Source organism: Halpernia sp. GG3 (assembly GCF_052976925.2).
Genome location: NZ_JBRIIR020000016.1, coordinates 1 through 57,671 on the forward strand (window position 1 = coordinate 1; position 57,671 = coordinate 57,671).

The following is a 57,671-nucleotide window of genomic DNA, read 5'->3' on the forward strand; positions in this document are numbered from 1 at the left end:
GGTTTTCCGAGTGATAATTTAAATGCAGCAACTACTAATTTATTCTATCTAAATAATAAAGTACATGATATTTTTTACAGATTAGGTTTTACAGAATCAGCTAGAAATTTTCAGAGTTTCAATTTTGGTAAAGGTGGTGCACAAAATGATTATGTACTTGCAGAATCACAAGATGGAAGTGGTAAAGACAATGCCAATTTTGCAACTCCTTCTGATGGCTCCAAACCTAGAATGCAGATGTTCCTCTGGAATCCTTTGGTAGTAAATCGATTATTTTATAATGCTCCTGCAGGCGCTGTAACTAGAATGCCCGCAACACAAAATAGCGTTAGTTTTGGAGCGTCATTAAATGCAACAGGTATAACAGCTAATGTTTTAATCTCTCCAGTTTTAGATGCTTGTACGGCACTCCCGACAAATTATTTAATAGGAACAATTGGCTTAGCAGAAAGAGGAACTTGTGCGTTTACTGTCAAAACTAAAAATATGCAAAATGCAGGTGCAGTAGCGGCGATCATTTATAATGCCACAACTTCGGTAGGATTTGGAGGTATGGGTGGTACTGATGCTTCAATTAACATACCTGCAATACTAATTGAAAATACGGAAGGTGAGTATATTAAGTCACAGATCAATGCAGGTATAAATGTTAATACTACTTTGAAATTTGATGATAATTTGGTGAAATACAGAGATGGCAGTTTTGATAGTGGTATTGTAGCACATGAATATGGACATGGAATTTCAAATAGATTAGAGCCAAGTGTAACCTGTCTAAACACTTCTAGTGACAATGAACAAATGGGCGAGGGATGGTCAGATTTTTTCGCTCTGATGCTTACAAATAAACCAAATGATGACGCTACAGTTCCTAGAGGAGTAGGAACTTACGTAATAAGTGCAGCAGCTAATAGTATAGGTATTCGTCCTGCACAATATTCCCCAGACTTTAGTGTCAATAATTATACCTATGGTAAATCAAATGATACTACTTTTTCGACTTATGTTGACTCTGCAAGTGGCACCACTTTAGTTGAACCACACCAAATTGGATTCCTATGGACAACTATGCTTTGGGATCTTCATTGGAAATATGTTGTAAAATATGGATACGCCTCAGATGTGATGGCAAATACAACCAGCGGAAGTGCAAGAGTATTACAATTAATAATAAATGGTTTAAAATTAAACCCTTGTTTACCCACGTTTGTGCAAAGTAGAGATGCCATTATTGCGGCAGATGTTGCTACAACAGGTGGCACAGACAGATGTATGATTTGGGGAGTTTTTGCTAAAAGAGGTTTAGGCTTAAATGCTTCAGCCGGAAGCAAAGTAGGGGCGTCGTCTGGAATTACAGATCAGGTAGAAGACTTTAATGTTCCTGCTGATTGCACTGCACTTTCAAGTACTGAAAATATAAAAGTTAAAGACATCAGTATTTATCCAAATCCTGCTAAAAATGAATTTTTCATAAAAGTTCCTCCGCAGCAATTAGGAAAATTATCCGTGGAAGTTTATGATGCTTCCGGAAGATTAGTATCAAGCGATAAAGTTTTGGGATCAGAAAGTATTTCGACCGCGAAACTTCAAAATGGCGTTTATATTGTTAAAGTCACAGGTTTAGGAGTAGAAAATTCTTCTAAATTAATAATTAAAAAATAAAATAATTAACAATATTTTTAAACCACTTTCAATTGAAAGTGGTTTTTTTTATTTACACTTGAAGGGTAAGCTTTTTTAAATTTTTATGCTAACTGGATTTCAATATCTAAGTTATCAAACAAAAAAACCACCGAAATTCGGTGGTTTTTTCTATCTCTTTGCAGAAAATTATTTTCTTGCAACATCCTTAATTCTCGCTTTCTTACCACGAAGTTTACGGAAGTAATAAATTCTTGCTCTTTTAACTTTACCTCTTCTATCGATCTCGATTTTTTGAAGCGCTGGTAAATTTAAAGGGAAAACTCTTTCTACACCTACATCACCACTCATTTTTCTGATGGTAAAAGTTTTTGTAAGACCAGTTCCTCTTAATTGAATTACCACACCTTTAAAAAACTGAGTTCTAGTTTTAGCACCCTCACGAATTTCGTAATAAACAGTGATAGTATCACCTGCTTTAAATTTTGGGAAGTCTTTCTTCTCAATGTACTTGTCTTGTACGTAATTAATTAAATCCATTGTTTAATATAAAAATTTTTGTCAAGCTAAGCAACGTTCACGGACATCGTCAGAGGTTGGTTAACAGTTTGCAAAAATAAAATAAATTTTCTGATTAACCAACATATTTACATCTTTTTATAGGCTAATTATTTGGGCATGCCCCTTTTCTTTGGAGACGTTTCGCAATGAAGAAAATTTGTCTAAAGAAAAAGGTCGGTCTTCGGTTCCCAATCTTTCTTGCGCGCGGCAAAGCCACGCGCAAGAAAGGATTTCTACCTACGCCCTCATGCGTAAGAATCTCACTATAGAAAATTATATTTTTTAATATATATTTTCTTCATATTCCAAACGACCTCGGAAACGGAGCCGTTAAGAAAATTTAATTTTAAGCCGTCAAAAATTTTTTCTGTTTGAGTGGCGGCAAAAAATAAACAACACATGCAAATCAAAATTTCCGCCCGAGTTCAAAAATTTTAGGTTTAGATTTAAATTTTTAGGTGAGTTTCCAAGCCTGATTTTTTAGTTCTTTTTTATCAAGAAAAAAGAACAGTGAGTAAAAAATTATATTTTATCTTGCTTTATTTCTCTCTTCCCCTAAAAAATCTTAATTTTAAACCAAGAAAAAGAAAATAAGAATGATAGATAAAAGAGTCGCAAACGTAGAAGAAGCTTTAGCAGATGTAAAAGACGGACAAACCATTATGCTAGGCGGTTTCGGACTTTGCGGAATCCCTGAAAATAGCATTTCAGAACTCGTAAAGAAAAATGTAACCAATCTTACCTGTATTTCCAATAACGCCGGCGTTGATGATTTTGGTTTGGGCTTGTTACTTCAAAAAAAGCAGATCAAAAAAATGATCTCTTCTTACGTGGGAGAGAATGCTGAATTTGAGCGCCAAATGCTTTCAGGTGAATTAGATGTAGAACTCACACCACAAGGCACTTTAGCCGAAAAATGTCGCGCCGCACAAGCCGGAATTCCTGCATTTTATACACCCGCAGGTTACGGTACAGAAGTCGCGGAAGGCAAAGAAACCAAAGAATTTCATGGCAAAATGCATATTTTAGAACACGCTTTTGAAGCTGATTTTTCTATCGTAAAAGCCTGGAAAGGTGATCACAACGGTAATTTAATTTTTAAGGGAACTGCCAGAAATTTTAACGCACCAATGTCGGGCGCGGGAAAAATTACCATTGCAGAAGTAGAAGAATTGGTAGAACCGGGCGTTTTAGATCCTAATGAAATCCACATTCCAGGAATTATGGTGCAACGGATTTTTCAGGGTGAGAATTTTGAGAAAAGGATTGAGCAGCGGACGGTGAGAAAGAGAGAATATAGGGGATGAAAATAAAAAATTTACTATTACTTTTCACTTTACTTTATATTGTAAGTTGTAGCGAAATAAAAACCAATGATCCAACTGAAGTTTACAAATATTGAAGTGGTACTAATCCAAATTCTGATTTAAGATTAATTAATGGACAATATTGGCAATCTGCCCATTGGACAAAGGAATATGTTATGTTTTTAGAATTTTCACCAAAGAAAATTTGGTTAAATGAATTTATAAAGCAAAACAACTTAATTCTTGATTCTGTAAGAAATGATGACTTTATAGAGTCAAAGCCAAATTGGTTTAAGCCAACAAAAGATTCAAATAAATATAAAATCAATGGTGATTTTGATCAAGGTTCAAGATATTTTATTGATACAAAAACTGGAATTTGCTTTTTCTACGAAATTCAACTTTAGTTTTTACAACAAACCATTTATAAAGAGCAAAATTATTTAAAAATAATCATAAAAATCCCCGCAAAATCAATTGATTTCACAGGGATAAATTTATTTAAATAAACAGATTTTCTTTAGTAAAAACCTCTACAATCCAGTCATTTTTTCTGCCGCTTCCGGATATCTTGCGCCTTTAATTTCAATTTCTGAGGCTTTTTCATCAATATTTTTCAGATCTTCTTTTGTCAGTTCAATTTCAGCAGATGCAATGTTTTCTTTCAATCTGTGTGATTTCGTCGTGCCCGGAATTGGAACGATCCACGGTTTTTGAGCTAAGAGCCAAGCCAAAGCAATTTGCGCGGAAGAAGCATTTTTCTCTTTACCAATTTTTTCCAAAACTTCGACCAACGCTCTGTTTGCTACCATCGCTTCAGGTGTAAATCTTGGCGTAATTCCTCTGAGATCTCCTTTCTTAAAAGAAGTGTTCTCATCTATTTTTCCGGCTAAAAAGCCTTTTCCCAACGGACTAAAAGGTACAAAACCAATCCCAAGTTCTTCCAGTAAAGGTATAATTTCATTTTCTGGCGTTCTCGTCCACAAAGAATATTCACTTTGCAAAGCAGTAACTGGCTGAACAGAATGTGCTTTTCTAATGGTGTTTGCACCGGCTTCTGACAAACCGAAATGTTTCACTTTTCCTTCTTTTATAAGATCTTTTACCGTTCCAGCAACTTCTTCAATTGGAATATTTGGATCAACTCTATGTTGATAAAACAAATCTATAACGTCGGTTTGTAATCTTTTTAAAGATTCTTCAGCCACTTTTCTAATATTTTCTGGGCGACTGTTTACTCCCGCCATTTTGCCATTTTCAATATTAAAACCAAATTTTGTCGCCAAAACTACTTTTTCTCGAAGTGGTTTTAAAGCTTCACCTAAAAGTTCTTCATTAATATAAGGTCCATAAACTTCTGCCGTATCAAAAAAAGTGACACCTAATTCTACTGCTTTTCTAAGTAATTCGATAGAATCTTTTTTCTCCGGAAATGGGGCATAACCATAACTCATTCCCATACAACCTAAACCTAATGTAGAAACTTCTAATCCGCTGTTTCCTAAAATTCTTGTTTTCATTTTATAAAATTACGATATTAAAAATAATATTAAGAACAATATCAATAAAATTAAATGATTGCTGTCGGCTTTTCTATTACTTTCCGTTCCCCAATTTGCTGTCGCCACATCGCGTAATACAAACCTTTTTCATTAAGAAGATTTTCGTGAGAACCCATTTCTATCACTTTTCCACGCTCTAAAACATAAATTCTGTCCGCGTGCATAATAGTCGATAATCGGTGTGCGATCAGAACCGTAATCTGTTCTTTTTTTCTGGAAATTTCTCTTATTGTCGAAGTAATTTCTTCTTCGGTAATGCTGTCTAGCGCAGAAGTCGCTTCATCAAAAATCAGCAGATGTGGCTTTCTTAGTAAGGCTCTGGCAATGGCAATTCTTTGTTTTTCTCCGCCACTTAATTTTAATCCACCTTCGCCGATAACCGTTTGAATGCCGTTGTCGGCTCTTTCAATTAAACCGGTACAACTGGATTTTTTTAAAGCCAAATTAATATCTTCATCGGTCGCATCAGGATTTACAAAGAGAAGATTTTCTTTAATTGTTCCTGCAAAAAGTTGAGTGTCCTGCGTTACAAGACCAATTTGATACCGCAATTCATCAAAATCAAATTCATTTCCGTTAATACTATTATAGAAAATATTTCCTTCTTTTGGTCGGTATAATCCTACTAATAATTTAACCAAAGTACTTTTCCCTGCGCCACTTGGGCCGACAAACGCGATGGTTTCCCCATTTTTAACTTCAAAAGAAATATCGGTCAAGGCTTTGTAAGTGGAAGATTGATGTTGGAAAGACACATTTTTAAAATCCAATTTTTCAATTCCACCAATTTGTTTTGGTGTCAATGGTTTTTCTTCCACTTTCTTTTTCATTAATTGATCAAAATTAAAAAGCGACGCTTCGGCTTCGCGGTAAGAAATAATAATATTTCCAATTTCCTGCATCGGACCGAAAATAAAGAAACCATAAAATACCAAGGATAAATATTGTCCCGGCGTCACCACATTTTTAAATATTAAAAATAATAAAGTGAAAGTGATAGTTTGTTGTAAAAAATTAACCATTGTTCCCTGAATAAAACTTAGAGAACGGATGCTTTTTACTTTTTTAAGTTCGAGTCCTAAAATTTTGTACGTATTGTTATTCAGTCGTTTAACTTCCTGTTTCGTTAAACCTAAACTTTTAACAATCTCTATATTTCGAAGACTTTCTGTAGTGCTTCCCGCCAAACTATTGGTTTCTGAAACAATTGTTTTCTGAATGGTTTTAATTCTTTTGCTCAATAAATTAGTAATAAATGCAATAAAGAAAATCCCGACAATATAAACCGGCATTATCGACCAATGTAAACGAACAGCGTAAATTGAAACGAAGATGATGCTGACCAAAATTCCAAAAAATACATTGATAAAATTGGTGATAAACTTTACAGAATCTTCTCTTACTTTTGTTAAAATAGACAAGGTTTCACCACTTCTTTGGTCTTCAAATTCCTGATAAGGCAATGCCATAGAGTGTTGTAATCCATCCGTGAAGATATTTGCGCCAAATTTTTGAGTAATTACATTGACCACATAATCCTGAAAGGCTTTTGCAATTCTACTCACCATTGCAGTTCCGATCAATAATCCTAAGAAGTAAAATACGCCATGGTAAATATCTGTACCGTTAAAAAACTGATGTAAAGTTCTTGGAATGTTCTTTTCTTTATCAAAGAAATTTGGATGCGTTACTAATTGATCAAGAATATTCCCCGTAATTGCCGGACCAAATAAAGAAAATACCTGATTTACAGTGGCCAAAACGAGAGATAATATAAGTAACCATTTGTGTGGTTTTAAATAACGTAATAATGTTTTCATTCTAAAAATAATAAGGTGCAAAAATACTCATTAATCTGATTGTTTTGCTCTATTTACGACACTTGTGTTTTTATATTAGATGATTTTTATTTAAATTGCAGCATAAGATTTTACCATGCTTACAAAAGAACAAATTGCCCAAAGAATTTCAAAGGAAGTAAAAGACCGTTATTATGTAAACCTTGGAATCGGCATTCCAACATTAGTCGCTAACTTCGTTTCACATGATCTTTCCGTGGAATTCCAAAGTGAAAATGGGGTTTTAGGAATGGGCCCTTTTCCTTTTGAAGGCGAAGAAGATCCAGACTTAATAAATGCCGGAAAACAAACAATAACAGCACTTCCTGGCGCTTCATTTTTTGATTCTGCTTTTAGTTTTGGTATGATCCGCAGTCAGAAAGTAGATCTAACAATTCTCGGCGCAATGGAAGTTTCTGAAAATGGTGATATTGCCAATTGGAAAATTCCTGGTAAAATGGTGAAAGGAATGGGCGGTGCCATGGATTTGGTGGCTTCCGCAGAAAATATCATCGTGGCTATGATGCACGTCAATAAAAAAGGCGAATCTAAGATTTTAAAAAATTGCACTTTACCTCTAACGGGCGTTAGATGTGTGAAAAAAGTGGTTACGGAATTAGCAGTTTTAGAAATAACGCCAAAAGGTTTTAGACTTTTAGAACGAGCACCAGGCGTTTCTGTAGAAGATATTATAAAAGCAACGGAAGCAGATTTAATTATTGATGGAGAAATCCCTGAAATGCAATTTGATTAATTTTCAAATTTTGATCAGTTCAAATTACTACCAATAAAAAACAGCAACTTCCATAGTTGCTGTTTTAGTGAAAATAAAAAACTTATTTTTTTTCCTCCTTTCGTTCAGGCATTAATTTAGGAATCATTTTACTTAAATCCTGCATATATTCCGTTGGGTTTGTATTTCCGCGATGACACGTAATACAATAGACCATGGTTACTTGTTTTGGTTTGGGATCTGGGGCGTGAGGCAAGAAATATTTTGAATTGATATCGTTCGTCATTTCCAGCATTCCTCTCGCGATTAATTTTGATTTTTTTGTGTCAGATGCAAAATCCAATTTAGTGGCATCATCAGCTTTCGCAGCGTGGCAATAATTACATCTAACTCCCAATGAAGTATTAAATGTCCTCATTACAAAATGCAAACTGTCTTCGGAAATATTCTGAGGTAAAACTTTTAAATTTTTCCACTCGTTCTGTGTTTCTTTTACAGGTTTGTACAGTTTAGTAGAATTGGTCGTGAAAGTGATCACTATTCCAATGATTGCGACAAATCCACAATACGAAAGAATAGATTTAAGTTGGCTGGTTTTCATATAGGTTAATTTTTATGCTATATCTAAGTTATAAATTATTTAGCATTCCTAATATAAATTTGCAAAAAATTTAAGAAATTAAGACAGAATTTTTTGCTCGCCGATTTTATTTAACCACAAATCAAAAGTAGGAGTGTAAAGATTTTTATGATCCAGTATTTGAAGTTTCTCAATCATTTCAAATAATTGATTTTGAATATACTGGTCTTTTTTGCCATAATTCCAGATCGGGACAATGCACTTTTCGAAATTCTCAAAAAAAGTTGAACTTGATCTGTAGATCCTGGCGGTTTTTTATGATCGTAAACTAAATAAGGTAGCAAATGTGTTAGTTTAAATTTTAAAACCGCACCTAAAGCATGAAGACTAAGAACCGCGGTCGCGGGATCGTTAATTCCCGGACTTAAGGCTTTTAACGCAATCTCCGTAAGCTGATGAAAACCATAATCTGCATTTCGCTCAATGGGCTGACCGCTAAAAAAATCTGCAAAATCTGCAATATTTTGCAACATATCTTGGGTAATATTTCCTTTATTATAAACTAAAATACAAAGCGTATCCTGTAAAATAAAACTGCCTTGTTTACAAAGAAAGTAATGAAAAGGTCATTTTTTGTACAAATTTCCTTCAGTGTTTTTAAGTGTAAAACATAAAACAAAGGCTGATATTCTGTCAAAGATCAGTAAATCTTTAAAACGTTACAAGCAGGGAATCATTTTTCTCATTTAAAAATCGTTAAATTTTATTATTTAATAAAAGCGAACATTTATTATTTTTAAAATATAAAGTATGTAAATTTGAAATAATTGTTTTTACGGTTAAAATTGTTCATTTTGCATGCGTGTTAAATTAAATTTTTTAATGGTGAAATTTAATTATCAAAAATGAAAAATGATCAAAAGTATGTCGTCTTTCTTCGCGGCGTGAATGTCAATGGTATATCGATGAAGATGTCGGAAGTGTGTAAAGTTTTTTCTGACAATGACATTGACAAAGTCATCTCAGTTTTAGCCACTGGAAATATTATTTTTAATTCAAGTCTGGGCAAAAATTTTTTAAAGGAAAAATTAGAAAAAGTACTCTCAAGTTATTTCAATTATGACGCTTTTTTATTTCTAAAAACGGCTGAAGAAGTGAAATGTATTTTAGACAAAAATCCTTTCCGAAAAGATTCAGATTTTCATATTTATAGTTTTATAACGAATCCACATTTTGAAGATGAACTCTTAAAAAATTTTATAGAAACTGAAAAATCCGAAGGCGAAGATGCGAAAATGGTAGGCGTAAATTTTTACTGGAAAGTCAAAAAAGGAAATACTTTAGATTCTAGTTTTGGTAAAATTTTAGGTAAGAAAAAATTTAAAGATTCGCTTACTTCCAGAAATATAAACACGATTGAAAAAATTATTGCTAAGTTTTAATTATTTTTGTCTAAATTAAATTCCACATGATACAATACTTAGATAATATTCAACATAAAAATTCTAAAAACTTTTTCTTAATTGCAGGTCCATGTATTATTGAAGGCGAAGATATGGCGCTTAGGATTGCTGAAAAAGTAATAAAGATCACCGATAAATTTGAAATTCCTTATATTTTTAAAGGTAGTTTTAAAAAAGCAAACCGTTCAAGAGTTGATAGTTTTACAAGCATTGGCGAGGAAAAATCTTTAGAAATTTTACGTAAAGTGGGGGAGACGTTTAACATTCCAACTACAACAGACATTCATGAAAATGAACACGCTGCCTTGGCCGCACAATATGTTGATGTGCTGCAGATCCCTGCGTTTTTAGTGCGGCAAACTGATCTGTTGATTGCCGCCGCAAAAACCGGAAAATGCGTTACTTTGAAAAAAGGACAATTTCTTTCCCCAGAATCCATGAAATTTGCGATTGAAAAAATGACGGATTCCGGAAATCTAAAAACAGCGATCATAGAACGGGGAAATTCTTTTGGCTACACCGATTTAGTAGTTGATTTCCGCGGAATTCCAACTATGAAAAATTATGCGCCCGTGATTCTTGATGTGACGCATTCTTTGCAGCAACCTAACCAAAGTTCCGGCATAACTGGCGGAAGACCAGATTTAATTGAAACGATCGCAAAGGCTGGAATTGCTGTTGGTGCAGACGGATTATTTATTGAAACACATCCTGATCCTTCCGTTGCACTATCTGACGGTGCTAATATGTTGCGTTTAGATTTGTTAGAAAATTTATTAGAGAAATTAACAAGGGTAAGAGAAGCAATTTTATAAAGTAAAACAAGTTATTTCAAATGTTCTGAGATATTCTGAAGTGTTAAAATTTTTTAACAGATTTAAAAAATTTCCCTATTTTAGTTGCTTAAAACATTACCTTGAAAAAAATTCAACTTTTCCTTTTTTTTATTCTACCTTTTCTGGTTTTTTCGCAGATTAATCTGAAAATTATAGATGAAAATGGTGCGCCAGTTTCAGAAGCAAAAGTATCTTACAATAATCAAAATTATATTACTGACAATGCTGGTTTTGTAAAAATTCCTTTGGCAAGTTCGGCTAAAACAATTACAGCGGAAAAAGAAAATTTTAAAACCTTTACCAAAATTTTAAAAGCATTTCCAAAAAGCCAAAACGTAAATGTGCTTTTTGCAAGCATTCCAAAAGAAGGTCAGATTCAAGAAGTTGTTTTTCAGAAAAAAGCCAGAACTAAAATTACCGATCTTACATCTGTAGAAATTTCTGCAAAAGAAGCGCAACAAGTCGCGTCACTTTCGGGGGGAATTGAAGGTTTATTAAAAACTTTACCTTCTGTAAATTCTAATTCAGAATTGAGTTCGCAGTACATGGTTCGTGGCGGAAATTTTGATGAAAACTTAATTTACATCAATGATATTGAAATTTATAGACCTTATTTAATTAGAAACTCTTTGCAGGAAGGATTAAGTATCATTAATCCTGATATGGTTTCAAACATCAATTTTTCTGCAGGCGGATTTGAGCCAAAATATGGGGATAAAATGTCTTCTAGTTTAAATATTTATTACAGACAACCAGAGAAATTCGAAATTTCTGGCGAAGCAAGTTTAATTGGTGGTCGGCTTTCCACGGGTTTTGCGTCGAAAGATAAAAAATTATCGGCTTTATTTTCTGCACGTTACAGAAATACGAATTTGGTTCTTAATACTTTAAATGAGCAGACAGATTTCAACCCACAATACCAAGATTTTCAGTCGTATATTAATTATGACATCAATTCTAAATGGGCAATTTCATTTTTAGGTTACTATTCTAAAAATATTTTCCAAGTGATTCCAAAACAAAAAGAGGTCGATTTCGGCACATTTCTTCAGCCGATAAAATTAAATATAGGTTATAGCGGACAGGAAAATGATCAATATAGAAATATGATGGGAACGGCTTCTGTTTCATTTAAACCTTCAAAAAAATTTAAATTCACTCTTGATAATTTTGCGTATCAAAACCGGGAAAAAGAATATTATGACATAGCTTCTGGTTACGAATTACAAACCTTTGATCCTGCAACCGGCGCGCCAATTACTTCTTATGATGTTGGGGGCCAAATCGATCACGCGAGAAATGATTTGTTGGTCAAAACCTACGGCGCACAGTTTAAAACCAGATTTTCGCCAAATGTAAATACAGATTATGAAGTTGGTTTTAAATATGAAAAAGAAAATGTACAAGATTTGACCAATGAATTTCAGTTGGTAGATTCCATTGGTTACGGCTCGCATCATAATTTTGCCAATCCTGGAAATTTAGATGCTTCTCAATTGGCTTTAAAATATAGCATTAATGGCGAAAATCATATCGAACCAACCAGAATGTCGGCTTACGCGCAATATTCTAAAAAATTCTTTTGGGGCGAAAATAAAATGTTTGTAAACGCCGGTGCGCGCTTTGCACATTGGAGTTTCAATAATGAAACGATTTTCTCACCACGGGCACAAATTGCCATAAAACCAAATTGGGCTATCGACATGCTTTTTAAATTATCTGGTGGCGTGTATTACCAAGCGCCGTTTTATAAAGAAATTAAAGATTTAGATGGCAATTTTAATCCGACTATAAAATCACAAAAATCAATACAGATAATTTTATCCAATGATTATGAATTCAAACTTAATAATCGACCTTTTAAATTAACTACAGAAGCCTATTATAAAAAACTAACCGATTTAATTCCTTATTTTCAGGACAATGTAAGAATCCGTTATGCGGGGCAAAATAACGCAAAAGGTTACGCGTACGGTTTAGACGCGAGATTATTTGGGGAATTTGTTCCCGGAGTCGATTCTTGGGTATCTGCAAGCTACGCAAGAGTCTTTGAAAATATTAATGATTTAGGATATGTCCCGAGACCGACGGATCAGCGTTTCAGATTTGCTCTATTTTACCAAGATTACATGCCGCGTTTCCCATCAATGCGTGTAAACCTAACTTTAACTTACGCCAATGGTTTACCAAACGGCGCACCGATTGCCTTAGACGCTAACGGAAAACCAGACTTTACATTTCGCTACAAATACCAAAGCAATTTGCCTTCTTATAAACGAGTAGATATTGGTTTATCTAAAATTTTCATTGATCAAAAAGACAATAAAGTTAACGGCGGTTTCTGGGGAAATTTTAAAGAATTAAGTTTAGGCGTTCAGATCTTTAATGCTTTTAATATCAATAATACGGTTGCAAATACTTCAATTACGGATGTGAATTCTGGATTAATTTATCCAGTTCCAGTAAGATTAACGGGACGTTTTTTTAATGTGAAGTTGGAGTTTAAGTTGTAGGAAAATATTATAGAATATTAATATGAAAGTTAAAAAGTGGATTATATATAATCTAGTTGTTTGTTTCGCAGTTTATTGGCTATCAAATTTAATATTGTGGTTTCCTTGGAGTTTAAATGAAACTTTGGGACAAATTTTAATGCTAACATTAAATCCTATACTTTGGGGTTTTTCGTCGTATTTATGCATAATTAAATACCCGAGTGTTAAAATTTTTAATGGAGTATTATTAAATAGTCTCATATTTACTTTGGAAGCAATATTATCAGATTTAATATTTTTTGTATTAATCAGAAATGCAAAAGATAAATTGATGCATATTACAACAATTTATGCATGGTGTTTCGTTGCGTGTTTACCATTTATCATATACTTTTTATTTAGGAAGTCAATTAATAAAAATATCAAACAACTTGAAAGTTCTGATTTTTTCAGACCAGTCTCCATTGGTTTGTTCTCTCTTATCGCAATTATTGGAATAATATTTTTCAATCTATAACTTTCATAAATGGGTGGAGAGAATTAGTGATCCATTCAAAATAAAGAATTCCCAAAACGGTAGTTTTGGGAATTCTTTTTATTTTTCTGTGTTAAGAGAAATTGTATCATATAAATCTTTACGGCGGTCTGTAATCGTTCTTACAGCGCCGTTGTAATGAAGATCTTTCAAATGGTTAAGATCAACATCTACAATTAACGTCATTTCCGTATTTGGCGTTGCTTCGCCTTTTACACCATTTGTGGGAAAAGAGAAGTCTGAAGGCGTGAGAACTGCAGCTTGTCCAAACTGAATATCCATATTATTTACGCCCGGTAAATTTCCGACGCAACCTGCAATCGCAACATAGCACTCATTTTCTATGGCTCTCGCAGCGGCGCAATTTCGAACTCTTGTGTACGCATTTTGCGTGTCTGTGAGATAAGGAACAAATAAAATTTTCATGCCTTGATCAGCGAGAAGTCGGGAAAGTTCAGGGAATTCTACGTCATAGCAAATAATTAAACCAATCTTTCCACAATCTGTATCAAAGGCTTTTATTTCGTTGCCACCTTTCATGCCGTAATAGCGGCGTTCATTTGGCGTGATGTGAATTTTCTTGTATTCATCAATTTTTCCGTCGCGGTGCATTAAATAAGACATATTGTAAAGTTCACCATTTTCTTCAAAAGGCATACTGCCGGAAATAATATTCACATTGTAACTGATCGCAAAATCAGAAATTCTCACTTTAATTTCTTCCGTTAATTTTGCCAGTTCAAACATACTTTCTCTTTCAGAAAGATGGTTGAATGGTGCGAGAAGTGGCGTATTAAACAATTCTGGAAATAGTACGAAATCGGCTTTGTAATCGCCCATCACATTAACGAAAAATTCAACCTGATTATAAAAATCATCAATCGTCTTAAAATGACGCATTTGCCATTGCACTAAACCAAGCCTGATCACGCTGTCTTGCATTGTGTTCAGATTCTTTTTGCTATAATAGATATTATTCCATTGTAGCAAAACGGCGTTTTCTTTTGACGCTTCATCTTCGGGTAAATATTTTTTTAAAACCCTAATCGGTAAAAAATTATTAGATAATTGAAAACTTAATACCGGATCATAAATCTCTTTATCCCGAACTTTAGAAATATACGCTCGTGGCGAAAGTTCGTGGCTGTGTTTAGAATAATTTGGAATTCTACCACCTAAAATAATAGAACGTAAATTTAATTGCTCGCACAATTCTTTTCGCGCATCATAGAGTCTTCTGCCTAATCGCAAAGTTCTATGTTCTGGAGCAACAAAAACCTCAATTCCATAAAGAACATTTCCAATATCGGTGTGCGTATTAAACGTGTAATCTGCGGTAATATCTGCGTAAGTATGGTCATCGCCAAACAATTCGTATTGCACAATAATCGAAAGACAAGCAGCGGCTAATTTCCCATCAACGGTGATACAAATCTGTCCTTCCGGGAAAACTTTTGTAAGCTTTTGGATGCTTTTTTTCGACCAAACATAGTCTTTCATTTGCGGATAAGCGTCTCGCATGACACTTACCAAAACCTCGTAATCTGAAAGTTCTAGTTTTCTTATATTAATTTCCATTTTTTTTAATTTTTTAATTTATTTTTTTTAGGCAACTATATCCGCTTTTCGTTTCCAAATCGAGGAACGAGTTTCGACGATTCAATCATAAATTATAAATTTGAGTCAATCTTTTTTTTCAAATGCAAAAAAAAGGATTTTCACTCAAGTGGGGCCGCGAAGGATTCGACAATAAAAGGAATATACGATTAATTATTTAAGCAAATTCAAAGCAATTTTTTTATCTGCCAGAGTTAAAAACCTTCGCACCAGTAAAATCGCTGAAATACTAAGCCCTATTCCCAAAGCAATCCAAACGCCAAGCGCACCCAGATCCATACTCACACAGAGGAAATAACCCAGCGGTAAAGTGATGACCCAATAGGCAATAAAGGTAATAATGCTCGGTACTTTCACATCTTGTAAACCGCGCAAACTTCCTAAAGCAGTCACTTGAATTCCATCTGATAATTGAAATAATGCCGCAACAATTAATAATTTTGAAGCTAATAAAATAACTTCTACATCTTCTTTTTTTGTAAAAAATGTAGGCAGAATATGTCGGCCAAGTATGAAAAAAGTGCCACACAATGCCATAAAAATAAACGTGATTTTAATATTATTAATTCCAACTGCTTTTACACCAGCAAAATCACCTTCGCCAATTCGCCGTCCAACCATAATTGTAGAAGCGACACTAAAACCAATACATAAATTAAAGGTAAAAGATGCCATTGACAAAGCAATTTGATGTGAAGCAATATCATTTGCAGAAATTAAACCACAAATAAAAGCCGCCGCAGCAAAAGCCGAAATTTCAAAAAACATTTGTAACGCTGTTGGAAATCCTAAGCGAATCATGGTTTCAAAAATATTTTTTGAGAAACTTTTTATTTTTAAAGAGAAATCTAAAATATATCTTCTTGTAACATCCTTTTTACGAAGAATAAAATAGAGTAGAACCACCATAAAAATTCTAGCAATAAAAGTGGCCCATGCAGAACCATCAACGCCCATTGGTTTAACTCCGAACAAACCTTTTATGAAAATATAATTTAAAATAATATTTACAACGTTTGCGGCGATTGTCGCTTTTGTAACGCCAATTGTGTAAGAAAGTCCTTCAGAAACTTCACGAAGTGTCTGAAATAGCATAAAGGGAATCATCGTTAAGATCATAATACTTAAATAACTTATCGTATTTGGGATAATTTTCGGCGGTTGATCTAAGTGGTAAATTAATGGTAAAGCAGCATACAAAATGGACATTAATAAAATGGCAACTACCATATTAATAACGAAACCATGGCGAAAAACCTGATTTATTTTTTCGTGGTTATTGGTAACATGCGCCTCAGAAACTAATGGCGGAATGGCAAATGAAAAACCTAAGGCAAAAACAAAAATTGAGAAAAATACGCCATTTGCCAAGGCAACTGAAGCCAAAGCATCTGCGCCCAAAAGATTTCCCACAATAATATTATCAAATAAGTTTACGGAAACCTGCCCAACTTGTGTGAGCATGACGGGAAGGGCCAAAATTAGCGAAGCTTTTGTATACTTTTTGTTTAGAAATGACATAAAAAAATTTGCCGCAAAAATACGGCAAATTAAATTGTTAAATTCTTTAAGAATTGTATTAGAAATGTGATTTATTTTCTCACAAAAATATCTACGTCATTCGGTTCTACAGGATTTTTGCCTAAGATCATCAGACGTTCTACGACATTTCGCAGTTCACGAATATTTCCGGTCCAGTTCAGTTTCTGTAAAGAAGTGATAGCGCCATCGCTAAAATCTTTCTTTGGCGTTCCCTGCTCCTCAGAAATAATTCTAGAAAAATGTTTGATTAATAAAGGAATATCATCTAATCTTTCGTTTAAAGAGGGAACTGCAATTTCAATCACAGATAATCTGTGAAAAAGATCTTCTCTAAATTTCCCCTCCTCAATTTCTTTTTTCAAATCTTTATTTGTCGCCGCCAAAACACGCACGTCTACTTTTATTTCTTTATCACTTCCAACAGGTGATACCTTTTTCTCTTGCAAAGCACGAAGAACCTTTGCCTGCGCGCTCAAACTCATATCGCCAACTTCATCCAGAAAAATTGTCCCGCCTGTTGCCAACTCAAATTTTCCCTGTTTGTCTTTAATAGCGCCGGTAAATGAACCTTTCATATGTCCAAAAAGTTCAGATTCAATCAATTCTGATGGAATTGCGGCACAATTTACTTCTACCATCGGACCTTTATTTCTGTCGCTTTGAGCGTGAATGGCATGTGCAACAAGTTCTTTTCCAGCACCATTTGGACCTGTAATTAAAACGCGCGCATCGGAAACAGCTACTTTATCAATGATGTCCTGTATCTCTTTCAACGCAGGGGAATCCCCAATCATCTGATATTTTTTACTTACTTTTTTCTTTAAATTAGAATTTTCACTTTGCAGATTTTTATTTTCTTTTCTTAAAACTTCCCTGTGCAAAGCATTTTTAACACTCGTAATCAAGCGGTTAATATCAATTGGTTTTTCGATGAAATCATACGCGCCTTCGCGGATGCAACCCACAGCGGTATCGATATCGCCAAACGCAGAAATCATAATGAAAGTAGTTTCCGGCTTTAACTTTAAAGTTTGGGTTAAAAGTTCGTTACCGGAAAGTTTAGGCATTTTCATGTCCGAAATAATCAATTCGAAATCTTCTTTTTCTAATAATTTGTAGGCTTCCAGACCATCACCAGCAACTAAAAATTCATATTCTTGCATTTCATCAGATAAAATACTGTGAATTGCGCCAGAAATTGCCGGTTCGTCTTCAACTATTAAAATTTTCTGCTTCATTTCTTAATTTTATTTTATTTTTTTTAAATTCTATTCTGCCGCAACAAAAATCATTCCTTTAGACTTCAATATTTTCTCTCACCAAATATTGCAGAACCTATACGCACAGAATTTGCTCCGCACTCAATTGCCAGCTTAAAATCATCGCTCATTCCCATTGAAAGCATTTCTAATTTTTTAATATTATTGAGTTTGTCAAATAAAGTTTTCAACTTTAAAAATTCACTTTTAACTTGTACTTTATCTTCTGTAAAAGTTGCCATTCCCATCAATCCTGTAATTTTAATATACGGAAAGTCGCCATTTAAATATTCCTGATAAATTTTTTCAGTTTCAGAAATAGTTAATCCAAATTTAGATTCTTCTTCGGCAATTTTTACCTGAAGCAAAACATTGATGATTCGCGAATTTTTTAAGGCTTCTTTATTAATTTCTTTCAATACTTTTTCAGAATCAACACTTTGAATTGTGTGCACAAAAGGTGCAATATACTTTACTTTATTGGTTTGTAAATGACCAATCAAATGCCATTCAATATCTTTTGGTAAGGTTTCATATTTTTCAACTAATTCCTGCACTTTGTTTTCACCAAAGACTCTTTGACCTAAATTATAAACCAATTCGATTTTTTCTACTGGATGAAATTTTGATACAGCGACTAGCTGAACACTTTCCGGAATCTGATTCCGTATTTCTAAATATTGGTTTTCTAAATATTTTTCCATTTTTTTTAATCTCAATTAAAGTAAAACAATTACTTTATTAGGGAATAGTACCAGTTGTAAAGATACCATTTTAAGAAGAGATTTAAAAATAGGCAAATGCTTAAATTTAATATTTTTGAAAATAAATCAGCTATTTTAAAATCGAAAACAAATTTGCTAGTTATCAGTGTTATAAAATTATTTTAACCCATTAAATATCTTCTAGTTTCTTCCTAATTAGCCGCATTCCTTCACTGGCAGACATTTTATAAAAATGGGTATGCCGCACCAATTTTTTTTCAAGATTTGGGTCAATTATAAAAATTTGACAATTTTCTGACGCAAATTCTATCAAACCTGCGGCCGGATAAACCTGTAAACTAGTACCGACAATAATGAAGAAATCTGCCTGCGAAACTTTTTCAGCTGCGTTTTCCAATTCTGGAACCATTTCGCCAAACCAAACAATGTGTGGTCTCAATTGAATTCCGCTTTCATCAAGGTCACCAATTTTCATATCCCCTTTCCAATCGATAATTTTATAAGAATTTAAAATGTTTCGGGCTTTTAACAGTTCACCGTGAAGATGTAAAACATTTGTGGAGCCAGCGCGCTCATGCAAATCATCCACGTTCTGAGTAATAATTTCCACATTAAATTTTTTCTCTAACTCTGCCAAAATTAAATGTGCATCATTCGGGGAAACCTCACTTAATTGTTTACGTCTCGCATTGTAAAAATCTAAAACCAGTTTCGGATTTCTTGCAAAACCTTCCGGACTTGCCACATCTTCTACGTGGTGATTTTCCCATAATCCATTAGAATCACGAAACGTTTTAATGCCACTTTCCGCAGAAATTCCGGCACCGGAAAGTATTACTAAATCCTTTTTTTTCATTACATGATACCTTGTCCGAAAGTTAAAAGGTTATTGTCTGGGTCTAAAATTGAAAATTCTAACTGCTTCCAGATCTTATTTTTAAGTTTTCCATTGGGATGAATTTTAATTCCGTTATCTAAAAAACTTTGATAAATTTCCTCAATATCGCTGGTTCTTATATAAACCATTCCATAATTTTCTTTGGGATTTAAATCTTTATATAGAAATAAATGGATTTCAATTTCATCTTTAGAAATCATCAGATAATCGCCCCAATCGCCAACTTCAGTAAAACCTAATCTATTTATATAAAAGTTTTTAGTTAATTTTTTATCGCGTATCGGTAATTTTGGGATGATTTTTTGCCACATAATTTTAAATTTATATTCTTTTTTTAAGCGTGTTTATCATTTTGCAGGAATCTAATCAGTTATTTTAGAAATGGAAATATTAGAGAAGAAAAAATGGGTTTAAATTCTTCCAAAATGACTTGGTAATCAATAAAATTAATAATTAAAGTTATTTATATTTTAAATTTACTTAATTTTCAGATCAATCGCATTCAATCTCAAAGAGTTTAAAATAACAGAAACGGAACTAAAACTCATTGCAGCCGCAGCAATCATCGGCGACAGTAAAATTCCGAAGAAAGGGTAGAGTAGACCTGCGGCAACCGGGATTCCCAAAACATTATAAGCAAAAGCAAAAAATAAATTTTCTTTAATATTTATCAATAATTTTTCACTTAAAATTTTGGCTTTAACAACCCCTGAGATATCACCTTTTAACAAAGTGATTTGCGCACTTTCAATGGCAACGTCAGTTCCTGTTCCCATCGCAATTCCTATGTTTGCTTGTGCTAAGGCCGGCGAATCATTAATTCCATCACCCGTCATTGCAACAATTTTTCCTGCTTCCTGAAGTTTTTTTACTTCATTTAATTTATCTTCTGGAAGTGCTTTTGCGATATATTTTTTAATTCCTAACTCGTCTGCGACGGCTTTTGCAGTATGTTCGTTATCGCCCGTGATCATAATAACTTCAACATTATTTTTCAATAAATAATCAATGGCGATTTTTGAACTTTCTTTAATTTTATCTGTAAAACTTACAAAACCGATCACTTTTCCACCTTCTGCAACATAAGAAACAGTGTGCGCTTTCTCTTGAATTTTTAGGGCCTTTTCTTTTAATTCTTCTGGTATTTTAATTTGATTAGTTTCCATTAAGCTTTCATTTCCTAATAATACATCTTTTCCACTTAAATTTCCTTTCAAACCTTTACCAGAAATGTTTTCAAATTGAGCTATCTTTTTAATTTCTAAATTTTCAGCTTTTACTTTATTTAAAACTGCGGTAGATAAAGGATGTTCAGAATTTTGATTTAATGCTGCTGCGATTTCTAAAATTGTATTTTTATCACTACTTTCTACCGATTCTATATTTTGTAAACTTGGTTTTCCTTCCGTTAAAGTTCCTGTTTTATCGGTTATTAAAACATTTACTTTATGTAATTCTTCTAAGGCTTCGGCGTTTTTAATTAAAATTCCATTTTTTGCACCTTTGCCAATGCCGACCATTAAGGACATTGGTGTCGCTAAACCTAAAGCGCACGGACAAGCCACAATTAGAACTGCAACGGCATTAACAAATGCAAACAAAGTTTTTTTTCCTTCCGGTCCGAAAATTTGCCAGACAATAAACGTTAAAACTGCGATCCCAATCACCGTTGGAACGAAAATCTTAGCTACTTTATCTGTTAGTTTTTGAATTGGCGCGCGACTTCTGCTCGCTTCATTTACCATTTTTATAATGTGTGAAAGCAGAGTTTCATCGCCCACTTTTTCGGCTTGCATTACAAAACTTTGGTTGCCGTTTATAGTTCCAGAAGTCACTTTTTCATTTTCCTTTTTTTCGACTGCAACTGGTTCGCCAGTGATCATACTTTCGTCAATGGTTGAATTTCCTTCGGTGATTTTGCCGTCTACCGGAATTTTTTCACCTGGTTTTACTTTTAATAAATCACCTTTTTTAATTTGATCTAAACTAACTGCTTTTTCTACTCCATCTGTCATCAAGTGCGCTGTAGACGGCGAAAGATTCATCAATTCTCTAATTGCATTTCCAGTTTTCTGATGTGCTTTCGCTTCCATTAACTGACCTAAAATGACCAAAGTTAAGATAACACTAACTGCTTCAAAATAAAGAGGGGCGTTATTAGAATGACCGCGGATCTCATGAGGTAATAAGTTTGGAAAAATAAGAGAAATTAAACTAAATAAAAATGCTGCTAAACTTCCCAAAGCAATCAAACTGAACATATTTAAATTCCAGGTTTTAAAGGAAATTATACCCCGCTTAATAAGAAACCAACCTGCATAAAATAAAATAGGTAAGGTTAAAATTAATTCCAAATAGCCCGATATTTTTGAGGAAAATGGCAGATTTAGCCACATTCCGCCCATTGACAAAATAAAAACAGGAACAGTAAATACGAGCGCAATTAAAAATTTTCTTTTTAAAATTTTATAAGTTTCATCTTCATCTTCGTTATTGTTCATTGTTAGAATTGGCACCAGATCCATCCCACAAATGGGACAACTTCCGGGTTGATCTCTTATGATCTGCGGATGCATTGGACAAGTATATTGCGTTGTTTTTTTTTCTGGATATTTCACGAGATCCATTCCACAAACGGGGCAACCAACATTGAAATCATAAACTTTGTCACCTTCGCAATGCATTGGACAATAATGTTTTCCAGCATTTTGGTTGTCAGTTGGTGCTTGTCGGTCGGTGGTTTTTTCAGAAGAATTACTGTCAACTGACAACTGAGAATTATCAACTAAATCTTCCGTAATTTCTTCCAAATGCATGTGGCAAACCGGACAGCCGGAATCTGACGAATACGTTTTATCGCCTTCACAAAACATTGGACAAAAATAATCCCCAATTTTATCTTTAAAATTTTCCGGTAAATTAGATTTACTAAAAACTATTTTTTTATTTTTCTGATCATCCCTTTGTTCGATAGGAACTAAAAACATATTACATTTCGGACATCTTCCCGGCGCAAAATAAACTTTTTCACCTTCACATTCCATGGGGCAATAATAAACTGAGGAGGGTGAAGTTTTTTGTTGGTGAGTCTTATTTTCCATTATTCAAGCGGTTTTTCGTGTATTCCATTTGCGTTTTTCCGTGTGCGACGGGATTTCCATTTTCGTCTAAAGCAACCATCACAATTTTTTCAACAGTAATAATTGTTTGATGTGTCATTTTATTCCGAACTTCACATTTTAGGTTTAATGAGGAGTTTCCGAATGATAATATTTCGATCCCTATTTCAATAATGTCACCTTGCTTAGCGGAACTGATGAAATTAATTTCAGAAATATATTTAGTGACAACTTTATTGTTTTCAAGTTGAATAATTGAGTATAGCGCGGCTTCCTCATCAATCCATTGTAATAGTCGACCACCAAAAAGTGAATGATTTGGATTTAGATCTTCCGGTTTTACCCATTTCCTAGTATGATAGTTCATTTGTTTATATTTTTCTATGGCAAAGTTAATAATTAGAAAATGAGAAGATTTCAAAAATCCATATAAAATTCGATTTTCCTATTAATTTTTTATCTTTGAAATCGCCATTGGCAAAATTTGTGAAAAAGCATATCAAGAATGGGCGATAACATAGAACCAAAAAATTTTTACATCTATAATATGAAAAAAAAAATGTTTTCACCATTAATAATAGGAACGATGCGATGGGGAATTTGGGGTGCAAATTTCAGTATTCCACAAACTCAAGAATTTATAAATGCTGCACTGGAAGAAGATTTAACGACTTTCGATTGTGCTGATATTTATGGTAATTATACCACCGAAGAATTATTTGGCAAGGCTTTTAATAAAATGTCACTTGATAGGAGAGAGATTCAAATTATTTCTAAATGCGGTATTGAGATGCCATGTGATAATCGGGATTATAATGTGAAGGCTTATAATTATTCTAAACATCATATTCTAAATTCTGTGGAGAACAGTTTAAAAAATCTGCATACGGATTATTTAGATGTTTTACTGCTGCATCGTCCCTCGCCATTAATGAATCCTGAAGAAATTGTAGAAAGTTTTGAAATTTTAAAATCAGAGGGTAAAGTAAAACACTTTGGTGTGAGTAATTTTTCGGTTTCTCAGTTTGATTTAATTAATCAACATTTTCCTTTAATTACGAATCAAATTGAATGTTCTTTGAATGAAACAAAAGCTTTTAATGATGGTACTTTGGATCAATTAATGATGAAAACATTAAGTCCAATGGCGTGGTCGCCGATGGGAAATTATTTTAGCAAGAAAACTGAACAAAATTCAAGAATAAAAAAAGTGGTTGAAAAACTTTGTGAAAAATATAATTGTTTGGAAGATCAACTTTTACTGGCTTTTATTTTAAAACATCCATCAAGAATTTTACCGGTTTTAGGAACTTCAAAGGTTAAACATTTAAAAAATGCAAAGCAGGCTTTAAAAATAAACTTGGAAAATGACGACTGGTTTTTGCTATTAGAAACTTCGACAGGTAAAGAAGTTGCCTAATTGAAAGTGTATATGTTTTCCTACCGTTGAAAAATAAAAATTAACCTCTATTTAGCCCCGATGGAAGTGGCATCCTTTTTAGCGCGAACAAAGCGCGTGCTTGAAAGACAGAACGTACAGCGGGAAGGGTTTTTGAAAAAAATAAAAGCTTTATTGCTCCTAAGTGCGAAATTTATAATTTTCATAATAAAAATTATTGTTTGTATTATTTTTAATTGTACCTTGCACCTGTTTATATTTGAAATCAATATTTGTTCAGTATTTGTTGTTTTTCCTTATATATACAGCAATTTTTTTTAATTTATAATTTTTTTTACAATGAACATTTTTGTTTCAAACATCAACTATGCAACCAAAGAAGAAGCGTTGCACGATTTATTTTCTGAGTACGGAGAAGTATCTTCTGCTAAAATCATCACTGACAGAGAGACTGGTAGATCCAGAGGATTTGGTTTCGTAGAAATGGGTGACGATGAAGGAAGACAGGCTATCGAGGGTCTTAACGAAAGAGAACTTGACGGAAAACCGTTAAACGTATCTGAGGCAAAACCAAGAGAAGACAAACCAAGAAGATCTTTTGATAACAACCGAGGCGGAGGCAGCGGCGGTTACGGAGGTGGTAACAGCGGCGGCGGTGCAAATCGTGGCGGCGGCGGCGGCGGTCGTTGGTAAGATAAATAAGAGCGGCTTTTAAGCCGCTTTTTTTTTGTTATTTAAACTACAAGTACAACGGCAAGGAACTGCAGGAGACGGGGATGTACGACTACGGCGCAAGGATGTACATGCCAGATATCGGAAGGTGGGGAACGGTGGATCCGCTAGCGGAGAAAGATAGAAAAACTTCACCTTACACTTATGTGTATAATAATCCTGTAGGTCATATAGATCCTGACGGACGTTCTGGAGAACCTATAATCGATAAAAAGCATCATAAAATTACAGTGAATGAACATATGATTTTTTATGGATCTAAAGCAAATAGTAAACTTTCAGGACAAATTGCGAGAGGTGTTGCCTCCCAATGGAATGGAGCCCATGGCAAAGTAAAAATTGATGGTGTTACCTATAAGGTTAATTTTAAGGTTACTTATGAGACAGTATCTGTTGATAAAGCAAAAGAAATGGCTAGTAAAAATACTGATCCCAAAAATAATTTTTATGAAGTCGCAGATATGAATCATAGTAGTACTTTTCAATTAGGGGGAAATGGAGGTTTTCTAAATACTAAAGATGATTTGGCGGATTCTACTACTGGAGCCCATGAGTTCGGACATTCATTAAATTTACCACATACCACCAGTGGAAAATCTAAAGATACGCCGCCGGATATTATGACTGCTCGTTATACACCTGTTAATCAAAGATGGTCTCAAGTTGGTCCAAGTAATGCGATAGATCCAAATTTTAGAAGAGTAACAAATGAAAACGTTAATGACATTTTCAAAAATGTTTACTTCGATGCAAATGGAAAAGGACAAATAGGAACAGTTACAAATACCATATACGATGAAAATGGCAACAAAGACAATTAAAATAATTATAATATTTTTTTCATTACTTTCATGTAATGATAAGACGAAAAAAAGTGTTGTAAAAAATAAAATTACCTCCGATAGTCTAACATATTATTCTAATCATTGGAAAAACGATTCTTTAGGCTGTACTAAATTTAGAAACAAAACTATTTCAAATAAAATTTTATTAAAATATAAACCCAAAAATGAGTCTGATTTTCTCAAAATTTTTGGAAAACCTAATAAAACCGAAAAAAACCTAACCACCACCATCTTTACATATTACTTTGATACTATTTGCTTTAAAAATTCCCTTGTTATTGAAGGAGATAAGTGCTATGTGAAATTTTATTTCAAAAATAATTCATTCAACAGTGCAGATTACATTTGCGAGTAAAAATTTGGTGTCCCCACGATGACGCGGATATCGATCTCGCGGATTTGCAATCTGTGAGCAGTAAATAAGAAAACCAACTTTTAGGAGTTGGTTTTTTTTATGGTCTTTTGTCTGTGTCCTGATTGGCGTTAAAGACTGCCTTTACGAGAATCAAACCGTTGGTTTTATCTATCTGGTAAAAAATAACGAAGGGGTATTTTTTAAGCGGCAGACCCCTAAAATCCCTGTAATAGACTTGGAAGAGGGGGTTTTGCCTTATCTTTTTCAGGGTGTCCCCGTAATCTTTAACAAAATTTTGGGCAACCTTCAGGGAAGCCTCTTTTTTGTAATAAGCCACCGCCTGCCTCACGTCGGCCTTGGCGCTGGGAGAAACCCTTACTTTATAAGCCATATTCCGCTTTAAGTTCCGCCACAAACTCATCGTTGTCTTGGTATTCGGAAAGTTCCAGACCGTCCTGGCTGTCAAGGATTTTTTTCTGCTCATCGGAGAGTTGAAAAACCTCTTTGGGATCCTCGATATGGTATTTTTTCTTCATTTTTTCCCATTCTATGATCGGTATAAAAACACGCTGCGGGAGCATGCGATTGTGCATCCTGTATTACCTGTGTTCTCATTATTTTGCGGTTTGTAGGTTCTGCTCAAAGAAGTTCTGGAATTTTTGTTTGGTAAGCATCGTGTCAAGCATCCTGTAGATAACGTTCTTGTCGTCCTCTTCCAGTTGGTCCATCAGGCGTATTTTTTCGGAGATGGTTTTATCCTCCATAGTTACGGCAGACGGTTTTTTGGAATCTTCCGGGTTTACCAGGTCATCGAGGGAAACATCAAGGATGGCGGATAATTTTTGCAGGACTTCCAGGGACGGTTCACGCCTTCCGTTCTCAATCTTATTGTAGTTGCTTTGGTCAAGACCTACATCTATTGCGACTTGCTTTTGTTGTAAACCCTTGTCTTTACGCAGTTGTTTTATTTTCTCGCTTATTTGCATGTCTTTAATTTTGATGCTAAATTAGTTAATTTGACCATTTAAAACAATAAGTTGTTTTAAATGGAAATTATAACTTGTCAATAATAGAAATTTATTTTTATATTTGCAATGGTCAAAAATGACAAAAAATAAATTTAATCTATAATTTTATGGAAATCCCGCTCATAAAATCCCAGTTATCAATCTCTACAGTCCTGCAGTATTACGGCCTAAAACCCGACAAGAACACAAAAATGTGCTGTCCGTTCCACGAGGACAGGACACCGAGTATGCAGGTCTACTACAAGACGCAGACGGCATACTGTTTTAGCAGTAACTGCAAAACCCACGGCAGGAGTATGGACGTGATAGATTTTATAATGTACAAGGAAAACCTTTCCAAACACGAAGCATTAAAAAAAGCGGAAAGTCTTTTGGGTGGAAGTCCTGCATTGCCCATTAAGGGAAACCCGAAACCAAAGATCCAGAATTTAGAATTATCCCAAACGCAATTTTTAGGCAATATCTTCCAATATTTTAGGAATGCCGTCAACAACTCAAAACCTGCAAAGGATTATTTAACAAAGAGAAATTTAGACCACTCACTTTTAGAGATTGGTTACAACTCTGGACAGTTCCACCACGGGGAACGCAAAACCGAGGAACTCATAAGACAGGCATTGGAAGCAGGATTATTATTAGACAAGGGAATTACGGGAAGAACCGGTGAGAAAGCCTTTAGCGTTTTTGGGAAATGGTGCATCTGTTTTGCGTTAAGAAACCAGGAAGATGAAATTACGGGATTATACTTCCGCTCGACACTCAACAACGACAAAGCGAAACACTTCTATTTAAAGAACCGTAGCGGGATTTACCCAAATTACCCAAAAGCAGAAATCAGGAAACTCATTTTAACGGAAGCGATTATAGACTGCGCAAGTTTACTTCAGATAAAAGAAATCAGAGATAATTACAGTTTAATCAGTTGTTTTGGAACCAACGGGCTTACGGAAGAAATTTTAAAAAGCATTCGTGAATTAGTGGCATTGGAAGAAATAATATTTTGTTTTGACCAGGACGAAGCAGGAAAGAAGGCGGTTGGGAAATACAGCCAGTTGTTACGGGAGCACCTGAGCCGTAATCAGGAGGTTAGGATATCAAGCGTGGAACTGCCTAATAATGACATCAACGAAACCCTGCAACTACATAATGAAGAAATATTTTTGGAATTACTGGAAAAGAGAATTGCTTTGCAATCGCCGAATCCTATTGAAAACAATAAAAACAATGAGGCAAATTTTTTATTTTCAAATGAAAAAGAAGGGGGTTCCAGTCCTACTGACTCTGCAAACAATGCAGGATTTATCAGCAATCAGAAAAACACACCCACGGAATTTGTCCGAAAATTGTCCGCAACAGAATTTTTACAGCAGAAAGACCTACTGAAATCCTTAAACCAATTAATAGAAAAAAGCGGCATCATCGGCGAGGAAAACAGCCGATTATTATTGTTTTTAATTACGATAAGTTACTTAAATAAAAGTCCACTTCACGGAATAGTACAGGGAAGTTCGGGAAGCGGAAAAACGCATATTATCAGCCGGATCGCGGACTTGATGCCACAGGAAGATGTCTTAAGGTTTACGAGAATTACAGAATCAAGTTTATACAACTGGGGCGAGTTCGACCTGTTCCAAAAGATAATCATCATCGAGGATCTGGACGGTTTAAAAGAAGATGCGCTCTATGCCTTGAGGGAATTTATTTCCAATCAGGTATTGAGAAGTTCAGTTACTATTAAAGATAAAAAAGGAAACAATAAATCATCCCATAAAATCGTGAAAGGACAATTTTCCTCACTTTCAGCAACCACCAAGGGCGAATTATACGAGGACAACATGAACCGCAGTTTTATAGTCGCCATCAATGAGGGCGAGGAACAGACCGAGAAGATAATAACCTACCAAAACAAAAGAAATGCGGGGGAAATCGACAAAAACACCCAGGAGAAAGCCATTAATTTTATACAGAGAATCGTCCGGAATCTGAAGCATTATGAAATCATAAATCCATTTGCGACACAGATAAAACTACCGAACAACGTAAAAAACAAAAGGCGTTTGAATGAAATGTTCCAAGCCATCATCAAGCAGGTCACCTTTATCAATCAGTATCAGAGAGAAACGAAAGACGATTATTTAATCACCGAAATAGAGGATATTGAGAATGCCGTGGAGATATTATTCGAGAGCATTATCCTAAAGATCGATGAATTGGACGGCAGTTTAAGACAGTTTTTTGAGCAGTTGAAGAAAGCCTTTAAAGAGGAAAGTTTTACCCGTTTTGATGCGATGGAAGTGACTGGATTTAAGAAAACACAATTACAGTTTTATCTGAATGATTTAGTCCGGTTGGAATATCTGAAACAGATCGGTTTTGCGAACAAGGGATTCAGGTATAAGATCTCTTACAGTGATAATATCCAGAAAGTTAGAAAGGAATTAAAAGAAGCCTTTGCCAAGCAGGTTGAAGAACTAAAGCGTCATAGAATAACTGCCTAACCTGCAAGGTTCGAACACAAGCGAACACCAAACGGAAGCAAAACGAACGCTAAAGCCCCATCTATGACAGCGTAAAGTACTGACAACCAACAAATATCAACCAACAACTGTTTAGCGTTCGGAAAAACTGAATATATTGAGTAAGCAAACCAATCATAAGTATAATAATGAATGAAGAATCAATCTTAAAATTTAGAAAAGAATTACAGAATCTAGGCTATTGTGAATCAGTTGTAAATACCTATCCGAAGGAGATTGAGAGATTTTTAAATTACTGTAAAAAAGAAAAGGAAGACACCACTTCCAAAGATATTTTAGACTACCATAAAAGTTTAGAAACCACCAAAAGCAGGGTTACAAAGAAGGATTTAAGTCAGAGTGCCATTGCAGGAAAAATGCGGTCTATTAGAATGTATTTTGATTATCTGCAAAGAACCGGGGAAGTAAAAACCAATCCTTACCAACTGAAAATAAAATCCCCAAAATATGAGGAAAGGAAAATATTTAGTCCGGAAGAAATCAAAATGTTATACAACAAAAGCAGTCCCTTACAACTCATTATCCTGCATTTATGTTACGGTTGCGGACTGCGCCGGAATGAAGCCGCAGAACTTAAAATCTCAGACATCGACTTAGAAAACAACCTGCTTTACATCAAAAAGGGGAAGGGCAAAAAACGAAGAGTGATCCCGTTTACAAAAAAGATAAAAAAGGACATTATATTTTTTATTTCAAATGAAAATAAAACTGTAAATCTCTTAAATATTACATCCGAAAGAATTTATATGGAGTGCAAATATCTACTTAAAAAAGCCGGATTAAATAATCAAAGATTTACGCTTCACTGCCTGCGCCACACCATTGCGACCCAACTTCTGGACCAGGGAATGGAACTTGAAAAGGTAAGGGATTTTCTTGGCCATGAATGCCTTGGAACAACCCAAATTTACACAAGAATTTATGGAGAATCTACAAACCTATCTACAAAATGAACTGACCGAAAAAACCTGCGGAAGTTATCTCTATGAAATAGAAAAGTTCAGGAAACACTATAAAGATCCTGAAAAACTGAACTATCAGAATTTAATGGAATATGTGGAACTACTGCGCAAGAACTACAATCCGCAAAGCACCAACAGAACCGTTTACGCCCTAAAGAAATACTATGATTATTTAGTGGAAACAGGGCAGATAAAATACAATCCTGCAAAGAACATTAAGATCAGGGACGGAAGGGAAAACCCGATACAGTTACAGGAACTGCTCACGGAAAAAGAACTGCAACAACTCTTAGAACCCCGAAAGGAGCGTTATCCTATGCTAAAAAAAAGAAATCTGATAATCATGAGTTTGCTCGTCAACCAGGCCCTTTTAGTGGGAGATATTGAACGCTTAAAAATCGAGGATTTAGACCTAAAAAATGCTAAAATAAAAATCCAAAAAACCGGAATTACAAACGAAAGAATTTTAAATCTAAAAGCCGATCAGATCTTATTATTTTATCAATATCTAAAGGAAGAAAGAGAACTTTTATCTAAAAACCAAACATTAAAAACTTCTTTTTTTCTATTGAATAAACTCGGTTCAAAAATTACAAATGATGACATTAATTATCTTGTATCAACCTATCAAAAGTCGTTTACAAAGAAGATCACGAGCGTAAAAATCCGCCAGAGCGTAATAAAACTGAAATTAGACCAGGGCGAGAACCTGCGGAAAGTCCAATATTTTGCCGGACACAAGCACGCGGACACGACTGAAAAGTATCGGGAAACCGGAATTGAAGCCCTGCAATCAGCGATCAACCAGTTCCACCCGATAAGATAAACCACAAAAAAAGAAAAGATATTTTTGGAGGACAATCCACCCGCAGCCGCTGAAAAAGACATTTTCCCAACCGCATCCCAACGCCCTGCCGACCCCTGCCAACGAGGCTATTTAACATAAAATAAGGTGTATTATAGTCAGTTTTTCCAGCCCCGGATGCCCACAGCGACAAAACTGCCCATAATCCATTTTATGTTCAAGCCCTAAAGGGAAACAGCCTTCCAGCCGCTTTGTTCACGAGTTATTTATTTTTTTTATTTGAGTTCGCGAATCTCGTTCCTCGATTTGTGCCATCTTCCTTCCCCTTCCTTCCCACCGCCGATAAAAGACTTTTCTGCCGACGCTTCCACCCGGAAAAGGAACAAAAATATTTTTCTTTTTTTGTGGTTACCGAAGGAAATTGCTGAAAGAAAAAAATGTGGATTTGTGGAAAAAGCCACCACTAAAACCCACACCTATTTTTTCCACAACCCCACATTTACAACAGCGACAACACGGTTTTTTATAGAATAAAATTTTTCGGCATTATTCTTTTTTTTTTCAATTGAAAAGGAAAAATTATTATCTTTGAAAGGCAGGAACAGAGCAGACGAAAATTAGAAGTTAGTGCGAGAAGAATGTAAAGTAGCATAATCTCAAAAAGCAGAGCAGGGATATACAACTACAAGTACAACGGCAAGGAACTCCAGGAGACCGGGATGTACGACTACGGCGCAAGGATGTACATGCCGGATATCGGAAGGTGGGGCGTCGTTGATCCACTGGCAGAGAAAATGACACGGCATAGCGTTTACAATTATGCCTTTGACAATCCGATTAGGTTTGTTGATCCTGATGGAAGAAATCCTCAAGAAAATTCAGGAGATCCGATATATCATTTGAATAGTATAACACACAATAAAAAAGAAAATTCCTACACAATAAAAGAATCTGTTAGAACGATTACAACAAATGTTACATATAAGACCAATTCAGACGGTGAAAGAATCAAAGTGACTAACACTTCAGATAAGACAGCTAACTTTTCTACTAAAATTAATTCTGAGGGAAAAGTTGTAAGTAAGTCTAATACAATAAATGATCTTAAAACAACACAAGAAACTAATCTTACAAATGTAGGAAAGAATGATTTTGTCTCTTTCGATGAAAAAAACACTAAAGCGAATGGATTAATTGGTCCTGTTGCTAATTCTTTTGTAGGCAATGTAGATGGAAATAAAGAGATATTATCGCCCATTAAAAATGATCTACAAGTATTTAATGATTTAACAAAAGATTCTAACAATCCTACTGATGGGCCTTCTATAGAGCTTGGCACTCTAAGTTCAATGGTATTAAATAATATAATATATGATAAATCTTTTGAATTTACAGATGCAAAAACTGCCACACAAACCAATGGTAGTTTACCTAATTTTTATTTTAGGTATGAAGATAATTTTACTTATAAAAAAACACTAAAAACATTAAATAATATTTTAAATAAATAATAAAATGGCAAGAGAACCTTTTGTAGCTAAACTTTCAGCTATATGGATTGGAGCAATTTTTTTTTGGATTCTTACAGGCTTTAATAAAAAATATTCTGAATTACTTAATGAAAAATATGAAACAAGAAATCTATTAACAGGCTATATCATTACTTTAGTAGTAACATTTATAATAGTTTATTTTTCCTTTGTAAATTGAAAAATATTTGGAAATTAAGCCCCTACGGCTCCGTCTGATAGCCCTCAATTTAGGTAAACCGAAGGACGCGGATATCGATATCGCGGATTTGCAATCCCCGATGACTCGGATATCGATCTCGCGGATTTGCAATCCGATCTCGCGGATTTGCAATCCGATCTCGCGGATTTGCAATCCGTGAGCAGTAAATAAGAAACCAACCTTCCGATGACTCGGATTTCGATCTCGCGGATTTGCAATCTGTGAGCAGTAAATAAGAAAACCAACTTTTAGGAGTTGGTTTTTTTTATGGTCTTTTGTCTGTGTCCTGATTGGCGTTAAAGACTGCCTTTACGAGAATCAAACCGTTGGTTTTATCTATCTGGTAAAAAATAACGAAGGGGTATTTTTTAAGCGGCAGACCCCTAAAATCCCTGTAATAGACTTGGAAGAGGGGGTTTTGCCTTATCTTTTTCAGGGTGTCCCCGTAATCTTTAACAAAATTTTGGGCAACCTTCAGGGAAGCCTCTTTTTTGTAATAAGCCACCGCCTGCCTCACGTCGGCCTTGGCGCTGGGAGAAACCCTTACTTTATAAGCCATATTCCGCTTTAAGTTCCGCCACAAACTCATCGTTGTCTTGGTATTCGGAAAGTTCCAGACCGTCCTGGCTGTCAAGGATTTTTTTCTGCTCATCGGAGAGTTGAAAAACCTCTTTGGGATCCTCGATATGGTATTTTTTCTTCATTTTTTCCCATTCTATGATCGGTATAAAAACACCTGTGGGAGTTCCGTTGTGATCCTGTATTACCTGTGTTCTCATTATTTTGCGGTTTGTAGGTTCTGCTCAAAGAAGTTCTGGAATTTTTGTTTGGTAAGCATCGTGTCAAGCATCCTGTAGATAACGTTCTTGTCGTCCTCTTCCAGTTGGTCCATCAGGCGTATTTTTTCGGAGATGGTTTTATCCTCCATAGTTACGGCAGACGGTTTTTTGGAATCTTCCGGGTTTACCAGGTCATCGAGGGAAACATCAAGGATGGCGGATAATTTTTGCAGGACTTCCAGGGACGGTTCACGCCTTCCGTTCTCAATCTTATTGTAGTTGCTTTGGTCAAGACCTACATCTATTGCGACTTGCTTTTGTTGTAAACCCTTGTCTTTACGCAGTTGTTTTATTTTCTCGCTTATTTGCATGTCTTTAATTTTGATGCTAAATTAGTTAATTTGACCATTTAAAACAATAAGTTGTTTTAAATGGAAATTATAACTTGTCAATAATAGAAATTTATTTTTATATTTGCAATGGTCAAAAATGACAAAAAATAAATTTAATCTATAATTTTATGGAAATCCCGCTCATAAAATCCCAGTTATCAATCTCTACAGTCCTGCAGTATTACGGCCTAAAACCCGACAAGAACACAAAAATGTGCTGTCCGTTCCACGAGGACAGGACACCGAGTATGCAGGTCTACTACAAGACGCAGACGGCATACTGTTTTAGCAGTAACTGCAAAACCCACGGCAGGAGTATGGACGTGATAGATTTTATAATGTACAAGGAAAACCTTTCCAAACACGAAGCATTAAAAAAAGCGGAAAGTCTTTTGGGTGGAAGTCCTGCATTGCCCATTAAGGGAAACCCGAAACCAAAGATCCAGAATTTAGAATTATCCCAAACGCAATTTTTAGGCAATATCTTCCAATATTTTAGGAATGCCGTCAACAACTCAAAACCTGCAAAGGATTATTTAACAAAGAGAAATTTAGACCACTCACTTTTAGAGATTGGTTACAACTCTGGACAGTTCCACCACGGGGAACGCAAAACCGAGGAACTCATAAGACAGGCATTGGAAGCAGGATTATTATTAGACAAGGGAATTACGGGAAGAACCGGTGAGAAAGCCTTTAGCGTTTTTGGGAAATGGTGCATCTGTTTTGCGTTAAGAAACCAGGAAGATGAAATTACGGGATTATACTTCCGCTCGACACTCAACAACGACAAAGCGAAACACTTCTATTTAAAGAACCGTAGCGGGATTTACCCAAATTACCCAAAAGCAGAAATCAGGAAACTCATTTTAACGGAAGCGATTATAGACTGCGCAAGTTTACTTCAGATAAAAGAAATCAGAGATAATTACAGTTTAATCAGTTGTTTTGGAACCAACGGGCTTACGGAAGAAATTTTAAAAAGCATTCGTGAATTAGTGGCATTGGAAGAAATAATATTTTGTTTTGACCAGGACGAAGCAGGAAAGAAGGCGGTTGGGAAATACAGCCAGTTGTTACGGGAGCACCTGAGCCGTAATCAGGAGGTTAGGATATCAAGCGTGGAACTGCCTAATAATGACATCAACGAAACCCTGCAACTACATAATGAAGAAATATTTTTGGAATTACTGGAAAAGAGAATTGCTTTGCAATCGCCGAATCCTATTGAAAACAATAAAAACAATGAGGCAAATTTTTTATTTTCAAATGAAAAAGAAGGGGGTTCCAGTCCTACTGACTCTGCAAACAATGCAGGATTTATCAGCAATCAGAAAAACACACCCACGGAATTTGTCCGAAAATTGTCCGCAACAGAATTTTTACAGCAGAAAGACCTACTGAAATCCTTAAACCAATTAATAGAAAAAAGCGGCATCATCGGCGAGGAAAACAGCCGATTATTATTGTTTTTAATTACGATAAGTTACTTAAATAAAAGTCCACTTCACGGAATAGTACAGGGAAGTTCGGGAAGCGGAAAAACGCATATTATCAGCCGGATCGCGGACTTGATGCCACAGGAAGATGTCTTAAGGTTTACGAGAATTACAGAATCAAGTTTATACAACTGGGGCGAGTTCGACCTGTTCCAAAAGATAATCATCATCGAGGATCTGGACGGTTTAAAAGAAGATGCGCTCTATGCCTTGAGGGAATTTATTTCCAATCAGGTATTGAGAAGTTCAGTTACTATTAAAGATAAAAAAGGAAACAATAAATCATCCCATAAAATCGTGAAAGGACAATTTTCCTCACTTTCAGCAACCACCAAGGGCGAATTATACGAGGACAACATGAACCGCAGTTTTATAGTCGCCATCAATGAGGGCGAGGAACAGACCGAGAAGATAATAACCTACCAAAACAAAAGAAATGCGGGGGAAATCGACAAAAACACCCAGGAGAAAGCCATTAATTTTATACAGAGAATCGTCCGGAATCTGAAGCATTATGAAATCATAAATCCATTTGCGACACAGATAAAACTACCGAACAACGTAAAAAACAAAAGGCGTTTGAATGAAATGTTCCAAGCCATCATCAAGCAGGTCACCTTTATCAATCAGTATCAGAGAGAAACGAAAGACGATTATTTAATCACCGAAATAGAGGATATTGAGAATGCCGTGGAGATATTATTCGAGAGCATTATCCTAAAGATCGATGAATTGGACGGCAGTTTAAGACAGTTTTTTGAGCAGTTGAAGAAAGCCTTTAAAGAGGAAAGTTTTACCCGTTTTGATGCGATGGAAGTGACTGGATTTAAGAAAACACAATTACAGTTTTATCTGAATGATTTAGTCCGGTTGGAATATCTGAAACAGATCGGTTTTGCGAACAAGGGATTCAGGTATAAGATCTCTTACAGTGATAATATCCAGAAAGTTAGAAAGGAATTAAAAGAAGCCTTTGCCAAGCAGGTTGAAGAACTAAAGCGTCATAGAATAACTGCCTAACCTGCAAGGTTCGAACACAAGCGAACACCAAACGGAAGCAAAACGAACGCTAAAGCCCCATCTATGACAGCGTAAAGTACTGACAACCAACAAATATCAACCAACAACTGTTTAGCGTTCGGAAAAACTGAATATATTGAGTAAGCAAACCAATCATAAGTATAATAATGAATGAAGAATCAATCTTAAAATTTAGAAAAGAATTACAGAATCTAGGCTATTGTGAATCAGTTGTAAATACCTATCCGAAGGAGATTGAGAGATTTTTAAATTACTGTAAAAAAGAAAAGGAAGACACCACTTCCAAAGATATTTTAGACTACCATAAAAGTTTAGAAACCACCAAAAGCAGGGTTACAAAGAAGGATTTAAGTCAGAGTGCCATTGCAGGAAAAATGCGGTCTATTAGAATGTATTTTGATTATCTGCAAAGAACCGGGGAAGTAAAAACCAATCCTTACCAACTGAAAATAAAATCCCCAAAATATGAGGAAAGGAAAATATTTAGTCCGGAAGAAATCAAAATGTTATACAACAAAAGCAGTCCCTTACAACTCATTATCCTGCATTTATGTTACGGTTGCGGACTGCGCCGGAATGAAGCCGCAGAACTTAAAATCTCAGACATCGACTTAGAAAACAACCTGCTTTACATCAAAAAGGGGAAGGGCAAAAAACGAAGAGTGATCCCGTTTACAAAAAAGATAAAAAAGGACATTATATTTTTTATTTCAAATGAAAATAAAACTGTAAATCTCTTAAATATTACATCCGAAAGAATTTATATGGAGTGCAAATATCTACTTAAAAAAGCCGGATTAAATAATCAAAGATTTACGCTTCACTGCCTGCGCCACACCATTGCGACCCAACTTCTGGACCAGGGAATGGAACTTGAAAAGGTAAGGGATTTTCTTGGCCATGAATGCCTTGGAACAACCCAAATTTACACAAGAATTTATGGAGAATCTACAAACCTATCTACAAAATGAACTGACCGAAAAAACCTGCGGAAGTTATCTCTATGAAATAGAAAAGTTCAGGAAACACTATAAAGATCCTGAAAAACTGAACTATCAGAATTTAATGGAATATGTGGAACTACTGCGCAAGAACTACAATCCGCAAAGCACCAACAGAACCGTTTACGCCCTAAAGAAATACTATGATTATTTAGTGGAAACAGGGCAGATAAAATACAATCCTGCAAAGAACATTAAGATCAGGGACGGAAGGGAAAACCCGATACAGTTACAGGAACTGCTCACGGAAAAAGAACTGCAACAACTCTTAGAACCCCGAAAGGAGCGTTATCCTATGCTAAAAAAAAGAAATCTGATAATCATGAGTTTGCTCGTCAACCAGGCCCTTTTAGTGGGAGATATTGAACGCTTAAAAATCGAGGATTTAGACCTAAAAAATGCTAAAATAAAAATCCAAAAAACCGGAATTACAAACGAAAGAATTTTAAATCTAAAAGCCGATCAGATCTTATTATTTTATCAATATCTAAAGGAAGAAAGAGAACTTTTATCTAAAAACCAAACATTAAAAACTTCTTTTTTTCTATTGAATAAACTCGGTTCAAAAATTACAAATGATGACATTAATTATCTTGTATCAACCTATCAAAAGTCGTTTACAAAGAAGATCACGAGCGTAAAAATCCGCCAGAGCGTAATAAAACTGAAATTAGACCAGGGCGAGAACCTGCGGAAAGTCCAATATTTTGCCGGACACAAGCACGCGGACACGACTGAAAAGTATCGGGAAACCGGAATTGAAGCCCTGCAATCAGCGATCAACCAGTTCCACCCGATAAGATAAACCACAAAAAAAGAAAAGATATTTTTGGAGGACAATCCACCCGCAGCCGCTGAAAAAGACATTTTCCCAACCGCATCCCAACGCCCTGCCGACCCCTGCCAACGAGGCTATTTAACATAAAATAAGGTGTATTATAGTCAGTTTTTCCAGCCCCGGATGCCCACAGCGACAAAACTGCCCATAATCCATTTTATGTTCAAGCCCTAAAGGGAAACAGCCTTCCAGCCGCTTTGTTCACGAGTTATTTATTTTTTTTATTTGAGTTCGCGAATCTCGTTCCTCGATTTGTGCCATCTTCCTTCCCCTTCCTTCCCACCGCCGATAAAAGACTTTTCTGCCGACGCTTCCACCCGGAAAAGGAACAAAAATATTTTTCTTTTTTTGTGGTTACCGAAGGAAATTGCTGAAAGAAAAAAATGTGGATTTGTGGAAAAAGCCACCACTAAAACCCACACCTATTTTTTCCACAACCCCACATTTACAACAGCGACAACACGGTTTTTTATAGAATAAAATTTTTCGGCATTATTCTTTTTTTTTTCAATTGAAAAGGAAAAATTATTATCTTTGAAAGGCAGGAACAGAGCAGACGAAAATTAGAAGTTAGTGCGAGAAGAATGTAAAGTAGCATAATCTCAAAAAGCAGAGCAGGGATATACAACTACAAGTACAACGGCAAGGAACTGCAGGAGACGGGGATGTACGACTACGGCGCAAGGATGTACATGCCCGACATCGGAAGGTGGGGAACGGTGGATCCTTTGAGTGAGAAAGGGAGAAGATTTTCTACTTACACATACGCATTAGATAATCCAATTTTTTTTGTTGATCCCGACGGAAGAGAAAGTGCTCCACCAGGAGACTTTTACGACAGGCAAGGCACTTATTTAGGAACTGATGGAAAAACTGATGGAAAAAATTATTTATTAAATAATGGAAAGGAGGCAAATTTTGAAAATAAGGATGTAAACTGGGGCGGAAAACTTGCGGACGCAAGTGTCAAAAATTTAAAAGATAATTCTACAGAAGTAGGTGGGTTAATAATCCAAAATAGAGTTGAAGAAACTAAAGATGCAACAATAAGTGAATTTAAAACGGTTGGAGGTGATAAAAATGTAAAAGGTTATATGTTAGAACCAGCAGGTCCTTCTACAAAAGAAAGCGGGAAAGATAAAAGAATTCCAGAAGGAGTTTATAACGTAGACAATTATTCAAGCGCAAAACATCCTGACAATTTTATATTATCTAACGAAGACGTTTCTAAAGACAGAAAAATTCTATACCATAGTGGAAATACAGGTGCAAATACCGAAGGTTGCAACATGCCAGGCTCTACCAAGGATTCTAATTCAGGGACGGTTGGAGGTAGTAAGCCAAAGATGAATGAGTTGAGAACATTTATAAAATCTGAAGGGGCTAGAAATGTTAAAGTAATTATTAACAATAAAATTAGGTAACACAATTTAATGAAATTACTATTTTTTATATTATTCTGTGCACTATTTTCTTGCCAAGATCATGGTAGTATTACTGTGGAGAATCAAGCCAAAACTCTTACACAATCTTTTAAAAATAAGAATTGTGATGTATTTTTTAATGCTTTTCCAGATACTTATAAAAATTTTACAGCCTTATATGGATATGATGATAAAACAGGGAAAAAGCAACTTTACGATAGTTATGAAGAGCAAATAACATTTCTTTTTGAGTGTAAGGAAAATATTAAAGAAACGCGTTTTTATAGTAAATTAGTAAAACTTGCAGAATCAAGTAAATGGGAAGCCGATGCAGTTGGTTTATTTCAAACAAATTTATCAACCTTAATCATTAAGACCCCTTCTTCATTTATAAATTTATTACATAATGAAAACAAAATTGAAGTAATAAAGTTTTGGCATTTTGTTTTTGATGGTTCAAATAAGAATGATAAGCAAAATAATGAAAAATTTAAATTAATATATTCTAAAATCTATAATTTAGACAGGGCTCAAGCATATTTAATAAAAGAAGAATTTAAAAAAATGTATAAAACCCGATAGGCGAATCTTGACTCCCGCACCGATCTCGCGGATTTGCAATCCGTGAGCAGTACATAAGAATAGCAAAACCAACTTTCAGGAGTTGGTTTTTGATTTACAGCACCGCTACATTTTATTAAAGAAATCTTTAGATTTTATTTTTCAACTGAAAAAATTTTTATCTTTGACAAGCGGGCAAGCGCAGAAGTTCACAGTGAAAAGCCCCGCACGAGAAAAATCCCAAAGTATACAAATCCTGACAAAGTAGAGTGGGGATATACAACTACAAGTACAACGGCAAGGAACTGCAGGAGACCGGGATGTACGACTACGGCGCCAGGATGTATATGCCCGACATCGGAAGGTGGGAAGTCGTTGAACCGAGCCGGAAAATTACTATTTTAGTAGCGCAAGAAATTATGCAGATTTAGAAAGCGCGCTCAATGTGGAAGTTGTTTTTATGGGATGGGAAAACGATCATATTTAATGAAATAATGTTGGTCACGGATTGCAAATCCGCGCCATCGGGTTCTATCTAACAAATTAACAAGTTGGGAACACGTAATAGGTTCCGGAACAACGAGAGTTTTGAAGGCTCATAGAGTTATTTATGACAAAATTGGAGAAAAAGCAGTTGAAAATTATGATGAAAGAAATTATAAAACAATTAAACCCTAATTTATAACAAAAAATACTATGAGTGACGAAAGAAAATTTGGACTATTTTTATTTTTATTAGGTGTTGTTTTTCTCTATTCCTCTTTAAAATGGATAAAAAAATTAAGAGCGGAAAAATATAATCCATTTAAAGATAATACGTCAATTGCAAAACCATATACATATTTTCAATCTTATGGAAATTTTATACTGGGAATATTATTAATTTTATTCTCAATTATTTTCATTTTTTTCATAGATTAAAGCATCCGATGTCGCTGATATCGATCTCGCGGTTTTGTAATCCGTGAGCAGTAAATAAGAAAACCAACTTTTAGGAGTTGGTTTTTGTTTTACAGCACCGCTACATTTTATTAAAGAAATCTTTAGATTTTATTTTTCAATTGAAAAAATTTTTATCTTTGACAAGCGGGCAAGCGCAGAAGTTCACAGTGAAAAGCCTCGCACGAGAAAAACCTTAAGTAGGCAGATCTGAAAAAGTAGAGCGGGGATTTACAACTACAAGTACAACGGCAAGGAACTGCAGGAGACCGGGATGTACGACTACGGCGCAAAGATGTATATGCCCGACATCGGGGTGTGGGGAGTCGTTGAACCGAGCCGGAAAATTACTATTTTAGTAGCGCAAGAAATTATGCAGATTTAGAAAGCGCGCTCAATGTGGAAGTTATTTTTATGGGATGGGAAAACGATCATATTTAATGGAATAATGTTGGTCACGGATTGCAAATCCGCGCCATCGGGCGAATAGAGGAAAATTGAATAAAAACATGCATTAATAAAAATGATAAAATTTTTTTTAGCAACCCAATTCCCAACCCTTGATACAACAGAATATCAATATAAAGTTATCAATGAACAAGGAGAAATATTTAGAAAATTTTTATGGGGAGTTGAAGGTTTAGACAAATCACTTTATAGCACTGAATTAAAAAATTATAGTTCAGATATAAATCTCATTTTATTCGAATTTTATTTAAATCCAATTCCTGAACAAAAAATCAAATATGAACAAAAAATTATTGATTATAGGAAGAAAGAAAAAGCGATTGGAATTAGATTTTTTATAACGGATAATAATTTTTTTAAAAAAAATGAAAGTGAAAGATTATTTTATATAATCGAAATGATTTTAGAAAAACTATATTCATTAAAAGAGTTTTGTTTAAAGAAAAAATTAAGTTTAAATTTTCCAGCATTAATAACAGAAGTAGAATTAAAATTAAAAACCTGATAGAAATATTCCTAAAACCCGATAGCGCGGATTTTCAATCCCGATGACGCGGATATCGATCTCGCGGATTTCCAATCCGTGAGCATTAAATAAAGAAACTCCGATGTCGCGGATATCGGTCCCGCGGATCCGATGGCGCGGATTTGCAATCCGTCCTGATGACGCGGATATTGATCTCGCGGATTTGTAATCCGTGAGCAGTAAATAAGAAAATCTGACCCCACTGGTTTATTAGAAACTAATCAATTTGCTTTTCCTGTTTATGACGGAAATAAGAAAGGTGAAACTTATGATGATGCTGATGGACATTTTGTTTGGGATGGTAAAAACTGGAATGACGGAAGTGGAAATGTTGTTCAAACCGGAACAAAAGATATTAAAGAAGCTACACTTGTTGGCAAGAAAAAAGAGGATAATACATTAGAGGATTTTGGTAAGGTAAATGATGTTGTTGGAACGACAGCAGATTGGATGGCTCTAAATAATAAAGGTGGATCATTTGCTTATTGGACTAAAACTATTAAAGCGAGAGATTTCGATGGAGTAAAATATAGTGAATTAAAATATAGATATTCTCCAACTAATACTGGTTTTAATCAATTTACAGGAAAAGGTATTATGGTTTCACACGTACTTAAAAAAGGTACAATTGTAGCAACAGTTATATTAGGGGCAGTAGAAGTAGGAAAAGGCGTTATTGCTGACGTTAATGACTATAATACTAAAGGTGAAACTAAAGGCGAAAATACTGCTGTAGCTGCGGGAAGCGTAGCAGGGGGTATTCTTGGAGGCTTGGCTGGCGCAGAGTCTGGTGCAACTATCGGTGCTGCTGTGGGATTTTGGTTTGGTGGCGTTGGGGTTGTACCAGGAGCGCTAATTGGAGGGATTGTTGGAGGAGCTATAGGAAGTTGGGGTGGTTCAGATATTGGAAGTAGTACAATTAAAAATATGTATAATAGTCACTAATTTTAAATATATGAATGAAATAACAATAAACTTAAATAAAAAGAAAAGTTTTATTATCTTTTTAGGAAGCATTAGTTTTACAGTAATTAGTCTTTTATTTATTTTAAATCCAGAAAAATTTAAATCCTTTATATTTTTTAAAAAAGAAATGATTCTCTATTCTGGTATTTTTGGGTTTGTATTTTTTGGTTTCGGTTCGCTTTATATAGTTTATAGATTAATAGCAAATACAGTTGGTATTAAAATTAATGAAAATGGTCTATTTGAAAACACAACTGCCAGTTCTGTTGGATGGATAAATCGTGAAGACATCATAGGTATTAAAATCCATAAAATCCCTATTGGTTTTGTTCTTGAAAATTCGGTAGAGATTATTTTAGTTGAAGTAAAAGAACCTAATAAATATATTAAAAATAAATCTTTTTTTAAAAAATATATTTTAAGTTTAAATTATAAGAATTATGGCACACCTATTACAATTAATTCAAATAGTTTAAATTGTTCTTCTGTAGAATTGTTCAAATTATTAGTTGCAAATTTTGGCACCCGATAGCGCGGATTTGCAATCCGTAAGTAGTAAATGAGAAACCCCGATGTCGCGGATATCGATCTCGCGGATTTGCAATCCGTGAGCAGTAAATAAGAAAACCAACTTTTAGGAGTTGGTTTTTGTTTTACAGCACCGCTACATTTTATTAAAGAAATCTTTAAGTTTTATTTTTCAACTGAAAAATTTTTATCTTTGACAAGCGGGCAAGCGCAGAAGTTCACAGTGAAAAGCCCCGCACGAGAAAAACCTTGAGTAAGCAGATCTTAAAAAGTAGAGTGGGGATATACAACTACAAGTACAACGGCAAGGAACTGCAGGAGACGGGGATGTACGACTACGGCGCAAGGATGTACATGCCCGACATCGGGGTGTGGGGAGTCGTTGAACCGAGCCGGAAAATTACTATTTTAGTAGCGCAAGAAATTATGCAGATTTAGAAAGCGCGCTCAATGTGGAAGTTGTTTTTATGGGATGGGAAAACTAATATATTTAATGGAATAATGTTGGTCACGGATTGCAAATCCGCGCCATTGGGTTAGCAAATAATTTGTATGGAAAAATTTAATATATTGTTCTTTGATAATGAATTTAAGACCGTTTGTCATAGATTGCAAAACTTAAATTTGAAAAGTAAAATAGTGGAATTGGACTTTAAGGAAGTTTCACATACCGTATATACTATTGATGGTAAAAAAATTAATTTTGAGCCATTTAAACTAAATATTGATTTTAATAATTTTTACGATTTTATTTTTTTAGACGATGAAAACGGTGTTTCGAAAGATTGGATTTCACTGAATTTATTTATTGTATTTCCCGAAGATAATTTTACATTAAACTTGAGAACTAAGGATGATTCGATAATTATTTCTACAAATCAAATATCGCAATACAATTATTTGCACAGTGCTTTATCACCTTATTCCGAGATTCCATTAGGAGAGAAATTAAAAAATTTTAAATTTAGAGAATCAAAAAAGTTTCTTCGATTGTTAACCCTGATGGCGCGGATATTGATCTCGCGGATTTGTAATCCGTGAGCAGTAAATAAGAAAACCAACTTTTAGGAGTTGGTTTTTTTGTTTAAAGTGCCGCTACATTTTTATTAAAGAAATCTTTAGATTTTATTTTTCAACTGAAAAAATTTTTATCTTTGAAAAGCGGGCAAGCGCAGAAGTTCACAGTGAAAAGCCCCGCACGAGAAAAACCTTGAGTAAGCAGATCTTAAAAAGTAGAGCGGGGATATACAACTACAAGTACAACGGCAAGGAATTACAGGAAACAGGAATGTACGACTACGGCGCAAGAATGTATATGCCCGACATCGGAAGGTGGGGAGTCGTTGAACCGAGCCGGAAAATTACTATTTTAGTAGCGCAAGAAATTATGCAGATTTAGAAAGCGCGCTCAATGTGGAAGTTGTTTTTATGGGATGGGAAAACGATCATATTTAATGGAATAATGTTGGTCACGGATTGCAAATCCGCGCCATCGGGGGTTTAACTATGAAAATGATGGATCTATTTTAGGTTTAGGTGACGGCGGTGATAGCCACAGAACTGCGGCAGTTAATCTTTCAATTGGAGGTTTTGGTGTGGGATTTAGTTTATTTACTGGCAAACGACTATATGATGATGAAAACGGGTCAATTTCAAAGCATAGAGATCCTCTTTGTATTGATAATTATAATAGAAGAATGCCAAATGGTAATGTATTAGAAACAGGACAAAAATACCGTTTTGGGGGTCTATACTTAAGTTATAAAAATTACAGAATTGGAGTTAATAGTGAACACGTGCGACATGCAATACAAGATCAAGCCATACATAATCTAAGAATTCCGTGGTTCAATGAAAAATCAATTTTAGATAAAAGACAAATGGGATTTGAAAATCAATCATGGAATTGGAAATCGTATTTTCAATACAAGACAACAAATAAATTCACATCATGGTAAACAAAATTTTATTGTCAATTTTATTTAGCAGTTTCTGTATTTCGTGTTGTTATAATGGTTTATTATCCGAATATGGCTTGCCGCGAAAAAACTTTAATAACTTTAAAATAGATGGAAGTACATTGAAAAAAATTGATACTATGGCTGTTTATAAATTAGATGCCCATTTTGTTAAAGAAAAAAACTCAAGTAAAAATTTATTTTATGAAAAATTTAATTATACAAGTCAAATTTTTTTAAAATTTTATTCAAAAGGAAAAATGGGACATTTTCGAATTCATAATCAAGATTTGGTAAAATTCGACCTATCAACTTTTGACCCGCGTAAAGCAGAAATGGGTTATTATTCAGAATATAAACAGAATAATATAAAGATCAAATTTTCTTCAATATTTGAATGTAAAATGAAAATTTCAGAATATGAAGGATATTTTGAAAAAGACAGCCTCGTTCTATTTGATCAAAACAACTACGGTAGTATTTATAAAAAAGTTGAGATCCAAAATAATTTTGTTAAAGATAAAAATCCTGATTGGTAAATAATGTTATAAATTAATTATGAAAAAAATAAATTCAATTTTAGTATTTGCAATTTTAACCCCTGATGGCGCGGATATCGATCTCGCGGATTTGCAATCCGTGAGCAGTAAATAAGAAAACCAACTTTTAGGAGTTGGTTTTTTATGTTTTATGGTCTTTTGGCTGCGTTTTCGTGTAATCGGTTTTGTAACTTTCAGATTAATACAATAATTTTTTCTAAATATAACTTTTGTTTATATTTCTTCCTCGCGGTTTACCATATCCATCGAAAACGCAGGCAAGCAAATTGCCATATATTCACAAGGATTTTCAAAAGGATTGCTGTACCGAACTCTTGCACCTTTTTCAATTTTTATACTTTGTCCTTTTTCTAAAATAACGATTTCACCGTCTATTTCAAATTGCTTTTTACCTGAAATAATGTAGGTAAATTCGTCAAATTGAGGCGTCTGGAAAGGTTCTTTCCATTTAGGTGGCGCAATCATGTGCGCAATAGAAACTTCAGAATTCCCCGTAGATAAGCCCCAGATTTCTTCTATTAATTTGCCGTCAGTTGTCGGAACGATAAAAGGTGATTTTTGTATTTTAAATTTCATATTTATTAATTTTTAGTCAGGATTTTCATGAATGGATTGGTTTTTCTATTTTGATAACCTTGGATCATAATTACAAAGAAAAGTAGTATCGTAGCGATTATAGCAACATAAGAAATTAATTTATGACTTTCATAATTTGGCACTGCAATCGCAATTAGCGCCCAGATCCCAACAGTTGCGAATTCACGTAAATTACGCGTATAAACGACCGTTATATTTATGATAGTCGCAATTGTTATCATTATAATCGTCCAGATTTCTGATGAAATACCGAAACCATCCCAATTAATTTTAACCAAAAATGCAGAAACATTCGCAATACTCGCCACCGTCACCCAACCAGCGTAAAAAACAAAAGGCCACCAAAGAAATAAAATAACTTTTGCTGGAGCATCCCATATTTCCATTCGATTATTCATTATTATTTTAAGCAGAGAAAAAAGTAGAAGGAAAATAAACAAACATGAAATTCCGGTATAACCAAAAAGCCACAAAAAGACCCAACCGCTGTTTGCAATACAGGATATAATAAACCAAGGCCCAATTTTTTCTATAAAATCATCTTCTGCCTTTTTGTTAAATAGACCTCTTCCTTGGTAAATAATAAATCCAATTAATAGTAAATATATAAATCCCCAAATTGAAAAAGCATAGCCTGCTGGCGTAAATAAACTGTGAATGTTGTTAGAAACATCACCAATCGATTTTCCATTTAGAATTCCAGTATTAGACAAATAATTAATTAGAATAGTCGAAACTAAGGCGATACCATTTGCAATTTGATAGAATTTTTTCATTTTCATTTTTTAATTAATAGTTAAAAATAGCAATTTTAAATCTTAAATGATTTTTTTAAATAATTTTGTGCTTTGCTCTACAAAAAATCCGAATAATAAATGAGAACCAAATTCCCAAACCCACCAGGATTTTGGCATTTTTCTCAAATCATCCTGCAAACCTAAAGCGGGAACAATACTTCCATGCGTTAACGCAAACATAGTTGCACCAGCCGGAAATCCGGCAAATACAGCTGTTTTTTTATCTTTGGAACGCATAAAAACATAGGCTAGCGCAAGAGCAGTTCCTAAAGTGTAATGAATATAAGGCATTGTTTTCACCGCCGCAGAATCTGATAATTTATTTCCAGTTAAATTATGAAATACCTTTTTCACCATTATCGCATTTGGCATATTTTCCGGATGATTCATTAAATCCGCACCTTTTAATTCTAATTTTTCATTTGAGGCAGGAAAATATTCTAAGCCTAATTTTTCTAACGGCGGTTCGACCAAAGATTTTAACCAAGAGGAAAGCAGTCCCGTCGCAATTCCAATCAATAATATTTTGTGAGTTTTCATTATTCAAAGTTTTGTACCAATTTTAATGCCTATCGAAATAAAATATTTTTGTAAAATATGAGATAATTTTTAAATAGGAATATTATCTTAGCACCTTTATACTTTATTTAAAATTTACCTATGTCACCAGAACTCGTTCTTATTTCTTTAGTAATTATTAGCGCAGTCATAAGTCTTTACGGTTCTTTGGTTGGTTTTGGCGGCGGTATTTTTATGGTTCCTATTCTTATTACTTTTTTTAAATATCCGCTTCATTTGGCAGTAGGGACCTGTATGATTTCTCTAGTTGGTTCGGCTTTTATCTCTACTTATTATAACCGAAAAAATAGTTTTGTCGATTTTAAAATGGGCACTTTATTAGAAATCCCAACAATTATTGGTGTAATCATAGGAAGTTTACTTTTAAGTTATATTGCTGCAGATAAATTAGAATATCTTTTTGCAGCGATGGTTTTTTTTCTAGGACTTTCGTTCTTCGTTAAAACTAAAAGTAAAAACCAAAGTAAAGATGGATTTTTTGTCCGACTAAATAAAATGAAGCCCAGAATAGTAATTAAAAATCATAGAAATTTTGTCGCATATAGAGCAAGTTTAGCGATGGTTTTATTTTTTGGAAGTGTTTCCGGTGTTTTGGCGGGACTATTCGGAGTTGGTGGCGGATTTATGAAAACGCCTATTATGCTGAAAGTTTTTAAAATTCCACCAAAAATAGCGACGGCAACAGCATTATTTATGATTGTAATTACAAGTGTTACAGGAAGTGTCAGCCATTATTTACAAGGCCATATTGATTTCAATAAATCCTGGCCGGTTATTTTGGGTTTTGCATTAGGTGCGATTGGAGGAAAAAAAATAAATACCCATTTACAAGATAAAACTTTAGAAAAAATGATTGGGAGTGGTTTACTGATCGCCGCAATTGTAATGACAGCGAACTTTCTTTACAATCATTAAAATTTATTTTTTGATAAATTTTTGTACATGAGTTTTTTTATCTGTAGTAACCTTTAAAAAGTATACCCCTGAAGACAAATTATTTACGTTATTTGAGGGCAAAGATCCCAAATTTCGAATGAATCTTCCTAAACTGTCATATAACCCCTCTGAGATAATTTTTTCCGTAGTTTGAAAATTTAAATTATCCTTAACAGGATTTGGATATATTTTTAAATCATTGGAAACTGATACTTTGTTGGTAAGTAACAATTTACTTAAAACATTTCCGAAATTTAATATTCCATAACCTTTTTGATCATCATGACCTGGATACAAAGAAGAATTTTGGCGTAGTAAATTTTTTAAATCATCACGGTTCTCCGAACCCATTGCCTGAAGCAAGCAAGCAATTCCACCCGCAGCTAGCGGTGTCGCAAAAGAAGTTCCGCTGGCAGAAGTTACGTTATTGTTAAATCCCAGATAAGTAGAAGAACCTCTTGCAATTGCATCAGGTTTTATATCACCAGTTGAATTGGGACCGAATGAAGAAAAATCAGATGAATTTCCGTTTGAATCCACGGATCCAATTGAGAAAACATTTTTATTATCTGCCGGCGTTACCAAATAATGCCAGGAATGTAAGGCTTCATTTCCATTAGCAGCTACTACAAAAATACCTTTTGTTGTGGCAATTTCTGCACCTCTTGTAATAAAGGAAGTTTTACCATTCATATCTGAATAAAGTAAATTATACCGGGAATCATCAAATTTATTATAACCAAGAGACGTTGAAATAATATCAACTCCTTTTCTATCGGCTTCTTCAGCCGCTTCTATCCAATAAAGTTCTTCCTGCGGGATTTCTTGCGTTGCGTCTTCCGATGCATAAAGGTAAAAATCTGCGTCCGGGGCGGAACCAACAAAACTATTTGCCACATAAGACGCAATAACACCCAAACAATAGGAACCGTGGTTATTTAATGCTGTATTATAAATATCAGTATTTTTTTGAACAAAATTATAACCGCCTTTTATTTGATTATTATCTCTAATTCTTGCATAAACTGAACCAGTATCCACCGTTGGGAAACCCGTGTCAAGTACAGCTATTGTGATGCCACTTCCGGTATAACCAGCGACATGAACTGGCCGAAGATTGACCTGATCAATTTGCGCCGCGCCACTTCCATAGTTAAATGTGGTCAAAGCATTTTTATTAAACAATTCAAATTTGTCTGACTTCGTATAATTTTTTTTAGTCACCGCAGAGTTATGCACTACAAAACTTTCAACTGATCTCACATAAGTTTTTAATCTCAGATCTACTACTTGAGCAGCGTTTGCTTCTATAACAACGCCATTTAACCATTTAGAATAATCTGTAACTGTAAAGCCTAAATTTTTAATGTTTTGAATGTAACTTAACTCGATTGGTGCATCTTGGTCGTTTAAAGCAATACCTAATTTTGTCCTTCTGTCTAAAGATTTCTGAGTTAATTCTGTCGTAGGATTCGCATAAAACGCGGCTTTATTTGGTTTGTCTTTAAAATAAACAAAGACTAATTCAGTTTGAGCGCTTAGAGATACTATGCAAACGAAGGCACAAAAAAATAGAATTTTTTTCATTTGAAGTAATTTTGGTTAAAGATATGCGTTTTGCAATTTTAATTAATATATTTTAAAAACTGAATTTTTAATTTTCACTAAAATTGAAGTAAATCCTATTTAATATCATAGATTATCTGCATTTTATGCCTTTAAGATTTAAATTAAAAACAATTAAAATACGTATTTTTGTAAAAAATAGTTATATGAAACCAATTCAGATGGTTGACTTACAAAGTCAGTATTACAGAATAAAAAGTGATTTAGATAATGCCTTATTAAACGTTATAGATTCTGCAGCATTCATCAATGGACCAGAAGTAAAGGCTTTTCAGGCAGAGTTAGAAGACTATTTAGACGTAAAGCATGTTATTCCTTGTGCAAACGGGACGGATGCTTTGCAAATTGCTTTGATGGCTTTAAATTTAAAAGAAGGCGACGAAATTATTACCGCAGATTTTACGTTTGTAGCTACCGTAGAAGTAATCCATCTTTTAAAATTAAAATCAGTTTTAGTAGATGTGGATTATGACACTTTCACAATGGATATCGAAAAATTAAAAGCTGCGATTACGCCTAAAACGAAGGCAATAATTCCAGTTCATATTTTTGGTCAATCTTCTAATATGGAAGAAATTATAAAAATTGCCAAAGCGCATAATTTATATATTATCGAAGACAATGCACAGGCAATCGGTTCAGAATTTACATTCTCTGATGGCACAGTAAAAAAATCTGGAACGATGGGAATTATTGGAACGACTTCTTTTTTTCCTTCAAAAAATCTTGGTTGCTATGGCGATGGTGGTGCACTTTTTACAAATGACGATGAACTCGCACACAAAATTAGAGGCATCGTAAACCACGGAATGTATGAGCGTTATTACCATGATGAAATTGGCGTTAATTCCAGATTAGACAGTTTGCAAGCAACAGTTTTAAGAAAAAAATTACCGTTTTTAGATTCTTACAATGAAGCGCGCAGAAAAGCAGCTGATTTCTATGACGAAGCTTTTGCCCATCTACCAAATGTTTTACTTCCAAAACGGGCAGAATATTCTTCACATGTTTTCCACCAATATACATTAAGAATTACCAACGGAAAAAGAAATGAATTACGCGATTTTTTAGCAGGAAAAGACATACCGGCGATGATCTATTATCCCGTTGCGCTTAGAAAACAAAAAGCCTATTTTCAAGATTCTGATCCTAAAGACTTTGTAAATACCGATCAGCTTTTAGATGAAGTTCTCTCTTTGCCAATGCACACAGAACTTGATGAAGAACAATTGAAATATATTACAGATTCTGTGTTGGAGTTTTTTAAAAAATAATTTTTTTACTTTTAAATCATAAAATGACCATACTCGTAACTGGCGGACTAGGCTACATCGGTTCGCACACTGTTGTAGAACTTTTAAATAATAATTTTGAGGTTGTTATTATTGACGACTTTTCTAATACTGAAAAATTTATTTTAAAAAATATTGAAACAGTTTCAGGTAAAAGACCAATTTTTTATCCTTTTGATTTAAAGAGAAAAGAATTGCTGCATCAGGTTTTTGAGGCACATCAAATTGATGGTTGTATTAATTTTGCTGCTTTTAAAGCAGTGGGAGAGAGCCAGAAAAAACCAATCGATTATTATGAAAATAATTTATTCACTCTAATTAATATTTTACAGGAATTTAAAACGCGACATATTTCTAATTTTATTTTCAGTTCTTCTTGCACAGTTTACGGACAAGCTTATGAACAGCCAATTAACGAAAATTCGCCTTTAAAAACACCTGAAAGTTCTTACGGTAAAACGAAGCAAATGGGTGAAGAAATTTTAAAAGATTTTGCCTCTGCGCATCACAGAAAAGTATCGCTATTAAGATATTTCAATCCAATTGGTGCACATCCAACCGCACTTTTGGGTGAGTTGCCATTGGGAATACCAAATAATTTAGTGCCTTACGTGACCCAAACTGCGGCGGGAATCCGAGAGAAATTAAGTCGACTTTGGAGGGCGATGTGACATCCTACACCCGACGGTACTGCGATTAGAGATTATATTTATGTGGTAGATTTAGCAAAAGCACATGTAAAAGCCTTAGAGAAATTAATTAACGAAAAATCTGAAACCGTCATTGATATTTATAATCTTGGAACTGGAAAAGGTTCTTCTGTTTTAGAAGTGGTCACTGCTTTTGAGCTAGCAAATAATGTAAAAATTCCCTATCAGATTTGTGAAAGAAGAGCTGGTGATATTACCATTGCTTTTGCAGACGCCTCAAAAGCTGAAAAAGAACTCAATTGGAAAGCAGAAACTTCCTTAGAAGAAGCTTTGAGAACAACCTGGGAATGGCAGAAATATTTAGAGACAAGAGAAAATTAATTTTAAATAAATATTTACAATGATAAAAAAATTTCTTTTATTGGTTTCGGTTTTTATCTTTAGCAATACATTATTTTCTCAAAATAAATCTGAAAATGTAGTTTATATTGTTGATAATATTACCGTAAAAGACGATCCTGAACGAGGAAATGAAATTAATAATGATGATATTGACAAAGTAAACGTTGTAAAAAATAAAGATTCTCTTAAAAAATATAGTTTTGAAAAATTCGATGAAGCCATTTTCGTTTACACTAAAGAATTTAAGATAAGACCTATTGAAAATAAAAAAATTCCCTCAACGAAACAGATGGAAATGAAAAACGGAAATGTTTGGTATTTCAATGATCAAATTTATACCGGAAAATTTATTGATTATTATTACAGCGGAAGAATACAAGGAGAGGGCTTTTTAAAAAACGGAAATTTGGATGGTTTAAGAAAAACGTATTTTCAAAATGGAAAAACTTCATTAGAAAGAATTTATACAGCCTCAATTCCAAATGGCTTAGAAAATGAATATTTTGAAAATGGTTCTTTGAAGCAAAAAGGTAATTTTATAAATGGAAAAGAAGAAGGAATTTGGGAAAATTATTTTCCGAATGGAAATTTACACCAACAAAGTAATTTTAAAAATGGAAAAATGGTTGTTGAATCTAAAATTTTTCATTCTAATGGGAAAATTTATAGAATTGAAAAAATCATAGAAGATAAAATTCTTCCCGATCAAAGTTTTGAAGAAGTTGATAATCAAATGAGTAAAGCAAAGAAATCCGCTGAAAATGGTGATGAAAAATTGTCTCTAAAAATGCTTACAAAAATTATTGAAACAAATCCAAATTATAAAGATGCTTATTTTTCAAGAGGAACAATGCTTTTAAACCAAATGAAATTTGATGAAGCGATTTCTGATTTTGACAAAGCAATAGAAATTGAACCTTATTACGATTTTGCACTTGCCAATCGTGCTTTTGCAAGAATAAGAAAATATGAATTAGGAGGAAATCGTAAATTAATTGATAATTCAGAAATTACTGTTTTGGCAGGAAAAAAAGACGCTGAAATTCCCGAAAATGAAAAATCAAAAATTTGTTCTGATTTAAAGATGGCAATATTTCTAGGTGATAGAAATGATATGAATTATGACGCTTTAGAAAAATATTGTAAGAAAAAATAAACTTCTTCAAAGCGATGAAATTACTATTTTTAAAATGCTAATATAAAAGAAAATGAACTCAATTGGAAAGCAGAAACTTCCTTAGAAGAAGCTTTGAGAACAACCTGGGAATGGCAGAAATATTTAGAGACAATAGAAAATTAATTTATATAATTGATACAAAAAAGTCCTGAAATATAAAATTTCAGGACTTTTTTTATGCACCAATGATCGTCTATAACTATTACGCTGGACCTTGGTCTTGATCGCCAGAATAAGAGTTGTTAATGTCTTTTTTCTGTTTTGGCTGATCAATTTTAGTACCTTGTTTGAAGCGGTAAGTAAATGATAATGTAAACTGACGCGGTTGGTATTGGTTATAAGAATATTGCGTGTAAGTTAAACCCGTGAAACTATATTCTCTGGCTCTGGTATTAAAAATATCCTGAATATTAAAAGCCAAAGTACCGTCGCCTTTCATAATAGTTCGGGAGGCACCAAAATTAATCACGTAAGAAGATTTCCTGTCAGTGCTAACACTTTTTTCTGCCCCACGGTAAGATCCCTGAAACTGAAAAGAAGTATTTTTATCCGGCTTAAAAGTGGTAGTTAAACGAATTCTGCTAGAAAAACCAGTTCCATTGAAATTAAACCCTTCGTAGTTTCCCGTATTATTGTAACCATACAAATCTAAACTTCCCATTAAACGAAACCATTTAAATGGATCATAAGATCCGTTTAAATCTAAACCATATTGCGTATCAGACCCTGCATTAACTGGCTGTGTAGATATCGAAGTTATCCCATTTACAATTACTGGAACTTGTATAAAATTTACTTCATCTTTTGATTTTTTATAGTAAAGGGTTGGGTTAAAAGTTAATTTTTTAGAGGATAAACTGTAGCCCAATTCGAAGGAATTTTCATAAGTCGGGTTTAAATCTGGGTTCCCTCTGAATAAACTTCTGCTGTCATAAGAATTAAATGGCACAAGGAAGAATGATCTTGGACGCTGAACTCTGCGCGAATAATTTAAAAGTAATTGATTGTTTTTACCTAAATCATAACTTAGAAAAACACTCGGAAAAAAACCAGTGTAATTTTTATTTTTTGTAACACGTTCGCCAGTCCCAATATTTTTATAATCAATATTGATGGCTGTGTTTTCTACACGTGTACCAACTTGGTAGCCGAAATCACCAACTTTACTTTTAAATTGTGCATAAGCGGCGGCAATTTTTTCAGAATAAAATGTATTGCTTGTAAATTCGCTCAATGGGCTAAAAGCTACATTGTTTAAACTTTGATCTACCGCATAATTATAGACGTTTTTAGTGTAATCATATCTTGCACCAGCATCAATAGTAGATTTATCACCCAATGGCAAAGTGTAATCTGCTTTAGCCAAATAGGTTCTGTTTTCAGAAGTGCTAAAAACATTACTTGCAGTGGTTGAAGTTTTGTTTAAGGTAGAAAAACTATTCTCTCTTAAAAGTGAATTGTTATCGCTTTTACTATTTTGCAAACTTCCGGAAAGTGAAAACACTTGTCCTTTATCGCCAATTTTTTGATCAAATCCTAAGTCAGCTTGAAAAGAATTATTTTTTCGTTCGCCAGTATTGTTTTGCAACGTTGTCAGATCATATGATCCTTTCGTTCCGGCGCCATTTTTAGTGAAATACGTTTCAAAATAATTACTTGTATCGTTAGATGTATAATCGTAATTTCTAAACATCACAGAAGCATTTAAACTGGCTTTCGGAGTTAAATCTACTACAAAACCAGTATTCACATTATAAGATTTACTTTCGCCTTTACTTTCCGCATCCTGTTTTCTCAGTATTAAATTTTGATCTTGCAGCGTATCTTGATTTAGTAAAGTTTGATACAGTAAATTATTTTTAGATTTATTTTTACTATAGCCGCCACCGCCGTTGATAAAATAGGTCCAATCACCTTTTTTCCAACTAAGGTTTGTATTTAAATTTGTTTGCGGAAGATATCCAATAGCTCCGGTGACACTTCCATTAAAACCTAATTTTTTAGATTTTTTAAGTATGATATTTAAAATTCCTGCAGTACCAGATGCTTCATATTTAGATGACGGATTTGTTATCACTTCGATCCGGTCAATTTGATCAGCCGGAATTGTTTTTAAAGCATCCGCACCGTCATTAATTCCTAGCAATGCTGAAGGTTTACCGTTAATTAAAAATTTAATATTGGTATTCCCTCGCATCGAAACCGTGCCGTCAACATCTACAGAAATGGAAGGAACATTACTTAAGACATCTTGTAATGTGCCGCCTTTGCTTAGTAAATCAGATGAAGGATCATATATTTTTTTATCTAATTCTACGCGGTATGGTTTTGGTGCCGCGGCCAATATTACGACTCCAGCAATGTCTTGCGTTTTAGTTACAGAACTTTCTGGTGAAATAATAAAATTTTTGGATATGATGGCAGAAGTTACAACGAAAGTAGAAGTTAACTTTGCAAAATCAATTGCTTCCACTGTAACAGAATAATTTCCCGGGGCTAACGTAATTTTATACTGTCCTTTTTCATCCGTTAATGCAGCGTCTGTATTAATTTTGTTTTCATTATTTATAAAAGTGATAGATGCATAAGGAATTTTTGATCCTTGAGATCCACTAACATCACCTGTAACTATTGTTTTTTGCTGTGCAAAGGCTAAACTGGCGGCCCCCAAAATGAAGGTAAGACCCAAGGTTCTTTTTTTGATAATTGAAATAAATTCAAATTTAGAGATCATTTATATAATTTTACTAATTAGTATCTTATTTTTCATTATTGTTAATAAAGACAAAGTTAAATTTATCTTAATTTTTTTTTACTTAATTTGTCTTGCATTTAGCCACTCTTGGTAAGCTTTCGCATTGATAGCGTGTTGTGCAGGATCATCTGTAAATTTATGAAACCCAAAACGTTCTGGATCTGCACACATATAAATGAAATTGTTTTTTTGCGCATTTAGAACCGCATCAACAGATTTTTTATCAACCATACATATTGGACCAGGTGGAAGGCCAAGATTTGCATAAGTGTTGT

General features: G+C 34.3%; 53 protein-coding genes and 8 pseudogenes (1 of these 61 running past the window's edge). 36 read left to right on the forward strand and 25 right to left on the reverse strand.

Annotated elements, in window-relative coordinates:
• On the forward strand, positions 1–1,662 hold a 1,662-nt coding region (locus ACVBED_RS08975), incomplete at its 5' end, for a M36 family metallopeptidase (RefSeq protein WP_473094885.1).
• Between the two features lie 168 nt (positions 1,663–1,830).
• On the opposite strand, the gene rplS is transcribed toward ACVBED_RS08975, so the two are convergent.
• Positions 1,831–2,181: a 50S ribosomal protein L19 gene (gene rplS / locus ACVBED_RS08980; protein WP_473094886.1), complete on the reverse strand. Its 351-nt coding sequence runs from the start codon at positions 2,179–2,181 to the stop codon at positions 1,831–1,833.
• A 617-nt stretch (positions 2,182–2,798) separates the two neighbouring features.
• Between rplS and ACVBED_RS08985 the strand changes: the two genes are divergently transcribed.
• Together ACVBED_RS08985 and ACVBED_RS08990 are read left to right on the forward strand one after the other, a co-directional pair.
• Complete coding sequence (locus tag ACVBED_RS08985) at positions 2,799–3,509, forward strand: CoA transferase subunit A (RefSeq protein ID WP_473094887.1); 711 nt, start codon at positions 2,799–2,801, stop codon at positions 3,507–3,509.
• 176 nt (positions 3,510–3,685) lie between these two features.
• Positions 3,686–3,916 (forward strand): hypothetical protein, encoded by a 231-nt coding sequence (locus tag ACVBED_RS08990; protein WP_473094888.1) that lies wholly within the window; start codon positions 3,686–3,688, stop codon positions 3,914–3,916.
• A 126-nt stretch (positions 3,917–4,042) separates the two neighbouring features.
• Here ACVBED_RS08990 and ACVBED_RS08995 read toward each other — a convergent pair whose 3' ends face one another.
• Both ACVBED_RS08995 and ACVBED_RS09000 read right to left on the reverse strand, forming a co-directional pair.
• Positions 4,043–5,029: an aldo/keto reductase gene (locus ACVBED_RS08995; protein WP_473094889.1), complete on the reverse strand. Its 987-nt coding sequence runs from the start codon at positions 5,027–5,029 to the stop codon at positions 4,043–4,045.
• 50 nt (positions 5,030–5,079) lie between these two features.
• On the reverse strand, positions 5,080–6,891 hold the full coding sequence (locus tag ACVBED_RS09000) for an ABC transporter ATP-binding protein (protein ID WP_473094890.1): 1,812 nt from the start codon (positions 6,889–6,891) through the stop codon (positions 5,080–5,082).
• Positions 6,892–7,006: 115 nt separating this feature from the next.
• On the opposite strand from ACVBED_RS09000, the gene ACVBED_RS09005 reads away from it, so the two are divergent.
• On the forward strand, positions 7,007–7,663 hold the full coding sequence (locus tag ACVBED_RS09005; RefSeq protein ID WP_447121569.1) for a CoA transferase subunit B: 657 nt from the start codon (positions 7,007–7,009) through the stop codon (positions 7,661–7,663).
• A gap of 82 nt (positions 7,664–7,745) precedes the next feature.
• Here the strand turns inward: ACVBED_RS09005 and ACVBED_RS09010 are convergent, their stop codons facing one another.
• Both ACVBED_RS09010 and ACVBED_RS09015 read right to left on the reverse strand, forming a co-directional pair.
• On the reverse strand, positions 7,746–8,243 hold the full coding sequence (locus ACVBED_RS09010; protein WP_447121570.1) for a c-type cytochrome: 498 nt from the start codon (positions 8,241–8,243) through the stop codon (positions 7,746–7,748).
• Between the two features lie 173 nt (positions 8,244–8,416).
• A pseudogene (locus ACVBED_RS09015) lies at positions 8,417–8,818 on the reverse strand (DUF2254 family protein); the annotation flags it as partial.
• A 309-nt stretch (positions 8,819–9,127) separates the two neighbouring features.
• On the opposite strand from ACVBED_RS09015, the gene ACVBED_RS09020 reads away from it, so the two are divergent.
• From ACVBED_RS09020 to ACVBED_RS09030, 3 genes are all read left to right on the forward strand, one after another.
• Complete coding sequence (locus tag ACVBED_RS09020) at positions 9,128–9,664, forward strand: DUF1697 domain-containing protein (RefSeq protein WP_447121571.1); 537 nt, start codon at positions 9,128–9,130, stop codon at positions 9,662–9,664.
• A 26-nt stretch (positions 9,665–9,690) separates the two neighbouring features.
• Complete coding sequence (kdsA, locus tag ACVBED_RS09025; protein WP_447121572.1) at positions 9,691–10,500, forward strand: 3-deoxy-8-phosphooctulonate synthase; 810 nt, start codon at positions 9,691–9,693, stop codon at positions 10,498–10,500.
• 362 nt (positions 10,501–10,862) lie between these two features.
• On the forward strand, positions 10,863–13,034 hold the full coding sequence (locus ACVBED_RS09030) for a TonB-dependent receptor plug domain-containing protein (protein ID WP_473094918.1): 2,172 nt from the start codon (positions 10,863–10,865) through the stop codon (positions 13,032–13,034).
• A 577-nt stretch (positions 13,035–13,611) separates the two neighbouring features.
• Here the strand turns inward: ACVBED_RS09030 and ACVBED_RS09035 are convergent.
• From ACVBED_RS09035 to ACVBED_RS09070, 8 genes are all read right to left on the reverse strand, one after another.
• The gene (locus ACVBED_RS09035; protein WP_473094891.1) at positions 13,612–15,129 is read right to left on the reverse strand and encodes a nitrilase-related carbon-nitrogen hydrolase; all 1,518 of its coding nucleotides are present in this window, start codon (positions 15,127–15,129) and stop codon (positions 13,612–13,614) included.
• 192 nt (positions 15,130–15,321) lie between these two features.
• Positions 15,322–16,689, reverse strand: coding sequence for an MATE family efflux transporter (locus ACVBED_RS09040; RefSeq protein WP_447121573.1), 1,368 nt, complete (start codon positions 16,687–16,689; stop codon positions 15,322–15,324).
• Positions 16,690–16,760: 71 nt separating this feature from the next.
• A complete protein-coding gene (locus ACVBED_RS09045) occupies positions 16,761–17,948 on the reverse strand; it encodes a sigma-54-dependent transcriptional regulator (RefSeq protein WP_447121574.1) in 1,188 nt (395 codons plus the stop codon).
• 65 nt (positions 17,949–18,013) lie between these two features.
• Positions 18,014–18,673 carry a YggS family pyridoxal phosphate-dependent enzyme gene (locus ACVBED_RS09050; RefSeq protein WP_473094892.1) on the reverse strand — a complete coding sequence of 220 codons (660 nt, stop codon included), beginning with the start codon at positions 18,671–18,673 and terminating at the stop codon, positions 18,014–18,016.
• 190 nt (positions 18,674–18,863) lie between these two features.
• The gene (locus tag ACVBED_RS09055; protein WP_473094893.1) at positions 18,864–19,550 is read right to left on the reverse strand and encodes an SIR2 family NAD-dependent protein deacylase; all 687 of its coding nucleotides are present in this window, start codon (positions 19,548–19,550) and stop codon (positions 18,864–18,866) included.
• On the reverse strand, positions 19,550–19,903 hold the full coding sequence (locus tag ACVBED_RS09060) for a bleomycin resistance protein (protein WP_473094894.1): 354 nt from the start codon (positions 19,901–19,903) through the stop codon (positions 19,550–19,552). The genes ACVBED_RS09055 and ACVBED_RS09060 overlap by 1 nt, the downstream gene beginning before the upstream one ends.
• Before the next feature lie 165 nt (positions 19,904–20,068).
• On the reverse strand, positions 20,069–22,693 hold the full coding sequence (locus tag ACVBED_RS09065) for a copper-transporting P-type ATPase (RefSeq protein ID WP_473094895.1): 2,625 nt from the start codon (positions 22,691–22,693) through the stop codon (positions 20,069–20,071).
• Positions 22,683–23,078: an acyl-CoA thioesterase gene (locus ACVBED_RS09070; RefSeq protein WP_473094896.1), complete on the reverse strand. Its 396-nt coding sequence runs from the start codon at positions 23,076–23,078 to the stop codon at positions 22,683–22,685. The genes ACVBED_RS09065 and ACVBED_RS09070 overlap by 11 nt, the downstream gene beginning before the upstream one ends.
• 192 nt (positions 23,079–23,270) lie before the next feature.
• Here ACVBED_RS09070 and ACVBED_RS09075 point away from each other — a divergent pair, with 192 nt between their 5' ends.
• From ACVBED_RS09075 to ACVBED_RS09085, 3 genes and pseudogenes are all read left to right on the forward strand, one after another.
• A complete protein-coding gene (locus tag ACVBED_RS09075) occupies positions 23,271–24,131 on the forward strand; it encodes an aldo/keto reductase (protein WP_473094897.1) in 861 nt (286 codons plus the stop codon).
• A 318-nt stretch (positions 24,132–24,449) separates the two neighbouring features.
• Complete coding sequence (locus ACVBED_RS09080; protein WP_447121577.1) at positions 24,450–24,803, forward strand: RNA recognition motif domain-containing protein; 354 nt, start codon at positions 24,450–24,452, stop codon at positions 24,801–24,803.
• 47 nt (positions 24,804–24,850) lie between these two features.
• A pseudogene (locus tag ACVBED_RS09085) lies at positions 24,851–25,030 on the forward strand (RHS repeat-associated core domain-containing protein); the annotation flags it as partial.
• Between the two features lie 1,109 nt (positions 25,031–26,139).
• On the opposite strand, the gene ACVBED_RS09090 reads toward ACVBED_RS09085, so the two are convergent.
• The 3 genes from ACVBED_RS09090 to ACVBED_RS09100 are packed head-to-tail and all read right to left on the reverse strand — an operon-like array spanning position 26,140 to position 27,028.
• A complete protein-coding gene (locus ACVBED_RS09090) occupies positions 26,140–26,433 on the reverse strand; it encodes a type II toxin-antitoxin system RelE/ParE family toxin (protein ID WP_447121590.1) in 294 nt (97 codons plus the stop codon).
• A complete protein-coding gene (locus tag ACVBED_RS09095) occupies positions 26,423–26,623 on the reverse strand; it encodes a hypothetical protein (RefSeq protein WP_473094898.1) in 201 nt (66 codons plus the stop codon). Before ACVBED_RS09095 ends, ACVBED_RS09090 begins: the two co-directional genes overlap by 11 nt.
• Positions 26,624–26,656: 33 nt before the next feature.
• A complete protein-coding gene (locus ACVBED_RS09100; RefSeq protein WP_473094899.1) occupies positions 26,657–27,028 on the reverse strand; it encodes a helix-turn-helix domain-containing protein in 372 nt (123 codons plus the stop codon).
• Positions 27,029–27,177: 149 nt separating this feature from the next.
• On the opposite strand from ACVBED_RS09100, the gene ACVBED_RS09105 reads away from it, so the two are divergent.
• From ACVBED_RS09105 to ACVBED_RS09125, 5 genes are all read left to right on the forward strand, one after another.
• Positions 27,178–29,568, forward strand: coding sequence for a CHC2 zinc finger domain-containing protein (locus ACVBED_RS09105; protein WP_447121592.1), 2,391 nt, complete (start codon positions 27,178–27,180; stop codon positions 29,566–29,568).
• Between the two features lie 167 nt (positions 29,569–29,735).
• Positions 29,736–30,560 (forward strand): tyrosine-type recombinase/integrase, encoded by an 825-nt coding sequence (locus ACVBED_RS09110; protein ID WP_447121585.1) that lies wholly within the window; start codon positions 29,736–29,738, stop codon positions 30,558–30,560.
• Positions 30,529–31,395, forward strand: coding sequence for a tyrosine-type recombinase/integrase (locus ACVBED_RS09115; protein WP_447121594.1), 867 nt, complete (start codon positions 30,529–30,531; stop codon positions 31,393–31,395). The genes ACVBED_RS09110 and ACVBED_RS09115 overlap by 32 nt, the downstream gene beginning before the upstream one ends.
• Positions 31,396–32,093: 698 nt before the next feature.
• Positions 32,094–32,885, forward strand: coding sequence for an RHS repeat-associated core domain-containing protein (locus tag ACVBED_RS09120; RefSeq protein WP_473094900.1), 792 nt, complete (start codon positions 32,094–32,096; stop codon positions 32,883–32,885).
• A gap of 4 nt (positions 32,886–32,889) precedes the next feature.
• The gene (locus ACVBED_RS09125; RefSeq protein WP_447121589.1) at positions 32,890–33,084 is read left to right on the forward strand and encodes a hypothetical protein; all 195 of its coding nucleotides are present in this window, start codon (positions 32,890–32,892) and stop codon (positions 33,082–33,084) included.
• Between the two features lie 286 nt (positions 33,085–33,370).
• Here ACVBED_RS09125 and ACVBED_RS09130 read toward each other — a convergent pair whose 3' ends face one another.
• From ACVBED_RS09130 to ACVBED_RS09140, 3 genes are read right to left on the reverse strand one after another with little or no spacing between them, the layout of a single operon-like run.
• Positions 33,371–33,664 carry a type II toxin-antitoxin system RelE/ParE family toxin gene (locus ACVBED_RS09130; protein WP_447121590.1) on the reverse strand — a complete coding sequence of 98 codons (294 nt, stop codon included), beginning with the start codon at positions 33,662–33,664 and terminating at the stop codon, positions 33,371–33,373.
• A complete protein-coding gene (locus ACVBED_RS09135; protein ID WP_447121591.1) occupies positions 33,654–33,884 on the reverse strand; it encodes a hypothetical protein in 231 nt (76 codons plus the stop codon). The genes ACVBED_RS09130 and ACVBED_RS09135 overlap by 11 nt, the downstream gene beginning before the upstream one ends.
• Positions 33,884–34,255, reverse strand: coding sequence for a helix-turn-helix domain-containing protein (locus tag ACVBED_RS09140; protein ID WP_473094899.1), 372 nt, complete (start codon positions 34,253–34,255; stop codon positions 33,884–33,886). The genes ACVBED_RS09135 and ACVBED_RS09140 overlap by 1 nt, the downstream gene beginning before the upstream one ends.
• Positions 34,256–34,404: 149 nt before the next feature.
• Here ACVBED_RS09140 and ACVBED_RS09145 point away from each other — a divergent pair, with 149 nt between their 5' ends.
• From ACVBED_RS09145 to ACVBED_RS09220, 16 genes and pseudogenes are all read left to right on the forward strand, one after another.
• Positions 34,405–36,795, forward strand: coding sequence for a CHC2 zinc finger domain-containing protein (locus ACVBED_RS09145; protein WP_447121592.1), 2,391 nt, complete (start codon positions 34,405–34,407; stop codon positions 36,793–36,795).
• A gap of 167 nt (positions 36,796–36,962) precedes the next feature.
• The gene (locus tag ACVBED_RS09150; protein ID WP_447121585.1) at positions 36,963–37,787 is read left to right on the forward strand and encodes a tyrosine-type recombinase/integrase; all 825 of its coding nucleotides are present in this window, start codon (positions 36,963–36,965) and stop codon (positions 37,785–37,787) included.
• Positions 37,756–38,622: a tyrosine-type recombinase/integrase gene (locus ACVBED_RS09155; protein WP_447121594.1), complete on the forward strand. Its 867-nt coding sequence runs from the start codon at positions 37,756–37,758 to the stop codon at positions 38,620–38,622. The genes ACVBED_RS09150 and ACVBED_RS09155 overlap by 32 nt, the downstream gene beginning before the upstream one ends.
• A 653-nt stretch (positions 38,623–39,275) precedes the next feature.
• Positions 39,276–40,079 carry a DUF5675 family protein gene (locus tag ACVBED_RS09160; protein ID WP_473094919.1) on the forward strand — a complete coding sequence of 268 codons (804 nt, stop codon included), beginning with the start codon at positions 39,276–39,278 and terminating at the stop codon, positions 40,077–40,079.
• A gap of 9 nt (positions 40,080–40,088) precedes the next feature.
• Positions 40,089–40,661: a hypothetical protein gene (locus ACVBED_RS09165; RefSeq protein WP_447121595.1), complete on the forward strand. Its 573-nt coding sequence runs from the start codon at positions 40,089–40,091 to the stop codon at positions 40,659–40,661.
• A 257-nt stretch (positions 40,662–40,918) separates the two neighbouring features.
• Positions 40,919–41,023 (forward strand): annotated as a pseudogene (locus tag ACVBED_RS09170) (RHS repeat-associated core domain-containing protein); the annotation flags it as partial.
• 313 nt (positions 41,024–41,336) lie between these two features.
• Complete coding sequence (locus ACVBED_RS09175) at positions 41,337–41,561, forward strand: hypothetical protein (RefSeq protein WP_447121596.1); 225 nt, start codon at positions 41,337–41,339, stop codon at positions 41,559–41,561.
• 250 nt (positions 41,562–41,811) lie between these two features.
• A pseudogene (locus ACVBED_RS09180) lies at positions 41,812–41,916 on the forward strand (RHS repeat-associated core domain-containing protein); the annotation flags it as partial.
• Positions 41,917–42,102: 186 nt separating this feature from the next.
• On the forward strand, positions 42,103–42,552 hold the full coding sequence (locus tag ACVBED_RS09185; protein ID WP_473094901.1) for a hypothetical protein: 450 nt from the start codon (positions 42,103–42,105) through the stop codon (positions 42,550–42,552).
• A 618-nt stretch (positions 42,553–43,170) separates the two neighbouring features.
• Complete coding sequence (locus ACVBED_RS09190) at positions 43,171–43,518, forward strand: hypothetical protein (RefSeq protein WP_473094902.1); 348 nt, start codon at positions 43,171–43,173, stop codon at positions 43,516–43,518.
• Entirely contained in the window at positions 43,478–44,071 is a 594-nt protein-coding gene (locus ACVBED_RS09195; RefSeq protein ID WP_473094903.1) for an STM3941 family protein, read from the forward strand. The genes ACVBED_RS09190 and ACVBED_RS09195 overlap by 41 nt, the downstream gene beginning before the upstream one ends.
• A gap of 281 nt (positions 44,072–44,352) precedes the next feature.
• A pseudogene (locus ACVBED_RS09200) lies at positions 44,353–44,457 on the forward strand (RHS repeat-associated core domain-containing protein); the annotation flags it as partial.
• Positions 44,458–44,619: 162 nt separating this feature from the next.
• Positions 44,620–45,108, forward strand: a complete 489-nt coding sequence (locus tag ACVBED_RS09205) for a hypothetical protein (protein ID WP_473094904.1) — start codon at positions 44,620–44,622, stop codon at positions 45,106–45,108.
• A gap of 205 nt (positions 45,109–45,313) precedes the next feature.
• Positions 45,314–45,418, forward strand: a pseudogene (locus tag ACVBED_RS09210) (RHS repeat-associated core domain-containing protein); the annotation flags it as partial.
• 124 nt (positions 45,419–45,542) lie between these two features.
• Positions 45,543–46,025, forward strand: a complete 483-nt coding sequence (locus ACVBED_RS09215) for a polymorphic toxin type 23 domain-containing protein (RefSeq protein ID WP_447121631.1) — start codon at positions 45,543–45,545, stop codon at positions 46,023–46,025.
• Complete coding sequence (locus ACVBED_RS09220) at positions 46,019–46,564, forward strand: hypothetical protein (RefSeq protein WP_447121601.1); 546 nt, start codon at positions 46,019–46,021, stop codon at positions 46,562–46,564. The genes ACVBED_RS09215 and ACVBED_RS09220 overlap by 7 nt, the downstream gene beginning before the upstream one ends.
• A gap of 234 nt (positions 46,565–46,798) precedes the next feature.
• On the opposite strand, the gene ACVBED_RS09225 is transcribed toward ACVBED_RS09220, so the two are convergent.
• Genes ACVBED_RS09225 through ACVBED_RS09235 form a run of 3 tightly spaced genes read right to left on the reverse strand, consistent with a single transcriptional unit; the run spans position 46,799 to position 48,519 of the window.
• Positions 46,799–47,161 carry a cupin domain-containing protein gene (locus ACVBED_RS09225; protein WP_447121602.1) on the reverse strand — a complete coding sequence of 121 codons (363 nt, stop codon included), beginning with the start codon at positions 47,159–47,161 and terminating at the stop codon, positions 46,799–46,801.
• A 5-nt stretch (positions 47,162–47,166) separates the two neighbouring features.
• A complete protein-coding gene (locus ACVBED_RS09230) occupies positions 47,167–47,958 on the reverse strand; it encodes a tryptophan-rich sensory protein (protein ID WP_447121603.1) in 792 nt (263 codons plus the stop codon).
• Between the two features lie 42 nt (positions 47,959–48,000).
• A complete protein-coding gene (locus ACVBED_RS09235) occupies positions 48,001–48,519 on the reverse strand; it encodes a hypothetical protein (RefSeq protein ID WP_447121604.1) in 519 nt (172 codons plus the stop codon).
• A gap of 120 nt (positions 48,520–48,639) precedes the next feature.
• On the opposite strand from ACVBED_RS09235, the gene ACVBED_RS09240 reads away from it, so the two are divergent.
• Entirely contained in the window at positions 48,640–49,473 is an 834-nt protein-coding gene (locus tag ACVBED_RS09240; RefSeq protein ID WP_447121605.1) for a sulfite exporter TauE/SafE family protein, read from the forward strand.
• Positions 49,474–49,476: 3 nt separating this feature from the next.
• Here ACVBED_RS09240 and ACVBED_RS09245 read toward each other — a convergent pair whose 3' ends face one another.
• On the reverse strand, positions 49,477–51,081 hold the full coding sequence (locus ACVBED_RS09245; protein WP_473094905.1) for a S8/S53 family peptidase: 1,605 nt from the start codon (positions 51,079–51,081) through the stop codon (positions 49,477–49,479).
• Between the two features lie 185 nt (positions 51,082–51,266).
• On the opposite strand from ACVBED_RS09245, the gene ACVBED_RS09250 reads away from it, so the two are divergent.
• The 4 genes and pseudogenes from ACVBED_RS09250 to ACVBED_RS09265 form a co-directional block, all read left to right on the forward strand.
• Positions 51,267–52,394, forward strand: a complete 1,128-nt coding sequence (locus ACVBED_RS09250) for a DegT/DnrJ/EryC1/StrS family aminotransferase (protein WP_447121609.1) — start codon at positions 51,267–51,269, stop codon at positions 52,392–52,394.
• Between the two features lie 23 nt (positions 52,395–52,417).
• Positions 52,418–53,443: pseudogene (galE, locus tag ACVBED_RS09255) on the forward strand (UDP-glucose 4-epimerase GalE).
• A 19-nt stretch (positions 53,444–53,462) separates the two neighbouring features.
• Positions 53,463–54,620: a hypothetical protein gene (locus tag ACVBED_RS09260; protein ID WP_473094906.1), complete on the forward strand. Its 1,158-nt coding sequence runs from the start codon at positions 53,463–53,465 to the stop codon at positions 54,618–54,620.
• 33 nt (positions 54,621–54,653) lie between these two features.
• Positions 54,654–54,764 (forward strand): annotated as a pseudogene (locus tag ACVBED_RS09265) (UDP-glucose 4-epimerase GalE); the annotation flags it as partial.
• A 79-nt stretch (positions 54,765–54,843) separates the two neighbouring features.
• Here the strand turns inward: ACVBED_RS09265 and ACVBED_RS09270 are convergent.
• Positions 54,844–57,375, reverse strand: coding sequence for a TonB-dependent receptor domain-containing protein (locus tag ACVBED_RS09270; RefSeq protein ID WP_473094907.1), 2,532 nt, complete (start codon positions 57,373–57,375; stop codon positions 54,844–54,846).
• Positions 57,376–57,453: 78 nt separating this feature from the next.
• On the reverse strand, positions 57,454–57,671 hold the 3' end of the coding sequence (gene mltG, locus ACVBED_RS09275; protein ID WP_473094908.1) for an endolytic transglycosylase MltG. Its footprint extends 808 nt past the window's final position; only the last 218 of its 1,026 coding nucleotides appear in the window; its start codon lies beyond the right edge, outside the window — the gene reads right to left on this strand; the stop codon is at positions 57,454–57,456.

Excerpts from the sequence above, each read along its gene's own strand:
- ACVBED_RS09140 (WP_473094899.1), bottom strand. The coding sequence starts at position 34,255 with ATGCAAATAAGCGAGAAAATAAAACAACTGCGTAAAGACAAGGGTTTA.
- ACVBED_RS09250 (WP_447121609.1), top strand. The coding sequence starts at position 51,267 with ATGAAACCAATTCAGATGGTTGACTTACAAAGTCAGTATTACAGAATA.
- ACVBED_RS09100 (WP_473094899.1), bottom strand. The coding sequence starts at position 27,028 with ATGCAAATAAGCGAGAAAATAAAACAACTGCGTAAAGACAAGGGTTTA.
- ACVBED_RS09235 (WP_447121604.1), bottom strand. The coding sequence starts at position 48,519 with ATGAAAACTCACAAAATATTATTGATTGGAATTGCGACGGGACTGCTT.
- ACVBED_RS09110 (WP_447121585.1), top strand. The coding sequence starts at position 29,736 with ATGAATGAAGAATCAATCTTAAAATTTAGAAAAGAATTACAGAATCTA.
- ACVBED_RS08990 (WP_473094888.1), top strand. The coding sequence starts at position 3,686 with ATGTTTTTAGAATTTTCACCAAAGAAAATTTGGTTAAATGAATTTATA.
- ACVBED_RS09150 (WP_447121585.1), top strand. The coding sequence starts at position 36,963 with ATGAATGAAGAATCAATCTTAAAATTTAGAAAAGAATTACAGAATCTA.
- rplS (WP_473094886.1), bottom strand. The coding sequence starts at position 2,181 with ATGGATTTAATTAATTACGTACAAGACAAGTACATTGAGAAGAAAGAC.
- ACVBED_RS09005 (WP_447121569.1), top strand. The coding sequence starts at position 7,007 with ATGCTTACAAAAGAACAAATTGCCCAAAGAATTTCAAAGGAAGTAAAA.
- ACVBED_RS09035 (WP_473094891.1), bottom strand. The coding sequence starts at position 15,129 with ATGGAAATTAATATAAGAAAACTAGAACTTTCAGATTACGAGGTTTTG.
- ACVBED_RS09155 (WP_447121594.1), top strand. The coding sequence starts at position 37,756 with ATGGAGAATCTACAAACCTATCTACAAAATGAACTGACCGAAAAAACC.
- ACVBED_RS09205 (WP_473094904.1), top strand. The coding sequence starts at position 44,620 with ATGGAAAAATTTAATATATTGTTCTTTGATAATGAATTTAAGACCGTT.
- ACVBED_RS09145 (WP_447121592.1), top strand. The coding sequence starts at position 34,405 with ATGGAAATCCCGCTCATAAAATCCCAGTTATCAATCTCTACAGTCCTG.
- ACVBED_RS09080 (WP_447121577.1), top strand. The coding sequence starts at position 24,450 with ATGAACATTTTTGTTTCAAACATCAACTATGCAACCAAAGAAGAAGCG.
- ACVBED_RS08995 (WP_473094889.1), bottom strand. The coding sequence starts at position 5,029 with ATGAAAACAAGAATTTTAGGAAACAGCGGATTAGAAGTTTCTACATTA.
- ACVBED_RS09130 (WP_447121590.1), bottom strand. The coding sequence starts at position 33,664 with ATGGCTTATAAAGTAAGGGTTTCTCCCAGCGCCAAGGCCGACGTGAGG.
- ACVBED_RS09055 (WP_473094893.1), bottom strand. The coding sequence starts at position 19,550 with ATGAAAAAAAAGGATTTAGTAATACTTTCCGGTGCCGGAATTTCTGCG.
- ACVBED_RS09165 (WP_447121595.1), top strand. The coding sequence starts at position 40,089 with ATGAAATTACTATTTTTTATATTATTCTGTGCACTATTTTCTTGCCAA.
- ACVBED_RS09090 (WP_447121590.1), bottom strand. The coding sequence starts at position 26,433 with ATGGCTTATAAAGTAAGGGTTTCTCCCAGCGCCAAGGCCGACGTGAGG.
- ACVBED_RS09135 (WP_447121591.1), bottom strand. The coding sequence starts at position 33,884 with ATGAGAACACAGGTAATACAGGATCACAACGGAACTCCCACAGGTGTT.
- ACVBED_RS09020 (WP_447121571.1), top strand. The coding sequence starts at position 9,128 with ATGAAAAATGATCAAAAGTATGTCGTCTTTCTTCGCGGCGTGAATGTC.
- ACVBED_RS09040 (WP_447121573.1), bottom strand. The coding sequence starts at position 16,689 with ATGTCATTTCTAAACAAAAAGTATACAAAAGCTTCGCTAATTTTGGCC.
- ACVBED_RS09260 (WP_473094906.1), top strand. The coding sequence starts at position 53,463 with ATGATAAAAAAATTTCTTTTATTGGTTTCGGTTTTTATCTTTAGCAAT.
- ACVBED_RS09010 (WP_447121570.1), bottom strand. The coding sequence starts at position 8,243 with ATGAAAACCAGCCAACTTAAATCTATTCTTTCGTATTGTGGATTTGTC.
- ACVBED_RS09185 (WP_473094901.1), top strand. The coding sequence starts at position 42,103 with ATGATAAAATTTTTTTTAGCAACCCAATTCCCAACCCTTGATACAACA.
- ACVBED_RS09105 (WP_447121592.1), top strand. The coding sequence starts at position 27,178 with ATGGAAATCCCGCTCATAAAATCCCAGTTATCAATCTCTACAGTCCTG.
- ACVBED_RS09070 (WP_473094896.1), bottom strand. The coding sequence starts at position 23,078 with ATGAACTATCATACTAGGAAATGGGTAAAACCGGAAGATCTAAATCCA.
- ACVBED_RS09175 (WP_447121596.1), top strand. The coding sequence starts at position 41,337 with ATGAGTGACGAAAGAAAATTTGGACTATTTTTATTTTTATTAGGTGTT.
- kdsA (WP_447121572.1), top strand. The coding sequence starts at position 9,691 with ATGATACAATACTTAGATAATATTCAACATAAAAATTCTAAAAACTTT.
- ACVBED_RS09065 (WP_473094895.1), bottom strand. The coding sequence starts at position 22,693 with ATGGAAAATAAGACTCACCAACAAAAAACTTCACCCTCCTCAGTTTAT.
- ACVBED_RS09225 (WP_447121602.1), bottom strand. The coding sequence starts at position 47,161 with ATGAAATTTAAAATACAAAAATCACCTTTTATCGTTCCGACAACTGAC.
- ACVBED_RS09245 (WP_473094905.1), bottom strand. The coding sequence starts at position 51,081 with ATGAAAAAAATTCTATTTTTTTGTGCCTTCGTTTGCATAGTATCTCTA.
- ACVBED_RS09000 (WP_473094890.1), bottom strand. The coding sequence starts at position 6,891 with ATGAAAACATTATTACGTTATTTAAAACCACACAAATGGTTACTTATA.
- ACVBED_RS09230 (WP_447121603.1), bottom strand. The coding sequence starts at position 47,958 with ATGAAAAAATTCTATCAAATTGCAAATGGTATCGCCTTAGTTTCGACT.
- ACVBED_RS09095 (WP_473094898.1), bottom strand. The coding sequence starts at position 26,623 with ATGCTCCCGCAGCGTGTTTTTATACCGATCATAGAATGGGAAAAAATG.
- ACVBED_RS09075 (WP_473094897.1), top strand. The coding sequence starts at position 23,271 with ATGTTTTCACCATTAATAATAGGAACGATGCGATGGGGAATTTGGGGT.
- ACVBED_RS08985 (WP_473094887.1), top strand. The coding sequence starts at position 2,799 with ATGATAGATAAAAGAGTCGCAAACGTAGAAGAAGCTTTAGCAGATGTA.
- ACVBED_RS09125 (WP_447121589.1), top strand. The coding sequence starts at position 32,890 with ATGGCAAGAGAACCTTTTGTAGCTAAACTTTCAGCTATATGGATTGGA.
- ACVBED_RS09115 (WP_447121594.1), top strand. The coding sequence starts at position 30,529 with ATGGAGAATCTACAAACCTATCTACAAAATGAACTGACCGAAAAAACC.
- ACVBED_RS09240 (WP_447121605.1), top strand. The coding sequence starts at position 48,640 with ATGTCACCAGAACTCGTTCTTATTTCTTTAGTAATTATTAGCGCAGTC.
- ACVBED_RS09220 (WP_447121601.1), top strand. The coding sequence starts at position 46,019 with ATGGTAAACAAAATTTTATTGTCAATTTTATTTAGCAGTTTCTGTATT.
- ACVBED_RS09045 (WP_447121574.1), bottom strand. The coding sequence starts at position 17,948 with ATGAAGCAGAAAATTTTAATAGTTGAAGACGAACCGGCAATTTCTGGC.
- ACVBED_RS09060 (WP_473094894.1), bottom strand. The coding sequence starts at position 19,903 with ATGTGGCAAAAAATCATCCCAAAATTACCGATACGCGATAAAAAATTA.
- ACVBED_RS09050 (WP_473094892.1), bottom strand. The coding sequence starts at position 18,673 with ATGGAAAAATATTTAGAAAACCAATATTTAGAAATACGGAATCAGATT.
- ACVBED_RS09190 (WP_473094902.1), top strand. The coding sequence starts at position 43,171 with ATGGTTTCACACGTACTTAAAAAAGGTACAATTGTAGCAACAGTTATA.
- ACVBED_RS09270 (WP_473094907.1), bottom strand. The coding sequence starts at position 57,375 with ATGATCTCTAAATTTGAATTTATTTCAATTATCAAAAAAAGAACCTTG.
- ACVBED_RS09120 (WP_473094900.1), top strand. The coding sequence starts at position 32,094 with ATGTACGACTACGGCGCAAGGATGTACATGCCGGATATCGGAAGGTGG.